The sequence below is a fragment of the Streptomyces sp. NPDC101234 genome, assembly GCF_044767525.1.
GTDB classification, from domain to species: domain Bacteria; phylum Actinomycetota; class Actinomycetes; order Streptomycetales; family Streptomycetaceae; genus Streptomyces; species Streptomyces sasae.
In genome coordinates, this window is the sequence record NZ_JBIWOA010000024.1 from 113,714 (window position 1) to 171,156 (window position 57,443).

The window sequence follows — 57,443 nt, forward strand, 5'->3', positions numbered from 1 at the left end:
CGATCCGGCACGTCTCCACCAGGGCCCGCGCCCACAGCAGCCGCGCCGGCGGCTCGTAGGTCCGGCTCTGGTCTCCGTCGGCCGCGCTGCGCGGCAGCTTCACCGGCGGCAGCCCCAGGTACGAGGTGCCCTTCTTGGCCTTCTTCGGCGTCGCCGACAGCACACCCACCAGACCGCCGTCCGGCACACTGCGGCCCGGCGCGGTCATCCCGGAGTTCCCGAGGAACGCCCGCCGCCCGATCTCCGCGCGCCCGATCCGCACATAGCCGCCGCCGAGCTCGTACGGCGCGGTCAGCGTGTCGTCGGCGAGGAACGCGCCCTCGCCGACCGTCGTCAGGCTCGGCAGCGCGAGCACGGTCGACACCTCGGCACCCCGCCCGATCCGCATCCCGAGCAGCCGCAGCCACACCGGCGTGACCAGTCCGGCGTACAGCGGGAACAGGGTCTCGCGGGAGCGGTCCATCAGCTGGGACACGGTCCACGCCTGCCAGCCGATCCGGCTGTGCGTGGGATGCGTGCCGACCCGCAGGCGCAGGCTGAGCAGTCGTACGAAGACGAGGATGAGCAGGGCGTACGCGAGGCCGAAGGCCAGCGTCGCCGGGACCAGGGCCAGCGACGCACCCCGCAGGGCCTCGGCCAGGCCGTCCCCCGGGGCCACGAAACGACCGGCGACCAGCAGCGCGACGGCACCGGCGAGCACCGGCAGCGCACTGAGACCGAGGCCCGTCAGGCCGTACATCACCCGCCAGTACGTGCCGCGCTGCGGCCGCTGCTTGGGCCAGTTCCGCTTGGCCTTGCCCAGCTTGACGGCCGGGGCGCCGGCCCAGCGCTGACCGGTCGGGATCTGCCGGGTGACCGCCGAACCGGGGGCCACCTCGGCCCGCTTGCCGACGCGGGCGCCAGGGAAGAGCATGCTGCGCGTGCCGACGACCGCGTGGGCGCCGATCCGGACCGCGCCGATCTCCAGGCGGTCGCCGTCCAGCCAGTAGCCGGACAGGTCCACCTCGGACTCCACGGCCGCGCCGCGTCCCACCCTGAGCAGGCCGGTGACCGGCGGCAGCGAGTGCAGGTCCACGTCGGGACCGATCTTGGCGCCGAGCGCCCGCGCGTACCGCTCCAGCCAGGACCCGGTCAGCGTGGTCGCCCCGCTGAACTCGGCCAGCCGCTCCGCCGCCCACAGCCGCAGATGGACGGAGCCGCCGCGCTCGTACCTGCCGGGCTTCACACCGCGCAGCAGCAGCCGCGCGCCACCGGCCGCGATCGCGATCCGGCCGGGCGGGGTGAACAGGGCCACCGCGCCGAGGCCGACCAGCCACCAGGGCGCGGTGGGCAGCCAGCCGTAGCCGCTCAGCACATTGCCGAGCGCGGCGAGGACGACCGTCCAGCGCAGCCCGAGAAGGGTGAACAGCGGGAGCAGCAGCAGGAGCTGCACGAACTGGGCGGAGCGGGGCACCGGGGCGATGGTGCGCTGCGCGGAGTCGTCGTGCGCGGACTCCTCCAGGCGGCGGGCCAGCTTGCGCAGCACCGGCTGCTGGTAGATGTCGAGGACGGCCGCGCTCGGGTAGCGGGTGCGCAGCCGGGTGGTGAGCTGGGCGGCGGACAGGCTGCCGCCGCCGATCGCGAAGAAGTCGTCGGCGGCGCTGCCCACCGGGATGCCGAGGACCTCGGTCCACTGCTCGGCGAGCCAGGCCTCGGTGCCGTACAGCTGCTGGGCCGGGCCGCCGGTCTCCAGGCCCTCCAGGGGCCACGGGAGGGCGTTGCGGTCGACCTTGCCGGAGGTACGGGTGGGCAGCTCGGCGACGGGCGCGAGCAGCGGGACGAGGGCCGCGGGCAGCTCGGCGCGCAGCTTCTCGACTGCGGCCGCGTGGTCCCAGCCGTCCTGGGTGACGACATAGCCGACCAGGAGCTGGTTGCCGCTGCGCGCGGTCCGTACGGCCGCCGCGGCGCCCGCGACACCGGGGAGCGCCTGCAGGGCCGCGTCCACCTCGCCGAGCTCGATACGACGGCCGCCGAGCTTGATCTGCTCGTCGGCGCGCCCGAGGAAGACCAGCCCCTCGCGGTCGGCCCGCACCAGGTCACCGCTGCGGTACGCCCGCTTCCAGCCCAGCGACTCCAGGGGCGCGTACTTCTCCGCGTCCTTCTCGGCGTCGAGGTACCGGGCCAGGCCTACCCCGCCGATCACCAGCTGGCCGCTCTCGCCCAGGGCCACGGGCTCGCCCGCGTCGTCCACGACGGCGAGCTCCCAGCCGTTCAGGGGCAACCCGATGCGGATCGGCTCCTCGCCGGTCATCAGGGCGGCACAGGCGACCACGGTGGCCTCGGTGGGCCCGTAGGTGTTCCAGACCTCGCGGCCCTCGGTCACCAGGCGCTGCGCCAGCTCGGGCGGGCAGGCCTCGCCGCCGAAGATGAGGAGGCGGACGTCGTTGAGGGTCTCGGGCTCCCAGAGCGCGGCCAGGGTCGGCACGGTCGAGACGACGGTGATCTCCTGCTCGACCAGCCAGGGGCCGAGATCGGCGCCGCTGCGGACCTGGGAGCGGGGCACGGGCACCAGACAGGCGCCGTAGCGCCACGCCAGCCACATCTCCTCGCAGGAGGCGTCGAAGGCCACCGAGAGGCCCGCCATGACCCGGTCGCCGGGTCCGATCGGCTCCTCGGTCAGGAACAGCGCGGCCTCGGCGTCCACGAAGGCGGCGGCGCTGCGGTGGGTGACGGCGACGCCCTTGGGCTTGCCGGTGGAACCGGAGGTGAAGATGATCCAGGCGTCGTGCTCGGTGCCGGGGCGTCCGGCGGTACGGCCGTCCGTGCGCCGGACGTCGATGTGCAGCCCCTCGCCGAGGACGGCCGCGACCTCCGCTTCCCCGAACACCAGTGCGGCCCGTTCGTCGGGGTCCTCGGCGTCGACGGGCACGTAGGCGGCACCGGCCGCGAGGGTGCCGAGCACGGCGATGTACAGATCGTTGGTACCGGACGGCACCCGCACGCCCACCCGGTCGCCGAGCCCGATCCCCGCCGCGGCGAGCCGCCGCCGCAGCCGCTCCACCTCCACCGCGAGCGCGCGGTAGGTGAGCTGGGTGGTGCCGTCGTCCAGTGCGGGCTCATCGGGGTGAGTCCGTACACTTGCTTCGAAAACGTCCACGAGCGTGCGCGGCGACGCTGCCGCCCCGGCCGAAAATCGGGCCGTGTCCCCGAACTCCTCGCGGATCTCTTCGTCGAGCAGGCCGAGAGCACTGCTCTCGTCTATGGCTGCCATCCGGTCCTCGCGTCTCGTTCCCGGAACCCTCCGGGGCGCCGGCGGGTTCCCAGGTGTGCCTGGGGGTGTCCGGGTCCGGCTGGGTAACAAACCGGAAATGTTAGTACGACGCTAGGCTTCCGTTCATCTGACAGCCACTCGAAAGCCGCCGTTCGGGCTAGTCGTTTAAACCTTAACAAACCTCTGACCAGGCATGATCCGCCCGTGACGAGAGATGGACCACACAGCGTGAGACGGGCCAACTCCGCGTGTCCGAAGGTGTGTACGGCGACGGCCGGTGCCGTGGCGGGGAGGGGAGTGGGTCGCCACGGAACCGGCCGTCGCGGTGGTGGGGTCAGGCGGCGCTGACCTCGGCCCAGATGGACTTGCCCCAGGGCAGATTGCCCACGCCCCAGCGGCCCGAGCACAGCGCGTCCAGGATGAGCAGCCCCCGCCCCCGGTCCCGTTCGACGGAGATGGGGCGCAGCCGGGGGTGGCGGCTCAGCGGGTCGTGCACCTCGACCCGGGTCCGGGAGCCGTCGGAGTCGATGAGGAGCCGGACCGGGTCGTCCGGGTCGGTCTCGTAGCGCAGGGAGTTGGTGACCAGCTCGCAGGTGACCAGGGCGACCGCGGCGATGTGGTCACGGGAGGCGCCCGGGGCGTGGTGTGTGATGAAGTCGCTCACGAACAGCCGTGCCGCCCTGGCCGACTGAGGCTCGCTCGCCAGTAACAGGACGGGCGGCGGGGCGACTTGCAGTGCACGGATTTCGGTCGTGGTGCTCCGCTGGCGTTCGATCATGTGGATCCCCTCACGGGCATGTCCCAACGCAGGCACGGTGCTTCGCCATGCGAGTGCGGTCACTTTCGTATTTCCCGGATTCATGGTGCCTTCACGGCACAGTCGATCGCAATACGTCCCGCATGATGTGAAAAATTGCGCATCTCCTTGGGAGACTTGCGGCACATGTCGTCAGCCGGTGGCGAGGGTCGGGGCGGCCACGGCAGACTGTCGGGCAGTTCACCGGACAGAAGGGGGATCCGTGAGCACGCCCACGGTGCGCCGGCGACGGCTCGGTGCGAAGTTGCGCGAACTGCGCGGCGAACTGACCCTCGACGAGGTCGCGGAGCACTCCGAAGGAGCCTTCGTCTCCTCGAAACTGTCCCGGATGGAGACCGGCAAGACGGCCCCCAAGGCAGCGGACATCCAGGCGCTGCTCACCCTGTACGCCGAACTCGGCCGTGACGTCAGCGACGAACTGCGCGCGGCCCTGATCACGCTCACCAAGGAGGGCGGCCGGCGCGGCTGGTGGCACTCGTACCGGGGTGTCCTCACCCCGGTGTACGAGGACCTGATCAGCCTGGAGGCGGAGGCCGAGACGGTCTCCACCTGGCAGCTGGGCATGGTCCCCGGACTGCTCCAGACCGCCGAGTACGCCCGGGAGATCATCCGGGCGACCGCCATGTCCGAGGCGGTCGAGGCACGGGTCGACGCGCTCGTCGAGGTACGGCTCGCACGCCAGGCCGTCCTCACCCGCGACAGCGACCCGCTGGCGCTCTGGGCGATCGTCTCCGAGCAGGCACTGCGCTCCACCACCGAGGATCCCGCCCTGATGTACGAGCAGTTGGGGCGCCTGCTTACGATGGGGCGGCGGCCGAACATCAACATCCAGGTGTTGAGATCGGACGCTCCCCTCCACGCCGGGCTGACCGGCACCTTCAGCATCCTGGGCTTCGGTCCGCACACGGACCTGGACGTCGTCCACCAGGAAGGGCTGACTTCCGCCCTGTACATCGAGGAACGTGATCGGGTCTCCACGCACCGGGCCGCGTGGCAACGCCTCACGTCTGCCGCCGAGTCCGTCGAGGCGTCGGTGGAACTGATCACCCAGATAAGGAAGAACGAATAGCGAATGAAGCACGTTGACGACGCGTCGACTCTGCCGGTGACCTGGTGGAAGTCCTCGGCGTCCGCATCACAGTCCGACTGCGTGGAATGCGGGATCGTCGACGGGGCGACGGTCGCCGTCCGCGACAGCAAGCGGCCCGACGGGCCCGCCCTGCTGGTCGGCCGGGCGGCACTCTCCGCGTTCACCTCCGCCGCGGCCCTCGGGTACGGCCGAATAGGCCGCGCCGGCTGACCGGGCCGCAGCGACCGGGTCGCCCGTACCCCTTCCCCGGAAAACCGGAAACCCCTGCCCGGCAGGGGTTTCTTTCCCGCCCGCTACGCCAGCACCGCGCGGAAGGCGCGCTCGCCGATATCGTGCATCAGCGGGTTGTCCGCCGAGTGCGACAGGAAGACCAGGGACAGGGCGAGCGCCCACCCCCGGGCCCGCTCCCATGTCGCGTCGTCCGCGCGGCCGTACGCCCGCCGAAGAACGGCACGCTGCTGCGCGGTGAACAGCATCCAGGCCACGGACAGGTCGGTGGCAGGATCACAGGGACCGAAACCTCGGCGGCAGGCATACGGCGAACTGTCACAGCGAGAACTCCACGGCGGTGACCCGGCGTGCTCGGCGGTCGCAGGGGAAAGCAAAAGACCCCTGATCGACAGGGGTCTCAGCTGGTGTCCGAGGGGGGACTTGAACCCCCACGCCCGATAAAGGGCACTAGCACCTCAAGCTAGCGCGTCTGCCATTCCGCCACCCGGACAAGGTGTCTGTCGTGCGGGGTTTCCCCCGCGGCGACGAAGGAAACACTACCAGGCTTTCAGGGGCGGCCGATCACACCCCGTACCGGGGCCGCCGGGCGTGAACGGCGTGTGACGGGCCGGGACCGGTCTTGGGGTCGGAGCGGGAAGGGAGAGAGGATGGCGGGGACCGGCCGGCAGTGACAGCAGGAGGAATCGACGTGAGCGAGACGGACACGGCCAAGGGCGTCACCGGTGAGGACGAGGTCGTCGACCTCTGCCGCGAGCTGATCCGGTTCGACACCAGCAACTACGGCGACCACTCCGGGCCCGGCGAGCGCAAGGCCGCCGAGTGGGTCGCGGAGAAGCTCGCCGAGGTCGGCCTCGACCCGGAGATCTTCGAGTCCCACCCGGGCCGCGCCTCCACGGTGGCCCGCATCGAGGGCACGGACCCGTCCAGGCCCGCCCTGCTGATCCACGGCCACCTCGACGTCGTTCCGGCCAACGCCGACGACTGGACCCACCACCCCTTCTCCGGCGAGGTCACGGACGGGTGCGTGTGGGGCCGGGGCGCCGTCGACATGAAGGACATGGACGCCATGACCCTCGCGGTCGTGCGTGACCGGCTGCGCAGCGGGCGGCGGCCGCCCCGGGACATCGTGCTCGCCTTCCTCGCCGACGAGGAGGCCGGCGGCACCTACGGCGCCCGGTACCTGGTCGACAGCCACCCCGGCCTCTTCGAGGGCGTCACCGAGGCGATCAGCGAGGTGGGCGGCTTCTCCTTCACCGTGAACGAGCAGCGGCGGCTCTATCTGATCCAGACGGCCGAGAAGGGCATGCACTGGATGAAGCTGAAGGTGGCCGGCACCGCCGGGCACGGCTCGATGATCCACCGCGACAACGCGATCACCGAACTCTCCGAGGCCGTGGCCCGGCTCGGCCGGCACACCTTCCCGGTGCGGGTCACCAAGACCACCCGGGCCTTCCTCGACGAGCTGGGCGACGCGCTCGGCACCGAACTGGACCCCGAGGACATGCAGTCCACGCTGGCCCGGCTCGGCGGCATCGCCAAGCTCATCGGCGCGACGCTCAGCAACACCGCGAACCCGACCCAGCTGAACGCCGGTTACAAGGTCAACGTGATCCCCGGCGAGGCCACCGCGCACGTCGACGGCCGCTTCCTGCCCGGCCACGAGGAGGAGTTCCTCGCCGACCTCGACCGGATCCTCGGCCCGAACGTGGTCCGCGAGGACGTGCACTCCGACAAGGCCCTGGAGACCAGCTTCGACGGGACGCTGGTGGAGGCCATGCAGTCCTCGCTGCTCGCCGAGGACCCGACGGCCAAGGCCATCCCCTACATGCTCTCCGGCGGCACCGACGCCAAGTCCTTCGACGACCTCGGCATCCGCGGCTTCGGCTTCGCGCCGCTCAAGCTGCCGCCGGAGCTGGACTTCGCGGGCATGTTCCACGGGGTGGACGAGCGGGTGCCGGTGGACGGTCTGCAGTTCGGTGTGCGGGTGCTCGACCGGTTCATCGACGCGTCGTGAAGCCATGGCTTCGGCTAATCGGGCGGCTGTGCGAGGTGGACTGAAAAGAGTGAATGCGACGATAAGCTCGTAGCTCCATTACTCCCTCCTCGTTACAGGTAATGCGATCCGCTACTTGGGACCGCATTGCCAACAAGGAGGAATAATGCTCAAGAAGGTCGTCGCTGCTGCGGCTGCCACTGGTGGTCTGGTTCTCGCGGGTGCGGGCCTGGCCGTCGCCGACGCGGGTGCTCAGGGTGCCGCCGTGGGTTCCCCGGGTGTCGTCTCCGGCAACGTGATCCAGGTTCCCGTGCACGTCCCGGTGAACGTCTGCGGCAACACGATCTCGGTGATCGGGCTGCTGAACCCCGCCTTCGGCAACACCTGCATCAACAAGTGACGCCGACTCCCTGAGGGGCGTCTTTCCGTCGGCCCCGGAGCGCGCGCCACGCGCTCCGGGGCCGACCGGTTTTTCCGCGGGTATTCCGCACGGAATGTCCGCGGAATGCAAAGGTCAGGATCCAAGGCAGGGGGGAATTCAGAAATGCGACAAGGGACCCGTAAGGGGCTCATGACCATGGTCGCGGCGACCGGTGTGATCGCCGCGGCGAGCGGCTACGCCCACGCCGACTCGGGGGCCGTCGGCTCGGCCGCCGACTCACCCGGCGTGCTGTCCGGCAACACGGTGCAGGCGCCGGTGCACGCGCCGGTGAACATCTGCGGCAACACCGTGAACGTGATCGGCGCCCTCAACCCGTCGGTGGGCAACAAGTGCGCCAACCACGGTGGCGGAGGCGACACGACGGGCGGTTACGGCGGCTACGGCGGCGGCCACGAGGCGCACGGCGGCTCACACGCCGGCGGGCACACCGGGGGCTCGCCCGGTGTCGGGTCGGGCAACACGGTGCAGGCGCCGATCGACGCACCGGTGAACGTGTGCGGCAACAGCGTCAACGTGATCGGCATCGGCAACACCGCCGTGGGCAACGACTGCGCCAACGGCGGGGGCCACGGAGACCACGACGGCCCCGGCGGCGACCACCCCACGCCTCCGCCGGGTCATGGCGGACACGGTGGTCATGGCGGGCATGGCGGGCATGGCGGGCACGGTGGTCATGGCGGGCACGGACATGGGACGCCGCCCGGTCATGGCGGGCACGGAAGCGTCCCGCCCGGTACTCCGGGCCAGCCGGGTACTCCGGGCCAGCCGGGTACTCCGGGCCAGCCGGGTACTCCGGGCCACCCGGGTACTCCGGGCCACCCGGGAACGCCAGGTCACCCCGGAACCCCGGGGCAGCCGGGTGGGCCGGGGCAGCACCTGGGGGCGCCGGGTCACTCCGGGAGTGGGGCCGGCCCGACCGGCGGCCGGGTCTCCTCCTCCGTCGGCCCCCTCGGCAGCACCTCGGTGACCCAGCCCGGCCCGGCCGTCGCGCAGCTCGCGCACACCGGCAGTGACCTGCCGCTGGGCCTCGCCCTCCCGGCGGGCGCGGGCGCGGTGCTCGCGGGCGCGGTGCTGTACCGCAGGGCGCGCGCCGCGGCGTAAGCACACGGAAGGTGACGCTCCCGCGGCGCTGCGTGGAACGGAACGGGCCCCGTCACTGCGGGGCCCCTTCCGTCATTCGGCCAGTCTCACCATGTGGCACGCACCTGGCGGATGATCCGCCGGCGCAACCGCACCCTGCGGCTGCCGTCACGCATGAGGCTCAGTCGGTCCAACTCCCAGTGTCCGTACTCGGCATGGTCCGTCAGCAGACGTGTGGCGTCCTTGCGGGAAACCCCGCGAGGTACGTACACGTCGACAAATTCGTATTCCGGCATCGCATCTATTGTGCGGGCTGGTGCCCGGTACGGATAGCGTCTGCACTATGTCTGATGCTGCGCAGCCCACCGCTGCCGAGGTACGCGCCGCCGCCGAGGCGGTCAAGACCGCGCTCGACCGCCATCTGGCCGCGGTCGAACGCAGGTCGGGGGAGGACGACCCCGCTGTCTACGAGGCGTTCAACCAGCTGGCCGCGGCCGCCGAGGTCTACGACGAGCTGCTCTACGACCGCTACGACGAGGTCACACCCTTCGAGATCCCCGGTGCGGAGGACTCGCTGCCCCCGTATGCGGGCCCCGAGGAACCGAACGCGATCAGTGTGCTGATCCGCCGCGACTACGCCGTGGCGGAACCGCAGCGGCTGCTGGCACAGGCCCAGCGGGTCGAGGCGGCGGAGTACGACGACGGTCCCGGCGCGGACCAGGACGCCGCCGGCACGATCCACGGGGCGCTGGGGATCCTGTTCGGAGAGTTCGAACCGGACGAGATCGCCTCCCGGCACAAGGAGTTCGGCCTGGAGGAGGGCGACTCCACGCTGTGGGTGACCGCGGCGGACGAGCCGGCCGAGCCGGGGGAGTGGCTGGAGGCACCGTTCGAGGCGGTCGATCCGCAGCGGGTGGTGTGCAGGTTCGACGTGAGCGCGGTCTTCGACGACGAGGACGACGAGGACATCGAAGGCGCCGGAGACGCCGAAGACGTCGAGGACACCGACGAACTGGACGAACTCGACCTCGAGGAGGACGGGGAGCTGGAGCCCTTGGACGCCGAGCGCTGACCGCTGGTTGAACGGCCGGCCGGTGGTGCCTTCCGGGGGTGAGGCCGGATGGGCGCCGCCGGCCGGCGGCACGCCGGGGCAGGCTCCCCGGCGTGCCGTTCAGTTCGCGGCCGGGACCTGTGTCTTGAGCAGGAGCGGGAGGCGGGTCGTCCGGGGCTTCGGCAGGGCTTCGGACACCGCTCTCGGCAGGGCCTGCTCCACGCCGTGGACCACCGACAGATGGCGCTCAGCCCTGCTGAACGCCGTGTACACCCAGGGGCGGCTGAGGGACTGGGCCGCGTCACCGGGGAGGACCACGACCGCCGCCGGCCACCGGCTGCCCACCGCCTGGTGCGCGGTCAGGGCCCAGCCGTGGCGGACGGACTGCTCCACCCGCTCCTTCGGTACGACGACGGTCACCCCCGCGCACGACAGGTGCAGTCCGTCGGCGTCGGCCGTCACCACCTGGCCCGGGACCGTACGGCCCGGGGCGGGGGAGTAGGCGATCCGGTCACCGGGGTCGAAGCCGCCGAAGCGGCCGGGGCCCGGATTGAGCCGTTCCTTGAGGACGGTGTTGAGGGCGCGGGTGCCGGCCGCGCCGCCATGGCCCGGGGTGATCACCACGGTCTGTTCGGCGGGGACGCCGATCGCACGCGGCACGGAGTCGGCGACCAGCTGCACCGTCCGGTGCACCGCCTCGCCCGCGTCCCGCACCGGCACGATCACGATCTCCTTGCCGGGCGCCTCGACCTGAAGGAGCTCGCCGACGCCGATCCCGGAGACCAGCTCGCCGAGCGGACCGGGGTCGGGCGTGCGGGAGGCGATCTGCGGGCAGACCCGGGCCGCCAGCAGGTCGGCGAAGACCCGCCCGGCACCCGCCGACCACAGCACCGCCGGATCGCCGCTCAGCACCAGCCGGGCCCCGTCGGGCAGCGCCTCCACGAGGATCGCCGCGTCCTCCACGTCCAGTTGGGGCGCGTCCAGCACGATCAGCAGGTCGAGGGCGAGCGCACCGTCCGTGTCCCGGCCGGGGCCCTCCGCACCGGAGAGGAGACCGGCGACGGTGCCGACGGCTTCCCCGCCGTCCGCCGACAACGCGGTGGGACGGCGGCGTCCGTCGGGGGCGTGCGTGGCGGCGAAGGCGCGCAGCCCAGCGGCGCGGGCGGCGGTCAGCAGGGCCGCCGGTTCGGCGCGGGCCGCCTCGCCGCCCGTGTGCAGGACGAGGCCGTGCCCGGCGACCGCCCTGGCCAGCTCGGCCGCGCCGCCGGAGGCCGCCGCGGCGGCCGCCTCCCAGGGCTCCGAGGCGTCCTTGGACAGGGAGTTGACCAGCCGGGCCAGTCCGTCGGCGAGGCTCTCCTCGGCCAGCGCGTACCGCTCGAGACCGACCAGGACCCGGACCGGCCGCTCCTCCTCGTCGTCCTCGGGCTCGGGGGCGCCCGGATCCAGCGCGTCCTGGAAGACCAGCGCCTCGCCCTCGGCGATCGCGTCCTGCACGGCCGCCTCCGGGTCGTGCACCGCCCGCTGGGCCAGCGCGGCGGTGAGCGCGGGCATCTCCAGCGCGGTGTGCCCGGCCACGGCGGCCTGCTCGAGGAGCCAGCCGGTCACCGCCCGGCCGCGTCGCTCGTCGTCCGGACCGCACTCCGCGCCGAGCAGCGCCCGCGCGAACCCGTCGGCCTGGTCCGGGCGTACCCCGGAGACCCGGAGCAGGTGCCAGGGGTCCTCCCGCAGCAGCGCGTCGGCTCCCTCGCCGAGGGCGGCGGTGACCTGGGGCGCGAGCGACTCGGGCGCACCGCCGTCGGCGAGGACACGGCGTACCGCGGCGACCGCCTCCGCGGCGGGCGCGACGGCGGCAGGGGCGGCGGGCTGTGGCCGGCGGACCGGCTCCGGGGCGGGGGCAGCCCGGCGCGGAGCCGGCTCCGGGTCGCCGAACGCGGTGGCCGCCGGCTTCTCGCCGCCCTCCACCGCCCGGATCGCCGCGAGCAGATCGGCCGCCTTGCCGCTCAGCTTGGCCCCGCTCTCGATGGGCCCCGTCCGCTCGGCCTTCCGCCGCTCGATCCGCTCCCGCTCGACCTGCTGAGCGGCCAACTCGGCCTCGGCCTCGGACCGCTGGGACCCACCTGCCGACCCGCCGTCCCCCGAACCGTCTCCGCCGTCCGCCACGGAGCCGACGGAGGCCTCGCCGCCCCGAGCCTCGCTCACTCCACCGACGCCACCCGGGTCCGCCGCGTCGCCTCCGTCGCTCTCAGGAGCCGCGGCGGCCGCATCGCCGCCCTCGACCGCGTCGTCCTCGATCGCGGCGCCGTCGTCCCCGTTACTCCCCGGGGCCGCGGCCGTGCCCGCGGCGGCCGCATCGCCGCCTCCGATCACGCCGTCCTCCATCGCGTCACCGTCGGCTCCGCCGCCCTCGGCCCCGTCAGCCCCGTCGTCGCCCCGGCCGCCCGTGTCGGCCGCGCGGGCATCGGCGTCCGGCGACTCGCTCGCCCCGGTCGTGCCGGCGGTGAGGTCCGCGGCCTCCGTCGTCCCCTCGGCCGTCGTTGCCCCGTCGGCCTCGGGCTTGGCGCCCAGCCCCGGCTCCGTGCTCACAGCGTGCTCCAGTCGTGATCGGGATAGCGGTGCACGGGCGCCGACACATCGTCCAGCGCCCGGCAGATCTCGTCAGGAAGACTAAGGGCCTCCACTGACAATGCCGCCGTGAGCTGCTGCGCGTTGCGCGCGCCGACGATCGGCGCGGTCACGCCCGGCCGGTCCCGCACCCAGGCGAGGGCGATCTGCAGCGGTGTCACCGCGAGCCCGTCCGCCGCCGTCTGCACCGCGTCCACGATCCGGCTCGCGGTGTCGTCGAGGTACGGCGCGACGAACGGTGCGAGGTGTTCGGAGGCGCCGCGTGAGTCCGGGGGAGTGGAGTTGCGGTACTTCGCGGTGAGCACGCCGCGGCCCAGCGGGGAGGACGGCAGCAGGCCGATGCCCAGGTCCAGCGCGGCCGGCAGCACCTCGCGTTCGACGCCCCGCTGGAGCAGCGAGTACTCCAGCTGGGTGCTGGACAGCCGGGTGCGGGTGCCGGGCGCCGCGAGCTGCCAGGTCGCCGCCTTCGCGAGCTGCCAGCCGCAGAAGTTGGAGACCCCGGCGTAGCGGGCGCGGCCGCTGCTGACGGCCAGGTCGATGGCCTGGAGGGTCTCCTCCAGCGGGGTGTCCGGGTCGTAGGCGTGCACGTGCCAGACGTCCACGTAGTCCGTGCCCAGGCGGGCGAGCGAGGCGTCGAGCGCGGCGAGCAGATGGCCGCGGGAGCCGTCGAAGCGGCGGTCGGGGTCGGGGACGCTGCCCGCCTTCGTCGAGATGACCAGGTCCCGGCGTGGCACCAGGCCTTCCATGAGCTGTCCGAGCAGATACTCGGCCTCTCCGTCGCCGTACACGTCCGCGGTGTCGACGAGGGTTCCGCCGGCCTCCCAGAACGCCTTCAGCATGTCCGCGGCGTCGTGCTCGTCGACGTCCCGGCCCCAGGTGAGGGTGCCGAGTCCGATTCTGGACACGCGCAGGCCGGTCCGGCCGAGATGCCTCTGCTCCATGCCCGCGAGATTACTGGCCAGAGTTGCTGCGTTGGGTTGCCTGTGGATAACCGATTTTCCCCACCACGTGCAGCTCTGTCGCGCCCGCTACGCCCGCACCGGAATTCTCCGCGCTAAGGTCTCTCGCAACAGCGACGTTACTGATCGGTAAGGGGAACGGCCATGCAGCTCGGGATCAACCTCGGCTACTGGGGCGCCGGGATGGACGGGGACAATCTGGCCGTGGCGCAGGAGGCCGAGCGGCTCGGTTACGCCGTGTGCTGGGCCGCCGAGGCCTATGGCTCCGACGCCGCCACCGTGCTCAGCTGGGTCGCCGCGAAGACCGAGCGCATCGACGTCGGTTCGGCCATCTTCCAGATCCCGGCCCGGCAGCCGGCCATGACCGCGATGACCGCCGCCACCCTCGACTCCCTCTCCGGCGGCCGCTTCCGGCTCGGCCTCGGCGTCTCCGGACCCCAGGTCTCCGAGGGCTGGTACGGCGTCAAGTTCGACAAGCCGCTGTCCCGCACCCGCGAGTACGTGGAGATCGTGCGCAGGGCGATGTCCCGGGAACGGCTGACGTTCGAGGGCGAGCACTGGACGCTGCCGCTGCCGGGCGGCCCGGGCAAGCCGATCAGGCTGACCGTGCACCCGGAGCGCGAGCACATCCCGGTCTACATCGCCGCCATCGGGCCGAAGAACCTGGAGCAGACCGGTGAGATCGCCGACGGCGCCCTGCTGATCTTCCCGTCCGCCGAGCATCTGGAGGAGACGGCCGTCAAGTACCTGCGTGCGGGGCGGGAGAAGGCCGGGAAGACCCTCGACGGGTTCGACGTCTGCCCGACGCTGCCGCTCGCCGTCGGCGACGACAAGGACGTGGCCGAGCTCGCCGACACCTTCCGCCCGTACACCGCCCTCTACGTCGGCGGTATGGGCAGCGCCAAGCAGAACTTCTACAACCAGCTCGCCCGGCGCATGGGCTACGAGCGGGAGGCCGCCGAGATCCAGGACAAGTACCTGTCCGGCGACAAGAACGGGGCCGCTGCCGCGGTTCCGCAGGAGCTGATCGACCAGACCACGCTGCTCGGCTCCGTGGACCGGATCGCCGACCGCATGAAGGCCTACGCGGCCGCCGGGGTCACCACGCTGTCCCTCGCCCCCGCCGGCTTCACCCTGGACGAGCGGCTCGCCTCGCTGCGGGCCGGCGCCGAGGCGGTGGAGCGCGCCGGGCTCGCGTAGCCACCGGGCCCGCAGCGGGGGAGAGGTCCACGGCCGTGGTGGGGGCTCGGGGGGTCTTCCCCGCCACGGCCGTCACGGAGAACAACGCGCCCGTGCCCGCGCGGTTACGCCCCCGGTGCGACCCTGGTGCTCCTCCGTTCGGCCGAGTCCGCCCGCACAACTGTTGCCATGGCCTCGATGCGGCATTTGACTCGTTTTTTGCGGGTTCGGTGAGTCCTCCAGAGAGGTGCCCACGATGCTGTCGGCCAGGAGTCTGTTCCAGGAGATCCTCGACAACGACGAGTCGTTCCGGCTCTTCTGCTCCATCGCGGCCAGCGGGGAGTCCCAGGGCGGCTGGGAGAACGCGCGGATCGCCGCGCTGGTACCGCGGAGCGAACGCGACCTGGCCCCCAAGATCACCCGCCATGGAGCCGACGAGGACAAGCACGGCCGCATCTTCGACGCCCTGCTCAAGAAGCGCGGGCTGACACGCGTTCCGGTACCGCCGGACACCGATTACACGATGCTCCTGGAACGGCACGGGATCGGGCTCGCCCACCACCGGCTCCGGTCCGACCGGCCGCTCACCGTACCGGAGATCGTCACCTACCTCGCCCACAGCCGGGTCACCGAACAGCGCGCCGCCGAGCAGATGGAACTGCTGCACCGGCACTTCGCCGACCACCCGGACCTGGGGCGCGCGGTGAAGATGATCTCCCACGACGAGGACAACCACCTCGCCTACTGCCACGAGGAACTGCTGCGCTTCGCGTACGCCGGACACGGCCACGCCATCCAGCGCACGCTGCGTGAGTGCGCCCTCGCCGAGATCCGGATCCACCGGGACGTCAGCCTCGCCGTCATGGCCCGCATGGGCCGCATCCTCGGCTGGCCGAAGGCCAGGACCGCGCTCCTCGCGGCCGGCATCCACGCCGACTACGCCTACGAGCGCGCCGCCGGCTGGCGCCGCATGGTCACGCTGCGGATGCCCGAGCGCAGGAACGCCCTGGGCGGCCCCGCCGCCCCCGCCCCGGAGTCCGCCTGACCGAGGGCCGCCTGACCGGCGGCCGGCGGCTCACATCCAGCCGCGGTGCTTGAACAGCCGGTACAGCACCCACTCCAGCACGGCCATGACCATGATCACCGTCGGGTACGACCAGTACCAGTGCAGCTCGGGCATGTGGTCGAAGTTCATGCCGTAGATCCCCGCGATCATCGTGGGGACCGCGGCCATGGCCGCCCATGCGGAGATCTTCCGCATGTCGTCGTTCTGCCGCACGCTCATCTGCGCGAGATGGGCGCTGAGGATGTCCGACACCAGCCGGTCCAGGGACTCCACCCCCTCGTTCACCCGCAGCAGATGGTCGTTGACGTCCCGGAAGAACGGCCGCGACTGGTCCTGCACGAAGGGCACCGTCATCGCCCCGCCGTACTGGCCCGCCCCCGCCAGCTTTGTCATGGGCAGGGCCAGCGGCACGGTGGCCCTGCGGAACTCCAGGATCTGCCGCTTGAAGGTGTAGATCCGCGACGCGGTGTACCGGGAGCCGCCGCTGCCCGGCGAGAACACCTCGGCCTCCAGCTCCTCCAGGTCGCTCTGCAACTCGGCCGAGACCTCCAGATAGTGGTCGACGATCGCGTCGGAGATCGAGTACAGCACCCCCGTGGGCCCGTGCCTCAGCAACTCGTGCTGCTCCTCCAGATGCCGCCGGATGTCCCCGAGCGGCGACGGCGTCCCGTGGCGCACGGTGACCACGAAGGAGTCCCCGATGAAGACCATCAGCTCGCCGGAGGTCACCGTGTCGCTCTTCGGCTCGTAGTTCACCGGTTTCAGGACGACGAACATCGAGTCGTCGTACACCTCCAGCTTGGGCCGCTGGTGGGCGGTCAGGGCGTCCTCGACGGCCAGCGGATGCAGCCCGAACTCGTCGGTGACCAGGTCGAACTCGCGCTCGGTCGGTTCGTACAGGCCGATCCACAGAAAACTGTCGCCACGCGTGCGTGCCTCCGCCAGCGCGTCGGAGAAGTCCTGCGGGGTCTCCGTCCGCTCCCCGTCCTGGTAGATGGCGCAGTCGACGATCACGGAGCGTATTCTCCCGTCGGCCGCCCGACCGCGCACTTCGGCGTGCGCCTACCCTGGGCCGCATGCCCACGCTGATCCTCGTAAGGCACGGACGGTCCACCGCCAACACCTCGGGCGTGCTCGCCGGCTGGACGCCGGGTGTCGCCCTCGACGAGCGCGGCGCCGCCCAGGCCGCCGCGCTGCCCGGCCGGCTCGCCGGGCTGCCGATCTCCGAGGTCGTCACCAGTCCGCTGCAGCGCTGCCAGGAGACGATCCGCCCCCTCCTGGAGGCCAGGCCCCACCTCACCGCCCACACCGACGAGCGGATCGGCGAGGCCCACTACGGCGACTGGTCCGGCCGCAAGCTCGCCGAGCTCAAGGACGAGCCGCTGATGGAGGTCGTCCAGGCCCACCCGTCGGCCGCCGCCTTCCCGGGCGGCGAGTCCATGCGGGCCATGCAGACCCGCGCCGCCGAGGCCGTCCGCGAGTGGAACGCGCGCGTGGAGCGCGACCACGGCGCCGACGCCGTCTACCTCATGTGCTCGCACGGTGACATCATCAAGTCCCTCGTCGCGGACGCGCTCGGTCTGCATCTCGATCTCTTCCAGCGGATCTCCGTCGAACCGTGTTCCGTCACCGCGATCCGCTACACCCGCCTCAGGCCGTTTCTCGTTCGTCTCGGCGACACCGGGGATTTCGCCTCCCTTGCCCCCCGCGAGGAACCTCCGGGGGAAGACGCCCCGGTCGGTGGCGGCGCCGGCGCGCCGTGATCGTCAGCCGCAGTAGGGTGAAGCGATCCACGTAAACGCCCCCGGTAGCCGCCGCTCGCCCGAGCCCACGCACCCTCGATTCCCATGGAGACAGGACGTGTCCCGTCAGGTGTTCCTCTACGATCCGCCGGACCGCTTCGTGGCGGGCACGGTCGGACTGCCCGGACGCCGTACGTTCTTCCTCCAGGCCACGGCCGGCCCCCGGACGACCAGCGTGGCCCTGGAGAAGACCCAGGTGGCCGCTCTCGCCGAACGCATGGACGAACTCCTCGACGAGGTCGTACGGCGCAGCGGCGGCAACGCGGCCGTGCCCGCCGTCGCCCCCAACGAGATCGCCGACAGCGCCCCGCTGGACACCCCCGTCGAGGAGGAGTTCCGCGTCGGCACCATGGCGCTCGCCTGGGACGGCGAGGACGAGCGCATGATCGTCGAGGCCCAGGCCCTCGTCGAGCTGGACGCCGAGTCCGAGGAGGACCTCGCCGAGGCCGAGGAGCGCCTCCTCCAGGACGAGGAGAACGGACCCCCGATGCTGCGGGTCCGGCTGACCGGCGCGCAGGCCAGGGCCTTCGCCAAGCGCGCCCTGGACGTCGTCAACGCCGGGCGGCCGCCGTGCCCGCTGTGCAGCCTCCCGCTCGACCCGGAAGGACACGTATGTCCGCGCCAGAACGGATACCGCCGCGGAGCGTGACCGCCGCCGACCTGCTCGCCCACGGTGAGCTGAAGGTGCGCGGCCGTATCCGCGACGCCTCCAACGCGGCGCTGTTCTGCACGGTCGCGTACGACGGCGAGGAGGCGTCCTGCGTCTACAAGCCGGTCGCAGGCGAGCGCCCGCTGTGGGACTTCCCCGACGGCACCCTCGCCCAGCGCGAGGTCGCCGCCTACGAGGTCGCCGCGGCCACCGGCTGGGACCTGGTCCCGCCCACCGTGCTGCGCGACGGCCCGTACGGCGAGGGCATGGTCCAGCTCTGGATCGACGTGGCCCCCGACGGCGCCGACGTGCTCGCCCTGGTGGACGCGGAGGAGCCCGGGCCCGGCTGGAAGGCCGTCGGGTTCGCCGAGGTCGGCGACGGGAAGACCGCGCTGCTGGTGCACGCCGACGACGAACGGCTGCGCCGGCTCGCCGTCCTCGACGCCGTCATCAACAACGCCGACCGCAAGGGCGGCCATCTGCTGCCCACCGCCGACGGCCGGCTGTACGGCATCGACCACGGAGTCACCTTCAACGTCGACAACAAGCTGCGCACCCTGCTGTGGGGCTGGGCGGGCGAGTCGCTCACCGCCGACGCCGTGGAGGTCCTCCAGGGCCTGCACGGGGCCCTCGGCGGGGCTCTCGGGACCCGGCTCGCCGAACTGATCACCGCCGCCGAACTCGACGCCACACGCGCGCGTGTGGACGCGCTGCTCGCCGCCGGGAAGCACCCGGAACCGAGCGGCGAGTGGCCGGCCATCCCCTGGCCGCCCGTGTAGAGCCCCTTCAGCGCCCCTCCAGCACCGCGCGGCACATCCGCGACGCAAGATCAAGAGTGCCTTTCCGGCCGTCCGGCGTGATCCGGTTCGTATACCGAACTCTGGTCCGGTTACGCTCATGTACATGCATGCCTGGCCCGCTTCCGAGGTCCCCGCCCTGCCTGGTCAGGGCCGCGACCTGAGGATCCACGACACCGCGACCGGTGGTCCGGTCACCCTTGACCCCGGTCCCGTCGCCCGTATCTACGTCTGCGGCATCACGCCGTACGACGCGACCCACATGGGTCACGCGGCGACCTACAACGCGTTCGACCTGGTTCAGCGCGTGTGGCTCGACACCAAGCGGCAGGTGCACTATGTCCAGAACGTGACGGACGTCGACGACCCGCTGCTCGAACGCGCGGAGCGCGACGGCGTCGACTGGGTCGCCCTGGCCGAGCAGGAGACCACCCTCTTCCGCGAGGACATGACCGCCCTCAGGATGCTGCCGCCGCAGCACTACATAGGCGCGGTCGAGGCGATACCCGGCATCGTGCCGCTGGTGGAGCGGCTGCGCGACCTAGGCGCCGCCTACGAGCTCGAGGGCGACACCTACTTCTCCGTCGAGGCCGACCCCCACTTCGGCAAGGTCTCGGGCCTCGACGCGGCCGCCATGCGGCTGCTCTCCGCCGAGCGCGGCGGCGACCCCGACCGCCCGGGCAAGAAGAACCCGCTGGACCCGATGCTCTGGATGGCCGCCCGCGAGGGCGAGCCCAGCTGGGACGGCGGCTCCCTCGGCCGCGGCCGGCCGGGCTGGCACATCGAGTGCGTGGCCATCGCCCTCGACCATCTCGGCATGACCTTCGACGTCCAGGGCGGCGGCTCCGACCTGGCCTTCCCGCACCACGAGATGGGCGCCTCGCACGCCCAGGTGCTCACCGGCGAGTTCCCGATGGCCAAGGCGTACGTGCACGCCGGCATGGTCGGCCTCGACGGCGAGAAGATGTCCAAGTCCAGGGGCAACCTGGTCTTCGTCTCGCAGCTGCGCCGCGACGGTGTGGACCCGGCCGCGATCCGCCTGGCCCTCCTCTCCCACCACTACCGCTCCGACTGGGAGTGGACCGACCAGGTGCTGCGGGACGCCGAGGAGCGCCTCGCCCGCTGGCGCGCGGCGGTCTCCCGCCCCGACGGCCCCCCTGCGGAGGCCCTGGTGGAGGAGATCCGCGAGGCCCTCAGCAACGACCTGGACGCGCCCGCCGCGTTGGCGGCCGTCGACCGCTGGGCGGCGCTGCAGCAGGACCAGGGCGGCACGGACACGGGCGCACCCGGGGTCGTGTCACGAGCGGTGGACGCCCTGCTGGGCGTGGCCCTCTAGGCGAACGCAGGCATCCGCGCCCCGTCTTCGAGGCTTTCAGGGGCGCTGGGGGTACCCCCAGCCGAAGGCTGGGGGAGGAACTGCGCGCTCAGCCCCCACCGGCGCGAGGCCGGCGATCGACGGTCGGCCCCCGACGGACAGGGGCGGTACGCACTGCGCGTACCGCCCCTGTCTCAGTCCTCGGAGGTGTCCTCGCCGTCCGAATCCGGATCCTCGGTGTCCCCGACGTCCCCGGCATTCCCCGCGCTCCCGGGCGCGTCCGGCTTCGGCGGCCGCGGCGGCCGTGCCTTGCCGCCCGGGTTCCCCGGGCTGTCCCGCAGATACGACGCGCTGTCGCTGCCGTCCGCCGTGGCGTGCCCGCCCGGCGGGCTGACGTCCCGGCGCCGCAGATACCGCTCGAACTCACGGGCGATCGCCTCGCCGGACGCCTCGGGCAGCTCGGCGGTGTCCCGGGCCTCCTCCAGCGTCTGCACGTACTCGGCGACCTCGCTGTCCTCCGCGGCCAGCTGGTCCACCCCGACCTGCCAGGCACGCGCGTCCTCGGGCAGCTCGCCCAGCGGGATCCGCAGGTCGAGCAGGTCCTCCAGGCGGTTGAGCAGGGCCAGTGTGGCCTTCGGGTTGGGCGGCTGGGAGACGTAGTGCGGCACCGCCGCCCACAGCGAGACCGCCGGGACGCCCGCGTGCGTGCACGCCTCCTGGAGGACACCGACGATCCCGGTCGGACCCTCGTACTTGGTCTCCTCCAGGTCCATCCGCTGGGCCAGGTCGGAGTCGGACGTGACCCCGCTGACCGGTACCGGACGTGTGTGCGGGGTGTCACCGAGCAGCGCGCCCAGGACCACCACCAGCTCGACGCCCAGCTCGTGGGCGAAGCCGAGCAGCTCGTTGCAGAACGAGCGCCAGCGCATGGACGGCTCGATGCCTCTGACCAGTACCAGGTCGCGCGGCTTGTCGCCGCCGACCCGGACCACCGACAGCCGTGTGGTCGGCCAGGTGATCTTGCGCACGCCGGCGTCCATCCACACCGTGGGGCGGTTCACCTGGAAGTCGTAGTAGTCCTCGGCGTCGAGCGCCGCGAACACCTCGCCCTTCCACTCCCGCTCCAGATGTGCGACCGCGGTGGAGGCGGCGTCGCCGGCATCGTTCCAGCCTTCGAACGCGGCCACCATGACTGGGTCGATCAGCTCGGGAACCCCCTCCAGCTCGATCACCCAGTGCCTCCTTCCGACGTGCCCTCGCGTACGCCCCAACCTTACGGCGTCCAACGGGGGCGCCCGCAGCCCCCTTGCACGGGGGAGTGAACGGATCACTGCCCCGTTCGCCACCCTCGAACACCCCGCTTCGCGGAGGAACCGCACCCGGCAGCAAGCGCTTCACAGGCTGCTGCGCAGCCACTGCTCCACGCTCGCGATGTGCACGGTCGCCCAGGAGCGGGCCGCCTCCGCGTCCCGGTCGCGCAGCGCGGCCAGGATCGCCCGGTGCTCGCGCAGGGTGCGGGCGACCGCGTCCTCCTGGGTCAGTCCGCGCCAGATCCGGGCCCGGGTGGTCGGCCCGGACAGCCCGTCAAGGAGCGAACAGAGCACCGAGTTCCCCGAGCTCTGCACGATCCCCCGATGGAACTCCAGGTCGCAGGCGACCAGTTCCTCCACCGAGGGCTCCGCGCCCAGTGCGTCCAACTGGGCCGCGAGCGCGTCCAGTTGCTGCTCGCCGATCCGGGACGCGGCCATCGCGGTCGCGGCCGGCTCCAGGATCCGGCGTACCGCCAGGAACTCCAGGACCGTGTCGTCGCGGTGGAAGTCGACGACGAAGCTCATCGCCTCCAGGAGCAACTGTGGGTCCAGACTGGTGACATACGTGCCGTCGCCCTGCCGGACGTCCAGGATCCGGATCAGCGACAGGGCCCGCACCGCCTCCCTGAGCGAGTTGCGGGACAGGCCCAGTTCGGCGGCGAGTTCGCTCTCCTTGGGCAACCGGTCGCCGGGGCGCAGCGCACCGGAGACGATCATGTCCTTGATCTTCTCGATCGCCTCATCGGTGACTGCCATACTGGCCTCCCTGTCGCTCAGACATCCGATGTCTCAGCCACATTATGCGACCCGATCAGGACATGGAGAGGTCTTCGACGGCGGCGAGCACGGCCCGCTCGTCCAGCGTGAGCAGTTCCCGCCCGCGCATCAGCACCCGCCCGTCGACCACGGCGTCCCGCACATCCGCCGAGTGCGCCGCGTACGCGAGCGTCGACCAGGGATCGTGCGGCGGCCGCAGATGCGGCGCGTCCAGATCGACCACGATCAGGTCCGCCCGCTTGCCGACCTCCAGCGACCCCAGCCGGTCACCGAGCCCGAGCGCCCGCGCACCCCCGATCGTCGCCATCCGTACGGCCTGCTCCGCGCCGACCGCCGTGGGGTCGCCGCCCGCCTTGTGCACCAGCGCCGCCTGCCGAACCGCCCCCAGCACATCGAGCGAGTTGGAGCTGACCGCCCCGTCCGTGCCCAGTCCCACGGTCACGCCCGCGCCGAGCAGCCGGGGCACCGGCGCGATCCCGCAGCCCAGCTTGAGGTTCGACACCGGACAGTGGGCGACCGCCGTACCCGAGCGGGCGATGGCCGCGATCTCCGGGCCGGTCAGATCGACGGCGTGCGCGAGCAGCACATCCGGGCCCAGCAGCCCGAGCGAGTCCAGCAACTCCACCGGCCGTTTGCCGTGCTTGACCTCGACGGTGGCCACCTCGGTGGCGTTCTCGGCCGCGTGGATGTGCACCAGCGCACCGAACTCCCGGGCCAGCGCGAACACTTCGGTCAGCTGGGCGGGGGAGAGGGTGTAGGCGGAGTGCGCGAAGACCACCGGCCGCCGGCCGGGACCCGCGTCCCCGCGCGCCTCCAGGTCCCGCCGGGCCCAGCCGAGCCGCTCCTCGTACCCGAGCCCGTCCGGTGGCTGCGGCACGTCCATGAAGGTCGGCCCGGTGTGCAGTCGCCAGCCCGCCTCCCGGGCCGCCGCCTCGGCCGCCTCGTGGAACCAGTACATGTCCAGCGCCGAGGTGACCCCGGCCCGTACGCTCTCCGCGACCGCCAGCCGCACCCCCGCCGCGACGTTCCCCGGCGCCAGCAGCTCGGCCTCCCACGCCAGCACCTTCTCCAGGAAACCCTGGAGGGTCACGTCGTCGGCACGGCCGCGCAGCAGGGTCATGGCGAGATGGGTGTGCGCGTTGACGAACCCGGGAAGGACCAGACAGCCCTCGGCGTCGATCGTCTCGCGGGCGGTGTACCGCCCGGCGAGGTCCGCGGCCGCCCCCACCGCCACGATCTCACCCTCGTGGACGGCGACGGCCCCGTCCCGTACGACGGTCGAGGCGTCGTCGACGGTGAGGACGTCCCCGCCCCGCACCAACAGGTCGATGCTCACGCCTCGTTCCCCTCCGCCAGCAGCCGCAGCGCCTCCAGCGACACCACCGCACCGCGTTCGACACCGGCCACGACGACGTCCCGGTGCGGGTCGTACCCACCGGTCGCCTCCTCGTCCACCAGCTCGTCGGCGTTGGCACCGTCCACGACCAGCACCCCGCCCGCGACCAGGCCGCGCAGCGACGCCGTCACCAGCAGCGCGGACAACTCCATCTCGATCGCGGCCAGTCCGGCCCCCTGGTACGAGAACAGCGGCAGCAGCCCCGGCTGGAAGGCCGCCCGTGTCCACACCACCCCCCGGTGATGCGGGGCGCCCGACTCGCGCGCGGCCCGCTGCAGCGCGAACACCGCCTCCGGCGCGGAGTACGCCGGGTACTCCGGCGGCAGCAACTGCTGGGTCACCCCGTCGTCCCGCACCGCCGCCTCCGCGATGACCAGATCGCCGTCCGCGATCCCCGGCTTCATCGCTCCCGCGGTACCGAACCGCACAAACGTGCGCACCCCGGCATCGGCCAGCTCCTGGAACAGCAGAACCGCCCCCGGCGCCCCCACCCCGTGCGAGGCCACCGTCACCGGCAGTCCCTTCCAACTCCCGCTGAACACCCGGTACTCACGGTGGTACGACACCTCCTCCGCGCCGTCGAGCAGCCCGGCCACCGCCGCCGCCCGCGCCGGGTCCCCGACCACGAGCGCGTGCGCCGGCAGCCCCGTGCGCGGTATTCGGGTGATGGGCAGCAGATCCTGCGTCATGCGGCGACTCCGGGAGAAGGGGTACGGCGACGGCGGCGGGCCGTCGAGAGGAAGAGGGCGCCGAGCGTCACCACGTACGGCGCGGCATCCGTCGCCTGCTGCGGCAGACCGAGGCCCTGAAGACGGAAACCGGCCGCCTCGGCGAGCCCGAACAACAGCGCGGCGAGCAGCACACCGAGCGGCGCGGCGCGGCCGAGCAGCACGGCCACGACGGCGATCCAACCGCGCCCCGCCGTCATGTTCTCGGAGAACAACGTGACGTTCCCGAGGGCGAGTTGGGCCCCGGCGAGCCCGCAGAGCACACCCGAGACCAGCACGGCGCCGTACTTGTACTTCACCGGGCTCACACCGAGCGAGGCCGCCGCGTCCGGGGCCTCGCCGACCCCGCGCAGCCTGAGCCCCCACACATGCCGGGACAGCAGCAGCGCGGCCACGGCGACCAGCGCGAACGCCAGGTAGGCGAGCGGCGTGAAACCGCCGACGAGCGGCAGCCCGGCCAGGGTCGGATCATCGAAGGTGCCCTGCACACCGAAGACCGTACGCAACAGAAAACTCGTCAGACCCACCGCCAGCAGGTTCATCGCGATGCCCAGCACCACCGCGTCCCCCTTCAGCGTCACCGCACCCACCGCCAGGATCAGCGAGTAGGCGGCCGCGGCCAGCGCGGCGGCCAGCACCCCCAGCCACGCGCTGCCGGTGAACCAGCTCGTCGCCACCGAGGTGAAGCAGCCGAGCAGCATCATGCCTTCGAGGCCGATGTTGAACACCCCCGCCCGCTCGCACAGGGCACCGCCCAGCGCGGCCAGCAGGATCGGGGTCAGCGCGCGCAGCGCCGACAGCACAAGATCGGAGTCGAGGACCATCACACGGCCTCCCGCCTGCGGAACAGACGGCGCGGGAAACGCAGTCGGGCCGCCAGGAACACGATCACGATCGCCTGCAGCACCTGCGTCAGCTCGCGCGGCACCTCGGTGGTCCGCTCCATCGCCAGCCCGCCGACCTGGAGGACGGCGAAGAACAAGGAGGCGATCACCGTGCCCAGCGGGGCCGCGGCGGCGAGCAGCGCGGCCGTGAGCCCGGTCCAGGTGTAGCCGGGCGCGGTCAGCGAGCCGTCCACGAAGCGGTACGGGAAGCTCAACACCCCGACAGCGCCCACGAGTCCGGCCAGCGCACCGGACACCGACATCAACCTCAGCGTCAGACCCCGGCGTTCGATGCCCGCGTACGCGGCGAAGCGGGCGTTGAGACCGGTCATCCGGATCTCGTAGCCGAAGGCCGTGCGCCGGTCGGTGAACCAGTAAGCGGCGGCCGCCGCCAGCACCAGCAGCAGCCCCACCGTGACCGTCGAGTCGCCGAACGCGGGCAGTGCGACACCGTTTTTCAGCGCGCGGGTCTGGGGCAGGCTGGAGCCGGGCTCCTTGAGCGGGTAGCGGGCCAGATAGGAGGCCAGCGACACCGCCGGGTAGCTCAGCAGCAGACTGCTGACCAGCAGCGGAACACCGAGCCGGTTCTCGCACAGCGCGGCGAGGGCCGCATACCCGGCGCCCGCCGCCATGCCCGCGAGCAGCGCCAGTGCGACGGTGAGCGGGGCCGGCAGCGGGACGTACAGGCCGGTGACGGCGGCCGTGATGCCGCCGAGCACCAGCTGCCCGTCGCCGCCCAGGTTGATCAGCCCGGCCCGCAGCGGGATGGCCAGCGCCAGCGCCATGCCGAGCACGCTGGTGCCCGTGGACAGCGTCGACCCGATGCCGTCGGCGCCGAGCGCGCCGGTGAGCACGGCACCGTACGCGGTGATCGGGTCGGCGCCGGTGCCGAGCAGGAAGAGGGCGCCGATGAGCACACCGGCGGCCACGGAGAACGTGACGGGGGAGCGCACGGCTCCCGATATCCGTTCGTATATACGGGGGTTCAGTCGGGGGTTCATGTCAGTCCAGGGTCTCCGCGGTCTCCGCGGTCTCCACCGGTTCCCGGGCACCCGCCATCGCGAGCCCGAGCGACCGTTCGTCGGCCTCGTGTTTCGGGTACGACGCCGTGATCCGGCCCTCGTACATGACCAGCACCCGGTCCGCGAGCCCCCGGATCTCGCTCAGCTCGGCCGAGACGAGCAGGACCGCGTGACCGGCGTCGCGATACGCGACCAGCTGGTCGTGGATGTTCTGGACGGCGCCGATGTCGACCCCGCGCGTCGGCTGCTCGACGAGCAGCAGCGGCGCCTCGTGCGCGAGTTCGCGGCCGATCAGCAGCTTCTGCAGATTGCCGCCGGACAACGCGGACGCCGGCACCTCCGGACTCGCCGCCTTCACGCCGAACCGCTCGACCAGCGTGCGGGCATGGCCGCGCACCGCGGACGGCGACAGCAGACCCCGGGAGGACAGGGCCGTACGGTGATGGCCCATCGCCAGGTTGTCGGCGACCGAGGCGGCCGGGGCCGTACCGACCGCGTGCCGGTCCTCGGGGACGTAGGCGAGTCCCCGCGCCCGGCGTGCGGTGGCCGAGGCGTGCGTGATGTCCTCGCCCTGGAGCAGGACCGTGCCGCCGGTGACCGGCCGCAGTCCGGCCAGCGCCTCGACCAGTTCGCTCTGCCCGTTGCCCGCCACCCCAGCGATGCCGACGATCTCCCCGGCGCGGACGGCGAGCCGGACGTCCCGCACCCCGTCGGTGCTGAGGCCCGTGACATCGATGACGACGTCCCCGGGGGTGCCCGGCGCGTGCACGCGGTCCAGTTCCACCGCCCGGCCGGTCATCGCGGCGGCGATCTCGTCGGCGGAGGTCTCGGCCGTGACCAGCCGGGCCACCACCCGGCCGTCCCGCAGCACGGTCACCCGGTCGCTGACCTCCAGCACCTCACGCAGCTTGTGCGTGACAAGGATCACCGAACGGCCCTCGGCGGCCAGCGACTTCAGCACGGCGAAGAGCGCGTCCGCCTCGGCGGGCGTGAGCACGGCCGTCGGTTCGTCGAGGATCAGCGTCCGCGCACCCCGGTGCAGCAGCTTGAGGATCTCCACGCGCTGCCGCAGCCCGACCGGAAGGTCACCGACCCGGGCGTCCGGATCGACGGCGAGCCCGTGCTCGTCCGCGAGTTCACGCACCCGGCGGCGGGCCGCGGCCCGGTCCACCAGCCCGAAGCGGCGCGGCTCGGCCGCGTAGACGACGTTCTCGGCGACCGTCAGTGAGTCGAACAGCTTGAAACTCTGGTGGACCATGCCGAGCCCGGCGGCCATCGCGTCGGACGGGCTCGCGAAGTTCAGCTCTCGCCCATCGGCATGGACCGTCCCGGCATCCGGCCGCTCCATGCCGTAGAGGACGGACATCAGGGTGGACTTGCCCGCGCCGTTCTCGCCCATCAGCGCGTGGATCTCGCCGTGCCGGACGGTCAGGTCGACGCGGTCGTTGGCGAGTGTGCCGGGGAACCGCTTGGTGATTCCCCGGAGTTCGACGGCGACCGAAGGGTCAGCCTGCGGCGGGGTCATCGACCGTCAGCTTCCCGGCGACGATCTCGTCGCGCAGCGCCTTCACCTTGGCGAGGACGTCCTTGTGCTGGGCGATCACGCACTTGGAGGAGTCGACGCCGGCCTCGAGTCCGGTGAGGCTGATGCCGCCCTCCTTCAGGCCGTACGACACGGTGGTGCCCGCCTTGCCGTCCAGCACCGACTCGATGCCCTTCTCGACGGCGACATCCGTGCGCTTGATCACGTTGTCGACGACCGTGCCGGGCGCGGCGGGGCACTGGTTGACGTCGACGCCGTAGGCGAACGCTCCCTTGGCCTTGGCCGCCTCGAACACGCCGTAGTTGCCGGCCGCGGCCGCCGCCATGATCTGGTCGGTGCCCTTGGCGAGCAGGGAGTTCGCCTGCTCCTTGGCACGGGCCGAGTCGTCGAACGGCGACTGGCCGCCGACGAAACGGGTGCTCGTGGACGTCTTCGCGGCGACCTGCTTGGCGCCGGCCGCGAATGGGTCGCTGTAGCGGCGGAACTGGGGCGTGTCGAGGACGTCCACGGCGCCGACCTGGCCGGACTTGCTGAGCAGGCCCGCTTCGGCGCCCGCGAGGTAGACACCCTCGTGCTCGCGGAAGACCGCGCAACTCACGTTCTTGTACGTCTTCGTGGTGCAGGCGTCGATCATCAGGAAGCGCTGCTTCGGGTGCGCCTTGGCCTGCTGGGCGACCAGGTCGGCGAACTCGAAGCCGACGAGGACGATGACGTCCGGTGCCGCGTCCACGGCGGCCTGCACGTTCTGCTGCTGGGAGGCGGTGTCGGTGGACTCGTAGACCTTCTGCGACCCGTTGTGCGCCTTGGCCGCGGACTTGATGCCGGTGACCGCGAGCTTGAGGAACTCGTTCTGGCCGACGGCGTCCGGGGTGACCAGGGTGAACGTCTTCCCTGACGGGCCGGCCGCGTCCGACGTGTCGCTCTTCGCGGCGGCGTTGCAGGCGGTGGCGGCGGTGGCCAGGAGCGCGGTGGCGGCGGCGAGTTGCAGGGTGCGGCGGTGTCTGCGGCGCATGGGGACCTTCCGGGGGCGGCGAGGCGGAGGGGCGCGCTCCGTCGTTGGAGCGCGTGAAGTGAGGTGTGGTGAAGCGAGGTGATGCGATGTGAGGCGAGCTGAAGTGAGGAAAGGGACGCTGAGGGGGAGCGGTCAGCGTCGACAGCCGTCGCCGGCACAGCGACCGAAGTCGAGGAAGCGGCGTTTGGTGAGCTGCACGGCTTCCTCCTTCGTCGTCTCGGCCTGTGGGATGCGGCTGTCGGCCTGCGAAACCGGCGGATCGGCCCGTGGGACAGGTGGATCGGCCTGTGGGATGCAGGTGGTGCTGGACTGTAACACCCGTTTCCGGCCGCCCGACACACCGTCTCGAACTGTGGTTCTTCGAGGTCATGTACGGTGTCGGACACCTTCGGACCATCAGGAGTGTCCCGTATGTCCCAGGAACTGAGCGCCGTCGAGTGGACGGGATCCAGCCTCGCGCTCATTGACCAGACCCTGCTGCCGCAGCGTACCGAGACGCTCGACGTCCACGATGTGGACACTCTGGTCGAAGCGATCCAGCGGCTCGTGGTGCGCGGCGCACCCGCGATCGGCGCGGCCGGCGGATACGGCGTCGCACTCGCACTGCTCCAGGGCGAGCGGGAGGGCTGGACCGAGGCCAAGACCCGGGCGGCCGTCGCCCGGGTCCGCGAGGCGCGCCCCACCGCCGTCAACCTGATGGTGTGTGTGGACCGGGTCATGACCCGCTTCGAGGAGGGTCTCGACGCGGTCCTCGCGGAGGCCGCGGCGGTGCAGCGGGAGGACGTCGAGGCGAACCGCGCGATGGGCGCGCACGGCGCGGACTGGCTCCTGAAGAAGGCCGGGGTGGACCGCCCGCTGCGCATTCTCACGCACTGCAACACCGGCGCGCTGGCCACGGCCGGCTGGGGCACGGCCCTCGGCGTCATCCGCGAACTGCACGCCAGGGGCCGCGTGGAGGTCGTGTACGCCGACGAGACGCGCCCGCTGCTCCAGGGATCCCGGCTCACCGCCTGGGAGTTGGTGCAGGAGGGCATACCGCACTACGTCCAGGCCGACGGGGCGGCGGCCGGCACGATCCTGCGCGGCGAGGTAGACGCGGCGATCGTCGGCGCGGACCGGATAGCGGCGAACGGCGACACCGCCAACAAGGTCGGCACCGTGGGCATCGCCCTCGCCTGCGCGGACGCCGGCATACCGTTCCTGGTGGCGGCCCCGACCACCACGGTCGACCTGTCGACGCCCACGGGAGCCGGCATCCACATCGAACTCCGCGCGGAGACCGAGGTGCTGGAGTGGGCCGGCGTCCGCACGGCTCCGCCGCAGTCACGCGGCCACAACCCGGCGTTCGACGTCACCCCGGGCCGCCTGATCACGGGCCTGGTGACGGAACGAGGCGTGCTGGAGGTCTCGGCGGGCGAACTGCCGGGGGAGCGGCTGAAGTAGCTCAGGCAGACGGCTGAGGGGCGGCGCGATGCCGCCGGACCCTCGCCGTCGTGGCGGAACGTCGTCGTGGCGGAACGCCGTCGCGGTTGAACGCCGTTGCGGCGGAATGAACTCCGACGACGTTCCGCGCCCAGGCATGACGACGAGGGCCCGGTGCAGTCCCACCGAACCCTCGACGCCGCACCGGTCGGCTATCTTCCCGACAGCTCCAACTCCAGCAGCCACTCCACCACTTCGGTGTGATGGCGGGCCTGCCGCGGTGTCGCGCCCCACACGTACAGCCCGTGTCCGGCCACCACCACCGCCGGTATCTGCGGGTTGTACGCGGCCTCCAGCCGGTCGCCGAGCTCCGTCATGTCCTGGCTGTTGGCGATGACCGGCAGGGTCACCTCGACGTCGTGGGCGGGCTGGCCGATGCCCTTGAGCATCTCCAGGTCCCTGAAGACGATGCCGTCGGGGCTGCGGTGCCCCATCGCCACGGACGCGACCGTATGGACGTGCACCACCGCCCCGGCCCCCGTCAGCGCGGCCACGCGCGCGTGCAGCGCGGCCTCCGCGGACGGCCTGCCGCCCAGCACCGCGGCCCCCCGGCCGTCGATCAGCACCACGTCCGCGGGCGTCAGTTCACCCTTGTCGTGTCCGCTGGCGGTGACCGCGAGCCGCAGCGGGTCGCGGGACATCACCACCGACAGGTTGCCGGAGGTGCCTCGCATCCACCCGAAGGCGGCGAAGCGGGCGGACTCGGCGGCGAGCGCCGCCCCCGCCCCCTCCAGGGCGAGTTCGATGGTGTCGGCGGTCATACGGGCCTCCTCGAAACGGTGATCTGGTCGAACGTCCCCGCCTCCGCGTGGTCGCCCACGCCCTGCTCGTAGTACGGCTCCCCGGCCCGCCGGATCCCCACGGCGTGCCACCCGGCCGCCCGGGCCGCGTCCAGCTCACCGGGCCGGTCGGAGAGGAACAGGAGCCGGTCCGGGTCGAGCCCGGACGACCCGGCGATACGGCGGTACGACTCCGCCTCCTGCTTCGGCCCGGCGTTCTCCGTGTCGTACAGCCCCGAGACGAGCGGCAGCAGATCGCCCTCCGGGGTCGAGGAGAACCAGGCGCGCTGGGCCGCCACCGAGCCGGACGAGTACACGTACAGGCGCAGTCCGGCCGTGTGCCAGGCGCGCAGGGCCGGGACGACGTCGTCGTAGAAGTGCGAGACGAGGTCGCCCCGGGCGAAACCCTCGGCCCAGATGATGCCCTGAAGGGTCTTCAGGGGCGTGGCCTTGCGGTCCGCGTCCAGCCAGGCATTGAGGGTTTTCTCGACGGCCGTCGCGTCGGCCTCCGGATCGCCCGTCAGCTCCCGCACCGCGGCCACCGCCCGCGCCACCTCCGGATCATCGCTCCGCTCCGAGAGCAGCGCTCCGAACCGTGAACGCGAGTACGGATACAGCACATCCACCACGAACCCCGTGGCGCTCGTGGTGCCCTCGATGTCGAGCACCACGGCGTCCACGGAGAACCGGAGGTCCCGCAGGCTCACGGAGTGGCCCGGTCGGCCGCGTAGCCGGCGGCGATCGTGTCGTAGTCCGGGAAGCGGGCGGAGATGGGGGAGCCGGTGAAGTTGCCGATCCAGCCGTCCTCCTCGTGGAAGAAGCGGATCGCGGTGAAGGACGGCGCGGTGCCCATGTCGAACCAGTGCGTGGTGCCGCGCGGCACGCCCAGCAGGTCGCCCTTCTCGCAGTAGACGGCGTGGACCTCACCGTTCACGTGCAGATAGAAGATGCCGGAGCCGGAGACGAAGAAGCGGACCTCGTCATCGTCGTCGTGCGTGTGCTCCTGCAGGAACTTCTCGCGCGCGGCCTTCGCCTTCACCGGGTACTCGGGGTCGTCGCCAGGGTGCAGGCCGAGGACGTCGACCGTGGTGAAGCCCTCCTCGGCGTTGAGCTTGTCGATCTCGGCGCCGTAGGCGGCGAACACCGTGTCGCTGTCGGCGTCGGACGGGACGTCCTCCCGGACCGGCCACTGCTCGTACCGCACACCCAGCGGCGCGAGCGCCTCGGCGATCTCGGCGGGGTCCGAGGTACGGCGCACGACGGTCTCGGGTCCGGACTCGGGCCAGGTCGTCAGCAGCGTCATGGAACAACTCCAGGGGAGTGGAAGGGATGTCCGGATACCGAGACGGCAGCGGACAGAGAAAAAGGGAGGGAGGAAGGAGCGAGAAGCGGGAGGCCGTGCGGCGAAACGGTCGTCGGTCAGCCGCGACAGGAACGACAGCCGCGACACAACGCGCCCGGACAGCAGCGCATGCGGGGCATGCTCGGCGCAGTCGCGCGTGCTGTCGTCATCAGGGCCTCACTGTGTGCCGGGTCGGGTGCCGGTCCCGTGATGGTAACCGCAGGCGGGCCCGCAACCAGGTGTGACGTAGTCGTTGTCCCACATGTCGAGAAAACGCTTCCAGAACATTTGACGGGTGGCTGAAACCGTTCTCATGATCTGCGTATGAAGACGCTGCTGCTCGTGCGGCGGCTGTACGTGGACCTGTTCCGGTCGACCACGGCCAGCTGTCGCTGACCCCTCCCGGAGCACCCGCACGCCCGAGCCCGACCGGGCTCCCCCACACCCACCCGCCGTACGCCGCCCTTGCCGCCGTACCGGGTGGGACGGCGCAACTCCCCCTGCCTGCTCCGGGTTTCCGCCCTGCCTCCGGCTTCTCCTTCTTCTCCCGTACGCCTTCCTTCCGTACGCCCTCCTTCCGCGCGACCGCGCGGCGGCGTACTTCCGCGCACCCTGGAGCACCCTCATGTCCCGCAGCATCCGCCTGCCCCTCGCCGCGCTGTCGCTGGCCTCCGTCTCCGCCCTGCTCCTCGCCGGCTGCTCGCAGTCCACGGACGCCTCGAAGAACACCGGCGACACCGCCGCCTCGGCCTCCGCCGCCACCGGCAAGAAGCCGGCCCCCTTCGACAAGGGCACGGTGAAGGTCGCCCTGGTCCGGCAGAGCGGCGCCGGCGACTACTTCGAGCAGTGGGGCAACGGCGCCAAGGCCCAGGCCAAGGCCATCGGTATCGACCTCACCGTGTACGACGCCCAGGCCGACAACGCCAAGCAGGCCACCGACCTGTCCTCCGCCATCAACTCCGGTGCGCAGGCGATCATCATCGACCACGGCTTTCCGGCCACCATCCAGCCGGAGATCGACCAGGCCGTGAAGAAGGGCATCAAGGTCGTCGTCTACGACGTCGACCAGACCAACAAGGCGGTCGTCAGCACCGAGCAGGACGACGCCGGCATGGCCCAGGCCGTACTCGACGTGATGGCCAAGACCGTCGGCAGGAACGCCAAGGTCGGCTACGTCAACGTGGCCGGTTACGCCGCCCTCGACAAGCGCGACTCCGTCTGGAAGAAGGCGCTCACCGCCGTCGGCTGGACCCAGGAGTTCAAGGTGGGCAAGGTCACCGACTCCACCGCCACCGACAACGTTCCCCTGGTCTCCGCCGCGCTCACCCAGCACTCCGACGTGACCGGGGTCTTCGCCCCCTACGACGAACTCGCCAAGGGCACCGTCCTCGCCGTCCAGAACAAGAAGCTCCAGGGCAAGGTGAAGATCTTCGGCGCGGACGTCTCCAACGCCGACATCCAGAACATGACCGCCACCGACAGCCCATGGGTCGCCACCGCCGGCACCGACCCGTCGGCCGTCGGCGCCGCCGTGGTCCGCACGACCGCGCTGGAGCTGGCCGGTCAACTGAACGCGTCCTCCGTCGAGTTCCCGGCCGTCGCCATCACCCGCGACTTCCTGCTCAAGAACAAGGTCGAGAACATGGACCAGCTGCGCACCGCCCTGCCCGCGCTGAACCTCTCCAAGGTCAGCACCGCGGACTGGATCACCGATGTCGCCCACTGAGAACACTCCTGACGAGGTGCCCGCGGTCTCGCTGACCGACGTCAGCATGGCCTTCGGCGGCCGGACGGTCCTCGCGTCCGTCTCCCTCGACATCGCCCCGGGCAGCGTGGTCGCGCTGCTCGGCGCGAACGGCGCCGGAAAGTCCACCCTCATCAAGATCCTGTCCGGCGTGCACGCGGGCCACGGCGGCGCGATACGCGTCGCGGGGGAGCCCGCGTCCCTCCAGTCCCCGCTCGCCGCACGCCAGTTGGGCATCCAGACGGTGCACCAGCGGATCGGCGAGGGCATCGTCCCCGGCCTCACGGTCGCCGAGAACCTGGTCTTCGAGGAACTGGCCCAGCAGCGCGGCAACCCGTTCCTGAGCGGCGCCCGCACCCTGGCCCGCGCCCGGGAGATCCAGGCCGGTCTCGGCCTGCACTGGAGCGATGCGGTCCTCCGCCGGGACGTCACCGAACTCGGTATCTCCGACCGGCAGTTGCTTATCCTGGCCCGCGCCCTGGCCACCCGCCCGCGGCTCCTGGTCCTCGACGAACCGACCTCGGCCCTGTCGGCCGCCGAGGCCGAACGCCTCTTCGCCCTCGTCGAGAAGATGCGCGACGACGGCATCGCCGTGCTCTATGTCTCCCACCGCCTCGGCGAGATCGACGCCCTCGCCGACCGGCTGGTCGTCCTGCGGGACGGCCGTCTCACCGAGGACCAGGCCAGGCCCTTCGACTGGGACGCCGCCCTGCGCGCCATGCTCGCCCAGGCCCACGAGGCCCGCACGGCCCGCCCGGCCAGGGAAGGGGAGCACGGCGACGTCGTCCTCTCCCTGCACGGCGTCCGGCTCTTCGAGGGCCGCGCCCCGCTCGACCTCGACCTGCGGGCCGGCGAGGTCACCGGTGTCGTGGGCCTGCTGGGCGCGGGCAAGACCGAACTGGCCCGCGGCCTGTTCGGCGCCGAACCCTTCCGCACCGGCACCGTCGAACTGGACGGCAGGGCCTATGCGCCCCGCCGCCCCGCCGACGCCATCCGGGCCGGCGTCCATCTGGTCCCCGAGGACCGGCACGCCGACGCCCTCGTCCCCGGCTGGTCCCTGGCCCAGAACATCTCCCTGCCGTTCCTCAGGTCCCTCTCCCGGGCCGGCCTGGTGAGCCGCTCCCGCGAGGACGCCCTCGGCCGGGACGCCGTCGACGCCCTCGGGATCGTGACCCGCGACGAACACAGCACCGTGGAGGAACTCTCCGGCGGCAACCAGCAGAAGGTCGTCGTCGGCCGCTGGCTCGCCGAGACCCCGCGCGTCCTCATCCTGGACGAACCGTTCCGGGGCGTGGACATCGGCGCCCGCCGGGACATCGGCCGCCGCGCCCGCGCCCTGGCCGCCGAGGGCGCAGCCGTGCTCGTCCTGTCCGCCGACGTCGACGAGGTACTGGAGGTCGCCGACCGGGTCGTCGTCCTCGCCGCCGGCGAGATCCACCTCGACGCGTACGGCGAGGACGCGGAGCGCGACCGCGTGATCGAGACCATCGCCGTGTCCGTCTAGCCGTGTCCGTCCCACCGCGTCCGTCCCACCGCGTCGGTCCCACCGCGTCGGTCCCACCGCGTCCGTCCGGTCCCCGCGGCCGGTCGGCCCTCCGACACCGGCCGCCGAAGGAAGCAGCAGCCATGACCACCACCCAGAGCACCGAGGCACCGGTCACCGCACCGGCCCCGCCCGTCACCGCCGTACGTGTGCAGAACGCCGTCATCAAGTACGGGTTCATCTTCGTCACGGTCGCGCTGTTCGCGTACTTCGCCCTCACCGAGGGCTCGTTCCGCGAGTCGGCGACCCTCCTGGACACCCTCCGCTATGTCTCCGTCGCCGCCATCCTCGGCCTCGGTGTCACCCTCGCGATGGCCGTCGGCGGGATGGACATGTCGGTCGGCGCGGTCGCCGGACTCGGCGTCTCCGTCGCCGCCCAGACGATGGTGATCCACAACCAGGTCGGCACCGTCGCGATCCTCGCCGTCCTCGCCGCGGGCGCCCTCGCCGGCCTGCTCAACGCGCTGCTCATCGTCGTACTGAAGATCCCCGACATGCTGGCCACCCTGGGCACCATGTTCGTCGTCCAGGGCGGCAAACTCATCCTGGTCGACGGCCAGTCCGTCACCCCCGGCATGACCGAGGCCGACGGCACCACCGCCCCCGGCAGGTTCACCGCGGGCTTCCTGCGCATCGACCGCGGCACCGTCCTCGGCATCCCGATCTCCGTGCTGATCTTCGCCGCGCTCACCGTCGCCGCCTGGGTGTTCCTGGCCCGCACCCGCTGGGGCCGGGTCCTCCAGGCCATCGGCGCCAACCCCGAGGCGGCCCGCCTCGCCGGCATCCGCGTCGGCGCCTACCGCGCCCTCGCCTACGTCCTGTCCGGCGTCCTCGCCTCGGTCGGCGGACTGATCCTCGCCTCCCGGATCGGCCAGGGCGACGTCTCGGCCGGCACCTCCCAGCTGCTGGAGGCGGTGGCGGTCGCCCTCGTCGGCACCTCGGTCCTCGGCAAGGGCCGCCCGAACGTGTGGGGCACCGCCCTCGGCGCGGTCCTGATCGGCATCATCACCACGGGCCTGACCATCAAGGGCCTGCCGTACTACACCCAGGACGTGGTCGAGGGCGCCGTCCTCATCCTCGCCCTGGTCTTCAGTTTCACCCTGTCCAAGCGCCGCACCGCATAAGGAAGTTCGAGACCATGGGCTACCGCATCCTGGAGACCGCCGACGTCCCGGCCTACCTGCGCGAGCGCGGCCACTGGGACGACCTCGACGACATCGACGTCCGCGAGGTCTCCGACGGCAACGTCAACCGCGTCTTCCTCGCCTCGAACGGCGCCGGCACCCGCAGCCTCGCCCTCAAGCAGGCGCTGCCCTGGGTGCGGGTGGCCGGCCCGTCCTGGCCGCTCAGCCCGGACCGCTCGGACGTCGAGGCCCGCGCCTACCAGCAGCTCGCCAGGGTCGCCCCCGACACCGTCCCCGCGATCCACGGCTACGACCCCGAGAACCACGCCCTGGTCATGGAGGACCTCTCCGACCTGGCGGTCCTGCGCACCGCCCTCAACGAGGGCACCCCCTACGGCCCGCACACCTCCCGCCGCATCGGCGAACTCGTCGCCCAGCTCTCCTTCGCCACCAGCGACTTCGGCATGGACTCGGCCGACCGCAAGGCCCTGATCGCCGCCTCCGTCAACCCGGAGCTCTGCCGGATCACCGAGGACGTCGTCCTCTCCGAGCCCTACATCGAGCACGAGCACAACCACTGGCTCCCCGAACTCGGTGATCTCGCCGCCGAGTTCCGCGCCGACACCCGGCTGCGCACCGAGGTCGCCGACCTCCGGCACACCTTCATGACCGGCGCCCAGGCCCTGCTCCATGGTGATCTGCACACCGGCAGCATCATGGTCGGCGAGCGCGAAAACACCCCCGTCGTCCGGGTCTTCGACCCCGAGTTCTCCTTCGTCGGGCCCATCGGCTTCGACCTCGGCCTGTACTGGGCCAACGCCCTGGTGTCGCAGGAGCGGGCCCGGGCCCTGGGCGCCGTCACCGACCATCCCCTCCAACTCGCCCTCTCCTGGGAGGCGTTCGAGCGGGAGTTCCGCCGCCTGTGGCCGACCCGCGTGGACACCTTCTTCGACGACGCCTACCTGGACCGCTTCCTGCGACGGGTCTGGACGCAGTCGCTGGGCTTCGCCGGCACGGAGATCGTCCGCCGGATCATCGGCTTCGCCCACCTCACGGACCTCACCACCCTGCCCGACCCGGTCCCGGCGTCCCGGCGGGCCCTGCTGCTCGGGCGCGAACTGATCGTGCGCCGCGCCGAGTTGACCATGCCCGGCGCGGTACGGGACCTGGCCGGCTAGCGGCACCGGCCGTCCCGTACGGACAGGCGGTACCGGCCGTCCCGTACGGACAGGCGAAGAGGCGGCTGCCCAGGGGATGGGAGCCGCCTCTTCCGTGCCCGCCCCCGGTACGGCGGGGCCGGGTCTTCAGCGGTTGCCGGGCCGGTCAGGGAGGACCCGGCAACCGCCTGCTTGTTCTGCCTATCGGTTACTTCTTGTCGAGCAGGTCCTGGACCTTGGCCCTGACGTCGTCCGTGGCCAGGCCGCGGATGGTCAGGGTGGTGCGGCGGCGCAGCACGTCGTCCGCGGTCTCGGCCCACTCGTGGTCGCGGGCCCAGACGACCTGCGCCCAGATCTCCGGGGCGTCCGGGTGGACGCGCTCGGCCAGCTCCGGCTGCTCGTTGGCGATCCGGGCGATGTCGAAGGCCAGCGAACCGTAGTGGGTGGCCAGGTGCCTGGCGGTGTCGGCGGCCATCCGCGGGCCGGGTGCCGGGTTGTCCACCAGCAGGCGGTGGGCGACCGCACGGGGGTTGGCGACACCGGGCAGCGGGAGCTTCTTCGGCAGCGAGGCGATCGGCTCGAAGTCGTCGCCGAGCGGGTGGCCCGGCAGCGCCTCCAGCTTCTGCATCACGGTACGGCCGATGTGCCGGAAGGTGGTCCACTTCCCGCCCGCGACGGACAGCATGCCGCCCCGGCCCTCGGTGACCACGGTCTCCCGCTTGGCCTTGGCGGTGCTGCCGGGGCCGCCCGGCAGCACGCGCAGGCCGGCGAAGGCGTAGGTGATCAGGTCGCGCTGGAGCTGCTGGTCCCGGACGGAGAACGCGGCCTCGTCCAGGATCTGGGCTATGTCCTTCTCGGTGACGGCGACATCCGCCGGGTCGCCCTCGTACTCCTCGTCGGTGGTGCCGAGCAGCAGCATGTCCTCCCACGGGAGGGCGAAGGTGATCCGGTACTTGTCGATGGGGGTGGCGAGCGCGGCCTTCCACGGCGCGGTCCGCTTCAGCACCAGGTGCGCGCCCTTGGAGAGACGGATGGAGGGGGCCGCGTTCGGGTCCTCCATCTTGCGCAGGTGGTCGACCCAGGGGCCGGTGGCGTTGAGCACCAGGCGGGCGTTGACGCCGAACTCCTCGCCGGAGACGGCGTCCTTGAGGTCGGCGCCGGTGACCCGGCCCTTGGTGAAGCGCAGACCGGTGACCTGGGCGTGGTTGAGGACGACCGCGCCCGCCTCGACGGCCGCGCGGACCGTCATCAGCGCCATGCGGGCGTCGTTCATCTGGTCGTCGCCGTACACCGCGACGGCCTTGAGGTTCTCGGTGCGCAGCTCGGGCACGTCCTGCGCGGCCTTCGCCGGGCTCAGCAGGTGCCCCACTCCGTCACCGAACGCGGAGAGCGCGGAGTAGGCGAACACGCCGGCCCCGAGCTTCGCGGCGCCGTGCGGACCGCCCTTGTACACGGGGAGGTAGAACGTGAGCGGGTTCGCCAGGTGGGGGGCCACCTGGCGGGAGACCGCACGGCGCTCGAAGTGGTTCTCCGCGACCAGCTTCACCGCGCCGGTCTGCAGGTAGCGCAGACCGCCGTGGAGGAGCTTGGAGGAGGCGGAGGAGGTGGCGCCGGCGAAGTCGCCGGCGTCGACCAGTGCCACCCTGAGCCCGGACTGCGCGGCGTGCCAGGCGGTGGAGATGCCCAGGATGCCGCCGCCGATCACGAGAAGGTCGTACGACGCCTTGGAGAGCTGCTCCCTGGTCTCGGCCCGGCTCGGGTTGGAGCCGGAGGCCGGGTGCGTCCCCAGGGCAGGCACAGACTGCAGGGTGGACTGACTGGTCATGTCGGGTTCTTACTCCTCGTCAGAGCTGGTGAGCTCTCTTCGGCTCAGCTCTCGTCGTCGTCGATCCAGCCCATGGTCCGGTCGACGGCCTTGAGCCAGTTCTTGTACTCACGGTCGCGGACGTCCGCGTCCATGCGGGGGGTCCACTCCGCGGCCCGGCGCCAGTTGGCGCGCAGTTCGTCGGTGCTGGACCAGAAGCCGACGGCGAGGCCGGCGGCGTAGGCGGCGCCGAGGCAGGTGGTCTCGGCGACCATCGGGCGCACCACGGGTGCGTCGAGGACGTCGGCGAGGGTCTGCATCAGCAGGTTGTTGGCGGTCATGCCACCGTCGACCTTGAGGGCCACCAGCTCGTCGCCGGAGTCCTTCACCATGGCGTCCGCGATCTCACGGGTCTGCCAGGCGGTGGCCTCCAGGACGGCGCGGGCCAGGTGCGCCTTGGTGACGTACCGGGTCAGGCCGGCGATCACACCGCGGGCGTCGGAGCGCCAGTGCGGGGCGAACAGGCCGGAGAAGGCCGGCACGAAGTAGGCGCCGCCGTTGTCCTCGACCGAGAGCGCGAGCGTCTCGATCTCGGCCGCGGTGGAGATCAGGCCCATCTGGTCGCGCATCCACTGCACCAGCGAGCCGGTGACGGCGATCGAGCCCTCCAGCGCGAACACGGTCGGCTGGTCGCCGATCTTGTAGCCGACCGTGGTCAGCAGGCCCGCGTAGGAGTTGATGATCTTGTCACCGGTGTTCATCACCATGAAGGTGCCGGTGCCGTAGGTGGACTTGACCTCGCCCTCGGAGAAGCAGGTCTGGCCGAACAGGGCCGCCTGCTGGTCGCCGAGCGCGGAGGCGACCGGGATGCCGCCGAGCAGGTCGCCCAGCTTGCCGCCGGTGACCTCGCCGTAGACCTCGGCGGAGGAGCGGATCTCGGGCAGGATCTGCAGCGGCACGCCGATGGATTCGGCGATCTTCTCGTCCCACTGCGTGGTGTGCAGGTTCATGAGAAGGGTGCGGGAGGCGTTGGTCACGTCGGTGACGTGCTTGCCGCCGTTGACACCGCCGGTCAGGTTCCAGATGACCCAGGTGTCCATGGTGCCGAAGAGGATGTCGCCCGCCTCGGCGCGCTCCTTGAGGCCGTCGACGTTGTCGAGCAGCCAGCGGGCCTTGGGGCCGGCGAAGTAGGAGGCGAGGGGGAGACCGGTCTCGCGGCGGAAGCGGTCCTGGCCGACGTTGCGCCCGAGCTCCTTGCAGAGGGCGTCGGTGCGGGTGTCCTGCCAGACGATCGCGTTGTGGACGGGCTCGCCGGTGTTCTTGTCCCACAGCACGGTGGTCTCGCGCTGGTTGGTGATACCGATGGCCTTGATGTCGTCACGGGTGATGCCGGCCTTCTGGATGGCTCCGGCGACGACTTCCTGGACGTTGGTCCAGATCTCGTTGGCGTTGTGCTCGACCCAGCCCGGCTTGGGGAAGATCTGCTCGTGCTCCTTCTGGTCGACCGAGACGATCCGGCCGTCCTTGTCGAAGACGATGCAGCGGCTGGAGGTGGTGCCCTGGTCGATCGCGGCGATGAAGGGACCTGCGGTGTGGGCGTCGGTCACTGTGTGCTCCTCGAAGTTCCGTGGTGTTGGGGCTGAACGTACGGCGCGAGTCGGCTTTTTCAGCGGAGGTTGCTGTCTAGGCGAAAGCGACGTTGTAGATGCCTGCGGCGATCGCGGCGCCGACCAGCGGGCCGACCACCGGGATCCAGGCGTAGCTCCAGTCGGAACCGCCCTTGTTGGGCAGGGGGAGGAGCGCGTGCACGATGCGCGGACCGAGGTCACGGGCCGGGTTGATCGCGTAGCCCGTCGGGCCGCCGAGCGACAGACCGATCGAGACGACCACCAGCGAGGTGATCAGCGCGCCGATGGTGCCCAGGCCGTTGCCCTTGTCGTTCAGGCCCTGGGTGAGGACGGCGAGCACCAGCACGACGGTGCCGATGATCTCCGTGGCGAGGTTCTGCACCACGTTCCGGATCTCCGGACCGGTGGAGAAGATGCCCAGGACCGGCCCGGCGCCCTTCTCCTCGGCCTCGACGGCCTTGGCCGCCGTGGCCTGCGCACCCGGACCGCCGACGATCTCCTTGTCGGTGAGGTGCGCGTGGAACTGGCCGTAGTAGGCCACCCAGACCAGGGTGGCGCCGATCATGGCGCCGAGCAGCTGACCGCCCCAGTACTCGGGGAGCGTGCTGTAGTCGTGGTTCTTGATCGCGAGTGCGAGGGAGACGGCCGGGTTCAGGTGGGCGCCCGAGAGGGGCGCCGAGGTGTAGACGGCCGTCAGAACGGCGAAACCCCACCCGAAGGTGATGGCGAGCCAACCGGCGTTACGGGCCTTGGAGGCCTTGAGCGTAACGGCGGCGCAGACGCCACCGCCGAGCAGGATGAGTATGGCGGTACCGATGGTCTCGCCGATGAAGATGTCGGAGCTGGACACCCGCGACTCCTTTGTCCTTCGTCCAGGGGACCGAACCCCGGGTCCCTCCGGGAGTTCGAGCTGCCCTCGGGGGTGAGAGCGATGCCGGCCCTTGGCGTTGTCACACTCTAGCGCGTATTGCCGGTAGGTGTTCGACAATGCCGACCGATGGACGGGAGTCTTGCTCCGGCGTTACGCGTGCGTCAAGGGTTCTGTTATCGAAAGTGCGATCGTTATTGATTGCTGTGGGATATCGATCTTTGTCCGGGTCGCACCCGGCCGGGCCGGGGCTCGGGGGCCGCTCTCGCTCCTGGGGTCCTGAACTGCGAGTTTGTCCCGCTTTGTCCATCTCAGGGTACGACTGAGGCCGGTTCGCCGACATGCGAACCGGCCTCGGTCGTCGATCAGTGGCGAGGGGTCAGAACCGTCCCGCGCCCAGGTCCCGCGACACCGCGCGGGCGCAGTCCCGCACCGCGGCGATCAGCTCGGGCCGCAGTTCCCCGTCCCGGCACAGCCGCTCCACCGCACCCGTGATGCCCACCGCGCCCACCGGCATGCGGCGCCGGTCGTGGATGGGCGCCGCGACGGAGGCCACGCCCTCCCAGGTCTCCTCCACGTCGGCCGCGTACCCGCGCGCGCGTGTGATGTCGAGGATGTGCTCGAAGGCGTCCTGGTCGCAGGTCGTGCGGTCGGTGAAGGGCTTGCGGTCGGCCTCCAGGGCCTCGCTGTGCGCCACCGGGTCGTAGGCCGACAGCACCTTGCCCAGGGCCGTGGAGTGCAGGGGTTGCATCGCCCCGATCTCCAGCACCTGCCGGCTGTCGTCGGGCCGGAAGACGTGGTGCACGATCAGTACGCCCTGTTGATGGAGAACGCCCAGGTAGACACTCTCCCCGCTGGAGCGGGCCAGGTCGTCCGTCCACACCAGCGCCCGCGCCCGCAGCTCGTGGACGTCCAGATAGGTGGTGCCGAGCCGGAGCAGCTCGGCGCCCAGCTGGTACCGCCCGGAGGCGTCGTCCTGTTCGACGAAGCCCTCCTGCTGGAGGGTGCGCAATATGCCGTGGGCGGTGCCCTTGGCGAGACCCAGTGACGAGGCGATGTCGGACAGGCCGAGCCGTCGCTCGCCGCCCGCGAGCAGCCGCAGCATCGCGGCCGCCCGTTCGAGCGACTGGATGTTCCGTGCCATCGCCGTTCTGCCTCCGTCCCTACGACCCTCACCGTCACGGCCGCCGTATCCACCGTTCGGCAATGTCGAACACTACCGGTCCATGTCGACTCTCCGCTAATGGTCGGTCGACACCTGTTACATCACGCGTGGCCCAGCCTTGGTCACCCGGCCACACTCGTCCGCCCCGCACCATGGCCGGTGAGCGGCCAGGAAGCCAGAGCCGGCGACATACTCCCCCACCAGCCGACTCGCTCGCCCCCGCCGGCCGCTCACCCGCCCGCCACCAGCCGACTCACTCGTCCGCCACATGGACGCCCTGCCCATCCAAGCCCACACCCGGTTAGGCTGACGCAGTGCGTCCCGGTCCGGGCCCGCCCGGGGGGACCGCATAGCCGACAGCCGTCGCATCCAAGGGAGCCCTTCATGGCCTCGTCGCCGCCGTCCCCTTCCACCGACAGCCGGACCCGGGTGTCCGCGCTCCGAGAGGCACTCGCCACCCGTGTGGTGGTCGCCGACGGAGCCATGGGCACCATGCTGCAGGCGCAGGACCCCACCCTGGAGGACTTCGAGAACCTCGAGGGCTGCAACGAGATCCTCAACATCACCCGCCCCGACATCGTCCGCTCCGTCCACGAGGCGTACTTCGCCGTGGGCGTCGACTGTGTCGAGACCAACACCTTCGGGGCCAACACCGCGGCCATGGCGGAGTACGACATCGCCGACCGCGTCCACGAACTGTCCGAGGCCGGCGCCCGCATCGCCCGCGAGGTCGCCGACGAGCACACCGCCGCCGACGGCCGGCAGCGCTGGGTGCTCGGCTCCATCGGCCCCGGCACCAAGCTGCCCACCCTCGGCCATGTGCCGTACGTCACCATCCGTGACGGCTTCCAGCAGAACGCCGAGGGTCTGCTCACCGGCGGCGCCGACGCACTGATCGTCGAGACCACCCAGGACCTCCTGCAGACCAAGGCCTCCGTCCTCGGCGCCCGCCGCGCCATGGAAGCCCTCGGTGTCGATGTCCCCCTTCTGGTCTCCATGGCCTTCGAGACCACCGGCACCATGCTGCTCGGCTCCGAGATCGGCGCCGCGCTCACCGCGCTGGAGCCGCTCGGTATCGACATGATCGGCCTGAACTGCTCGACCGGCCCCGCCGAGATGAGCGAGCACCTGCGCTACCTCACCCGGCACTCCCGCATCCCGCTGCTGTGCATGCCGAACGCCGGTCTGCCGGTCCTCACCAAGGACGGCGCCCACTTCCCGCTCGGCCCCGAGGGCCTGGCCGACGCCCAGGACAACTTCGTCCGGGACTACGGCCTCTCCCTCATCGGCGGCTGCTGCGGCACCACCCCCGAGCACCTGCGCCAGGTCGTCGAGAAGGTCCGGGGCGTCACCCCGCCCGAGCGCAGCCCGCGCCCCGAGCCCGGCGCCGCCTCCCTCTACCAGACCGTGCCGTTCCGCCAGGACACCTCGTACCTGGCCATCGGCGAGCGCACCAACGCCAACGGTTCCAAGAAGTTCCGCGAGGCCATGCTGGCCGCCCGCTGGGACGACTGTGTGGAGATGGCCCGCGAGCAGATCCGCGAGGGCGCCCACATGCTCGACCTCTGTGTGGACTACGTCGGCCGGGACGGCGTCGCCGACATGGAGGAACTGGCCGGCCGCTTCGCCACCGCCTCCACCCTGCCGATCGTCCTCGACTCAACCGAGGTCGACGTCATCCAGGCCGGCCTGGAGAAGCTCGGCGGCCGCGCGGTCATCAACTCCGTCAACTACGAGGACGGCGACGGCCCCGAGTCCCGCTTCGCGAAGGTCACCAAGCTGGCGCGCGAGCACGGCGCCGCGCTGATCGCGCTGACCATCGACGAACAGGGCCAGGCCCGCACCCCCGAGCACAAGGTCGCCATCGCCGAACGGCTCATCGACGACCTGACCGGGAACTGGGGCATCCACGAGTCCGACATCCTCATCGACACCCTGACCTTCACCATCTGTACCGGCCAGGAGGAGTCCCGTAAGGACGGCATCGCCACCATCGAGGCGATCCGCGAACTCAAGCGCCGCCACCCGGACGTCCAGACCACCCTCGGCCTGTCCAACATCTCCTTCGGCCTCAACCCGGCCGCCCGCATCCTGCTGAACTCCGTCTTCCTCGACGAATGCGTCAAGGCCGGCCTGGACTCGGCGATCGTGCACGCCAGCAAGATCCTGCCGATCGCCCGCTTCAGCGAGGAAGAGGTGCAGACCGCCCTCGACCTCATCCACGACCGCCGCACCGAGGGCTACGACCCCCTCCAGAAGCTCATGCAGCTCTTCGAGGGCGCCACCGCGAAGTCCCTCAAGGCCGGAAGGGCCGAGGAACTGGCCGCCCTCCCGCTGGAGGAGCGCCTCAAGCGCCGCATCATCGACGGCGAGAAGAACGGCCTGGAGGCCGACCTCGACGAGGCGCTGACCACCCGCGCCGCCCTGGACATCGTCAACGAGACCCTCCTGGACGGCATGAAGGTCGTCGGTGAACTGTTCGGCTCCGGCCAGATGCAGCTGCCGTTCGTCCTGCAGTCCGCCGAGGTCATGAAGACGGCCGTCGCCCACCTCGAACCGCACATGGAGAAGTCCGACGCCGAGGGCAAGGGCACCATCGTCCTCGCCACCGTCCGCGGCGACGTCCACGACATCGGCAAGAACCTCGTCGACATCATCCTGTCCAACAACGGCTACAACGTCGTCAACCTGGGCATCAAGCAGCCCGTCTCCGCGATCCTGGAGGCCGCCGACGAGCACCGGGCCGACGTCATCGGCATGTCCGGCCTGCTGGTCAAGTCCACGGTGATCATGAAGGAGAACCTGGAGGAGCTCAACCAGCGCGGCCTCGCGGCCTCCTACCCGGTCATCCTCGGCGGCGCCGCCCTCACCCGCGCCTATGTCGAGCAGGACCTGCACGAGCTCTACGAGGGCGAGGTCCGCTACGCCCGCGACGCCTTCGAGGGCCTGCGCCTGATGGACGCCCTCATCGGCGTCAAGCGGGGGCTGCCCGGCGCCGTCCTGCCGGAGCTGAAGCAGCGCCGGGTGCGGCCGACCGCCACCACCCAGGTCGAGGAACGGCCCGAGGAGGGCCATGTCCGCTCCGACGTAGCCGTCGACAACCCGGTGCCCACCCCGCCGTTCTGGGACAGCCGCGTCATCAAGGGCATCCAGCTCAAGGAGTACGCCGGCTGGCTCGACGAGGGCGCCCTCTTCAAGGGCCAGTGGGGCCTCAAGCAGGCCCGCACCGGCGAGGGACCGTCGTACGAGGAACTCGTCGAGACCGACGGCCGCCCCCGGCTCCGCGGCCTGCTCGACCAGCTCCAGACCGAGAACCTGCTGGAAGCGGCCGTGGTCTACGGCTACTTCCCGTGCGTCTCCAAGGACGACGACCTGATCATCCTGGACGAACAGGGCAACGAACGCACCCGGTTCACCTTCCCCCGCCAGCGCCGCGGCCGCCGCCTGTGCCTCGCCGACTTCTTCCGCCCCGAGGAGTCGGGGGAGACGGACGTGGTCGGCCTCCAGGTCGTCACCGTGGGCTCGCGCATCGGCGAGCAGACCGCCAAGCTCTTCGAGGCCAACGCCTACCGCGACTACCTCGAACTGCACGGCCTGTCCGTCCAGCTCGCCGAGGCCCTCGCCGAGTACTGGCACGCGCGCGTGCGCTCCGAGCTGGGCTTCGCCGGCGAGGACCCGGCCGACGTCGAGGACATGTTCGCCCTGAAGTACCGGGGCGCCCGCTTCTCCCTCGGCTACGGCGCCTGCCCCGACCTGGAGGACCGCGCCAAGATCGCCGACCTGCTCCGGCCCGAGCGGATCGGCGTCCACCTCTCCGAGGAGTTCCAGCTCCACCCCGAGCAGTCCACCGACGCGATCGTGATCCACCACCCGGAGGCGAAGTACTTCAACGCACGCTGAGCCCCGCCACGACCCGAGACGTGTCCCACACGGCACACTGATCGGATAAGTCGTACACTGGTCGGTCCACAGCAGGCCGGTTCCCCGCATGGGAACCGGCCTGATCGTCCCTCAAGGAGGTACGTGGATGACCAGCACGGTCCCCGCGCTCGGAACCCGGACGGCCGAAGGGTCGGCGCTCCAGGCGGTGCTCCTCGACATGGACGGCACCCTGGTGGACACCGAGGGCTTCTGGTGGGACGTCGAGGTGGAGATCTTCGCCCGCCTCGGCCACACCCTCGACGAGTCCTGGCGCCATGTCGTGGTCGGCGGCCCGATGACCCGCAGCGCCGGGTTCCTCATCGAGGCCACCGGCGCGGCCATCACGCTCGACGAGGTCAGCGTCCTGCTCAACGACGGCTTCGAGGCCCGCATCGGCAGCGGCCTGCCGCTGATGCCGGGCGCGCAGCGGCTGCTCGCCGAGCTCTACGAGCAGCAGATCCCCACCGCCCTGGTATCCGCCTCGCACCGGCGCATCATCGACCGTGTCCTGACCCGGCTGGGCTCCCACCACTTCGGCCTGTCCGTCGCCGGCGACGAGGTCTCGCGCACCAAGCCCCACCCGGACCCGTATCTGCTCGCCGCCGCCGGCCTCGGCGTGGACCCGGCCAGATGCGCGGTCGTCGAGGACACCGCGACCGGCGTCGCCGCCGCCGAGGCCGCCGGCTGCCAGGTGGTCGCCGTACCGTCCGTCGCGCCCATCGCCCCCGCCGAGCGGCGCACCGTCGTCACCTCGCTGGAAGAGGTCGACCTGGCATTCCTGCGCGGACTGATGACGGAAATGCGCTAGCCGTTCACCCAGCGTGCAAAGATCATTGGGTGAAATCGCGGCGGAGATCGGGCAACGGAATTCGCAACTGTTCAACCGGCTGAATTGCGGGGGTGGCCCCGCCCCTCACGTGTGTGACGTTCCCCACGTGTAGGAGAGTCGACAACGTTGCCGAGGTGTGCCATCCACCCCCGATCGGGGGGATTCGGGGTGACCTTGTGTCCCGATTGGGGAGAGGCTGCACTAATCCTGCCGCTGTCGGGTTTTCGGACTGTCCACGCCCGGTTCCACTGCGTGATGGGATCTCAACTCACGCTCCTGTGAACCCTCCTGCAGGCGCCGACTAATCTCGTCGCGAGAACATCGCCGTAACCCCCGTGATCCGCTTCGACACCCCATGTATGCGGGATACACGGACACGAACAGCTCTGGAGAACTTCGAGCATGAACCGCAAGACTTTGGTGCTGCCGGCCGTGGTCGGCCTGCTCACTCCGGTGCTCGCCGCGTGCGGTGGATCCGGCAGTGGGAGCAGCAGCAGCGGCGCGATCGTCGTAGGCACCACTGACCAGTTCACCGCCACGAAGGACGCTCCGGCGCCGGTCGACCCCGCCTACTCGTACGACGTCGGCGGCTGGAACATCCTGCGTCAGACCGTGCAGACCCTCATGTCCCAGCCCAAGGGCGAGGGCGACCCGGTCCCGGACGCCGCCGAGAGCTGCTCCTTCACCGACAGCCTCAGCGAGCGCTACGCCTGCAAGCTGCGCGACGGCCTCAAGTTCTCCAACGGTGACGCCGTCACCGCCCAGGACGTCAAGTACTCCATCGAGCGCGCCCTGCGCATCAAGTCGGACAGCGGCGTCTTCGCCCTCCTCTCGAACATCGACACCATCGAGACCCAGGGCGACCGCGAGGTCATCTTCCACCTCAAGAGCGCCGACGCCACCTTCCCGTACAAGCTGTCCACCCCGGTCGCGGGCATCGTGAACCCGAGCGACTACGAGAAGGACAAGCTCCGCGACGGCTTCGACATCGACGGCTCCGGCCCCTACACCTTCAAGGCCGACGTCAAGGACGACTCGATCGTCTCCGCCACCTTCACCAAGAACCCCGACTACAAGGGTGCCGTGAAGGTCAACAACGAGCAGGTCGTCCTGCGTTCCTACGCCGACGCCGACGCCATGGGCAAGGCGATCGACAAGGGCGACATCGACGTCATGACCCGCACCATGTCGCCCGCGCAGATCAACAAGCTCGACACCGGCGCCGACTCCAACGTCGACCTCGTCGAGATGGCCGGTCTCGAGATCCGCTACCTCGGCTTCAACACCAACGCGCCCACGGTCAAGTCCAAGGCCGTCCGCGAGGCCATGGCTCAGATCATCGACCGCGCCTCCCTCGTCTCCAAGGTCTACGGCTCCCAGGCCGAACCGCTGTACTCGCTGGTCCCGGCCTCCATCACCGGCCACTCCAACTCCTTCTTCAACAAGTACGGCGACCCCAGCGTCCCCAAGGCCAGGACCCTGCTGACCGCGGCCGGCATCACCACCCCGGTGAAGCTGACCATGCACTACACGACCGACCACTACGGCTCCGCCACCAAGCAGGAGTTCGAGGTCCTCCAGAAGCAGCTCAACGACAGCGGCCTGTTCGACGTCAGCATCCAGGGCACCGCCTGGTCGACGTACCAGACCGCCGAGCGCAAGGGCGCGTACGACGTCTACGGCATGGGCTGGTTCCCCGACTTCCCCGACGCCGACAACTTCCTCGCGCCGTTCCTCGACAAGGACAACTTCCTCAAGTCGCCCTACGTCAACAACAAGATCATCAAGACGCTGATCCCCGAGTCCCGCCGCGAGGCCGACCGGGCCAGCGCCACCAGCAGCCTGACCACCATCCAGGACACCGTCGCCGAGGACGTCCCGGTGCTGCCGCTGTGGCAGGGCAAGGAGTACGTCGCCGCCCGCAACGACGTCACGGGCGTCGCCTACGCCCTCAACTCCTCCGCCAGCCTCCAGCTGTGGGAGCTCGGCCGCGGCTCCAGCAGCTGACACCCCGCCGCACGGCACGCACACGACGCGAAGGGCGCCCCTCTCCGATCGGAGAGGGGCGCCCTTCGCATCTCGCGTCGTAGCGTCTCCCGCTGCGTCAGTGTCGTCCCCTACTGCGCGCCGGGGCGCACCAGGCCGCTCTCGTACGCGTACACCGCCGCCTGCACCCGGTCCCGCAACCCCAGCTTCGTCAGCACATGCCCCACATGCGTCTTCACGGTGGTCTCACTGACGAACAGGTCCGCGGCGATCTCCGCGTTCGACAACCCCCGCGCCACCAGCTTCAACACCTCCACCTCGCGGTCGGTGAGCGTGTGCAGCGTGTCGGGCACCGGCTCCTCGCCCGACGGCAGATGCGTGGCGTACTTGTCCAGCAGCCGGCGCGTGATGCTCGGCGCCAGCATCGCCTCGCCGTTCGCCACCACCCGGATCGCCTGCACCAGCTCGTTCGCCGGGGCGTCCTTCAGCAGGAAGCCACTGGCCCCCGCGCGCAGCGCCTCCACCACGTACTCGTCCAGATCGAACGTGGTCAGCACCAGCACCTTCGCCGGACCGTCCCGGCCCGGCCCGGTGATCTGCCGGGTCGCCTCCACACCGTCCATCCGCGGCATCCGGATGTCCATCAGCACGACATCGGGCTGCAGCGCACGCACCTGGTCGAGGGCCTGCAGACCGTCTCCGGCCTCGCCCACGACCGCGATGTCCTGCTCGGCCTCCAGAATCATCCGGAACCCGGTTCGCAGCAGCGGCTGGTCGTCGACCAGTAGGACGCGGATGGCCACGGTAAGTCTCCTTCGCTAGTCCGCGCCCATTCTGCCCTGCGTCAGGTCCTCGGACCCGGCCGACCTCACCGGCAGCGGATACGGCGGGGGAGTACCACCGAACTCCGGGCAGTGCGCCTGATGGTCGCACCAGCCGCACAGCTTCGTCGGACGCGGCCGCCACTCACCCGACTCCGTCGCCTCCCGGATCGCCTCCCACAACGCCAGCAACTTGCGCTCGACCCGCTGGAGATCGGCCACGACCGGGTCGTACGTCAGCACATCACCACTGCCCAGATACACCAGCTGCAACCGCCGCGGCACCACGTTCTTCAGCCGCCACACCACCAACGCGTAGAACTTCATCTGGAACAACGCACCCTCGGCGTACTCCGGCCTCGGCGCCTTGCCCGTCTTGTAGTCGACGATCCGCACCTCACCGGTCGCCGCCACATCCACCCGGTCGATGATCCCGCGCAGCCGCAGCCCCGACTCCAGCTCGGTCTCCACGAACAGCTCCCGCTCCACCGGCTCCAGCCGGGACGGATCCTCCAGCGTGAACCAGCGCTCCACCAGCTGCTCCGCCTCACCCAGCCAGCGCGCCAGCCGCTCGCCCTCGGGATCGTCCGCGAACAGTTCACCGACCTCCGGCCTGCTCTCCCGCAGCCGGTCCCACTGCCCAGGAACCAGCGACCTGGCCCACGGCACCGTCCGCTCCGCCGCGGGCGCGTCGAACAACCGCTCAAGCACCGCGTGCACCAACGTCCCTCTGGTCGCCGCCTCGCTCGGCTTCTCCGGCAGCCGGTCGATCACCCGGAACCGGTACAGCAACGGACACTGCATGAAGTCACTGGCCCGCGAGGGCGACAACGAGGCGGGCGGCACCGCCGCGGACGCCTGCGCCGCCCCCACCGGCGACTGTGCCTGCGCGACGATGTCCGCGCCCCGAGCCCGCGAGGCGTCCTCGATGCTGCTGTCCATGCCACAGACCATACGGCCCGCCACTGACAGTCACCCAACCCGCACGACAGCCGCACCAACACAAGGGGTGCCGGGGAGAAACGCGTCACGACGGCCGCATACCATCGACCAGAGACGACGCTTCTAACGAGGGGACACCGTGGACGTGAGCGGCGGCAGCGGGCAGCCCCGGTCGGACAACGCCGAACCGACCGAGCACCCCGCAGGTCCTACGGCCCCCACCAACGACGCAGGCCCGGCCCCCACCGACGCCCGCGCCAAAGACCCGGACCGGCAGTCACCCGCCGACGCCCCGGCACCCGAACCGGCCACCGACACGCCCCCGGCGCCCCACGAGGCCTCCCAGGAGCCGACGACCGCCGCCCCCGCTCCAGAGCCCGGCCCCGAGCCGCCCACGGCCACTCCCGCGCCCCAGGAACCGACCACCGATCACGTGCCGGTCCCTGGGCCGGACCAGGAGTCGACCGCCGATACACGTTCGGCCGACGTAGCCCACCGGGAAGCGGCCACTGAGGCCCCGGAGTCCCGCCCGGAGCCGACCGCCGGTCCCCGTCCGGACGGCGAAGCGCACCGGGAGCCGGCCACCGGCCCCGTCCCGGAGCAGGAGCCGCGGCGGCAGCCGGGCGCCGGTGTCACCCCGGCCCCCGGCATCCATGCCGAAGCCGCGTCCGGACCGCGTCCCGCCTCGGTACCCGAGGCGCGCAAGGACTCACCCGCCGAGAGCCCCCGGGAAGGCGACGGACGGGCCCACGCACAGTCCGGGACGGCCAAGGGACGGCCGCCGCAGCGGCCCAAGGAGCCCGGCGGCGGACTGCTCATGGGACGGCCCTTCGGCGTACCCGTGTACGTCGCCCCCAGCTGGTTCCTCGTCGCCGCGCTCATCACCTGGGTCTTCGGCGGCCAGCTCGACCGCGTACTGCCCGAACTCGGCGCCGCCCGCTACCTCGTCTCCCTCTTCTTCGCCGTCGCCTTCTACGCCTCCGTCCTGGTCCACGAACTCGCCCACACCGTCGCCGCGATCCGCTTCAACCTCCCCGTCCGCCGCATCCAGCTCCAGTTCTTCGGCGGTGTCTCCGAGATCGAGAAGGAAGCCGAGACCCCCGGACGGGAGTTCGTCCTTGCCTTCGTCGGCCCCCTGCTCTCCCTGATCCTCTCCGGCGTCTTCTATCTCGCCATGCAACCCGTCCGGCCCGGCACCGTACCCGGCGTCCTGCTGGCCGGCCTCATGGTCTCCAACCTCATCGTCGCCGCCTTCAACCTCCTGCCCGGCCTCCCCCTCGACGGCGGCCGCATGCTCCGCGCCGTCGTCTGGAAGATCACCGGCAGACCCATGAGCGGCACCGTCGCCGCCGCCTGGGTCGGCCGCGCCCTCGCCATCTCCGTCCTCGTCGGCCTCCCACTGCTCAACCAGTCGGGCGCCTTCGGGGGCGGCGGCGAGGACATCAACGGCATGGACACCGTCACCGACGCCCTGCTCGCCGCCATCCTCGCCGCCATCATCTGGACCGGCGCCGGCAACAGCCTGCGCATGGCCCGCCTGCGCGAACACCTCCCGGAACTCCGCGCCCGTACCCTCACCCGCCGCGCCGTCCCCGTCGAGACCGACACCCCCCTCTCCGAAGCCCTGCGCCGCGCCAACGCCGCCGGCGCCCGCGCCCTCGTCGTCGTCGACGCCGACGGCACCCCCCTCTCCCTCGTCCGTGAGGCCGCCATCGTCGGCGTACCCGAACACCGCCGCCCCTGGGTCGCCGTCAGCGGCCTCGCCCAGGACCTCACCGACGGCATGCGCGTCTCCGCGGAACTGGCCGGAGAGGCCCTCCTGGACGTCCTGCGCGCCACCCCGGCCACCGAATACCTGGTGGTGGAGGAGACCGGCGAGATCTACGGCGTGCTGTCCGCGGCGGACGTCGAACGGGCCTTCGTCAGGGCCATGGCCCGCCCCAGCTGAACCCCGCCCACCCCGACCGGCGCCCCTTCCCGATGGTCGGAGGCCTCCACAAACCCCGGTAGGCTGGTCACATGTCCGAACCGACCGGTGCCGCCCGCAGGCGCGGGCCCTTCAAGGTCGGGGACCAGGTACAGCTGACCGACCCCAAGGGCCGCCACTACACGTTCACGCTCGAAGCCGGGAAGAACTTCCACACCCACAAGGGCTCCTTCCCGCACGACGAACTGATCGGCGCTCCCGAGGGCAGCGTTGTCCGCACCACCGGCAACGTCGCCTACCTCGCGCTGCGCCCCCTGCTCCCCGACTACGTCCTGTCCATGCCCCGCGGGGCAGCCGTCGTCTACCCCAAGGACGCGGGGCAGATCCTCTCCTTCGCCGACATCTTCCCCGGCGCCCGCGTCGTCGAAGCCGGCGTCGGCTCCGGATCGCTCAGCAGCTTCCTGCTGCGCGCCATCGGCGACCAGGGCATGCTGCACAGCTACGAACGCCGCGCGGACTTCGCCGAGATCGCCCAGCAGAACGTGGAACGCTACTTCGGCGGCCCCCACCCGGCCTGGCAGCTCACCGTCGGTGACCTGCAGGACAACCTCTCGGACACCGACGTCGACCGTGTCATCCTCGACATGCTCGCCCCCTGGGAATGCCTGGAGGCCGTCTCCAAGGCACTCGTCCCCGGCGGCATCCTGTGCTGCTACGTCGCCACCACCACCCAGCTCGCCCGGACCGTCGAGTCCATCCGCGAGATCGGCTGCTTCAACGAGCCGACCTCCTGGGAGACGATGATCCGCAACTGGCACGTCGAAGGCCTCGCCGTCCGCCCCGACCACCGGATGATCGGCCACACCGGCTTCCTGCTCACCGCCCGCCGCCTCGCCGACGGCGTCGAACCGCCCATGCGCCGCCGCCGCCCCGCCAAGGGCGCCTACGGCGAGGACTACGACGGCCCCAACGCCGACGGCGGCGCCGGCCGCTGAGCCTGCCCCCTCGGCCCCGCCCGAGGGGCGGCACCCGCACCGCCGACCGACCAACGTACGAGCGCCGCAGCCCAGTTCCCCGGACCCCGCCGGAACTCGGCCGCGGCGCTCACGCGTTGACCCGACAGGCTCACCCGCCGACCGGACAGCGGGCCCGCGGAACCCCACCCCAGCGGAAGCCCACCCCGCCGTTCCCTCCCACTGTGACGTGTGGCACGATGCAGGCCATCCCCCCTGGCACAGGCCTCACAGGAGACACTCCTAGTGCAGCAATCCGTGGTCCCGGAGCTCGCTCACACCGACACCCGCCCCATGCACTGGCTCGCCACCGCCACCGCGGTGGCCGGCGTCGTGGCCCTCTCGTCCTTCCTCCAGCCGGGCTCGGCCAAGGCCGCCCAGCCCACCGCGGGAACGGAGACGAAGCCCGCCGCCGCGGCCGCCGCGCCGCCCAGCATCACCGGCGTGGACTTCCCCCTCGACTGCGGGCCGGTGAAGGAGAAGGTCGTCAAGAAAGCCACCGGCGACCTCGACGGCGACGGCAGACCGGAAACGGTCGCCGTGGTCCACTGCGACGCCGCCATGGGCACCCCGCCCGACGGCGTCTACGTCCTCACCCAGGCCGCCGGAGCCACCCGGCCCCGCGTCGTCGCCACCCTCGTCGAGCCCAAGGACCGGCTCACGGTCACCGACTTCGCCGTCGCCGACAGAACGGTCACCGCCACCATGCTCGGCTATTCATCGGACAATGTGCCCAGTTGCTGTCCGGACGTGAAGACCAAAGCCAGCTGGCAGTGGAACGGCCACGCGTTCGTACGCTCCACCCCCGTGGCCGCCCACAGCGTCTGACGGCCACCCCCACACCACACAGGCCACGCGGGGTGGCCGGAAAGTCACTCCGCGTCCGGCCCGTACACCTCGACCCGGTCCGCGACCCGGCGCACATGAATGCACTCGCCCGGACACTCCCGCGCCGAGTCCACCACATCCGTCAGCAGCGGCAACGGCACCGGCACCGTCGCCCCCTTCGTGAGCAGCAGCTCGTCGTCCGCGCCCTTCACATAGGCCAGACCATCGATGTCCAGCTCGAACACCTCAGGGGCGTACTGGGCACAGATTCCGTCCCCCGTACACAGATCCTGGTCGATCCAGACCTCAAGCGCCTCACCACCGGCCAGGGCCTCCTGCTGCACGGTCATCTCTCCTGCTCTCGAAAGCGCCGGACCGCAGGACCCGGGGGTCACCCGGTCCCACCCCGGCGGGTGTTGAACGCCCTCGACCCTACCTCCGTCCGGAGCGCACCCACCCGACCCCTCCGCCCACGCCCAGCCCCCGGCCGCCCGCGCACCACCGCGCGTCCGCCCGCGCGGGACAACGGCGCCCGGCCACCGGACCGATCGACTTCGGCCATCCCGAAACCGACGGGATCGATCACGGACACAACCCGGCCGGTCGCTCTGTGTAAGGAACGCGCCACCGGGGCACAACCCCAGAACCGGTATCGGATCGGACAACTCCGGTCAGGTGCGACGGGTTTTGACCATGCCAGGCTCGGAACACGCCGCTTCTGAATCGCGTTGAGTGGGTATCCACCCCGCACGAGTAAGAACGCAACGGGTGACCGACGACACACCTTGACAGTCTTTGTGATCTAGGGGTTTCAATCGACACCCACCCAGGTAGGGTCTGGAAGCGTCCAGCTCCCCTTGGAGGAGGTGAGGACCGTGGCAGCCCACGACGACGACATGAACCGCGGCATCCGCCCGGGACGAGGGTCCGACGACCCGGCCGGGCAGATCGCCTACCTTGAGCAGGAGATCGCCGTCCTGCGACGTAAGCTCGCCGACTCTCCGCGACACACGAGGATTCTCGAAGAGCGGATCGTCGAGCTGCAGACGAACCTGGCCGGCGTGTCCGCCCAGAACGAACGACTCGCGAACACCCTCCGCGAGGCCCGCGACCAGATCGTGGCCCTCAAGGAGGAAGTCGACCGACTCGCACAGCCGCCCGCCGGCTTCGGAGTCTTCCTCACAGCGAACGAGGACGGCACCGCGGACATCTTCACCGGCGGCCGCAAACTGCGGGTGAACGTCAGCCCAAGTGTTGACCTGGACGACCTCAGGCGCGGCCAGGAAGTCATGCTCAACGAAGCGCTCAACGTGGTCGAGGCCATGGAATACGAGCGCGTCGGCGACATCGTCACCCTCAAGGAGATCCTCGAGGACGGCGAGCGCGCCCTCGTACTGGGGCACACCGACGAAGAACGGGTGGTACGGCTCGCCGAACCACTCCTCGACGTCACCATCCGCCCCGGCGACGCCCTGCTCCTCGAACCCCGCTCCGGCTACGTCTACGAGATCGTGCCCAAGAGCGA

49 protein-coding genes and 1 tRNA gene (2 of these 50 running past the window's edge) are annotated in these 57,443 nt (G+C 71.2%); 24 read left to right on the forward strand and 26 right to left on the reverse strand.

Translation table 11 applies throughout. The features are described from left to right. Both ACIRR9_RS36090 and ACIRR9_RS36095 read right to left on the reverse strand, forming a co-directional pair. On the reverse strand, positions 1-3,250 hold the 5' portion of the coding sequence (locus tag ACIRR9_RS36090) for a Pls/PosA family non-ribosomal peptide synthetase (protein ID WP_403760834.1). The gene continues 617 nt to the left of window position 1, outside the view; only the first 3,250 of its 3,867 coding nucleotides appear in the window; it begins with the start codon at positions 3,248-3,250; its stop codon lies off the left edge, out of view. Positions 3,251-3,584: 334 nt separating this feature from the next. Further along, the gene (locus ACIRR9_RS36095; protein WP_365346483.1) at positions 3,585-4,028 is read right to left on the reverse strand and encodes an ATP-binding protein; all 444 of its coding nucleotides are present in this window, start codon (positions 4,026-4,028) and stop codon (positions 3,585-3,587) included. A 241-nt stretch (positions 4,029-4,269) separates the two neighbouring features. Between ACIRR9_RS36095 and ACIRR9_RS36100 the strand changes: the two genes are divergently transcribed. After that, positions 4,270-5,136 (forward strand): helix-turn-helix transcriptional regulator, encoded by an 867-nt coding sequence (locus ACIRR9_RS36100; protein ID WP_123978331.1) that lies wholly within the window; start codon positions 4,270-4,272, stop codon positions 5,134-5,136. Between the two features lie 3 nt (positions 5,137-5,139). Beyond that, on the forward strand, positions 5,140-5,367 hold the full coding sequence (locus tag ACIRR9_RS36105; protein ID WP_365346481.1) for a DUF397 domain-containing protein: 228 nt from the start codon (positions 5,140-5,142) through the stop codon (positions 5,365-5,367). Between the two features lie 83 nt (positions 5,368-5,450). Here ACIRR9_RS36105 and ACIRR9_RS36110 read toward each other — a convergent pair whose 3' ends face one another. Continuing rightward, entirely contained in the window at positions 5,451-5,642 is a 192-nt protein-coding gene (locus ACIRR9_RS36110) for a hypothetical protein (RefSeq protein ID WP_403760838.1), read from the reverse strand. A gap of 148 nt (positions 5,643-5,790) precedes the next feature. Next, positions 5,791-5,878: transfer RNA gene (locus tag ACIRR9_RS36115), tRNA-Leu, on the reverse strand. Positions 5,879-6,076: 198 nt separating this feature from the next. Here ACIRR9_RS36115 and ACIRR9_RS36120 point away from each other — a divergent pair. The 3 genes from ACIRR9_RS36120 to ACIRR9_RS36130 all read left to right on the forward strand — a co-directional run bounded on the left by ACIRR9_RS36120 (position 6,077) and on the right by ACIRR9_RS36130 (position 8,924). Then, positions 6,077-7,402 carry a M20/M25/M40 family metallo-hydrolase gene (locus ACIRR9_RS36120; protein ID WP_403760841.1) on the forward strand — a complete coding sequence of 442 codons (1,326 nt, stop codon included), beginning with the start codon at positions 6,077-6,079 and terminating at the stop codon, positions 7,400-7,402. Positions 7,403-7,547: 145 nt separating this feature from the next. After that, entirely contained in the window at positions 7,548-7,781 is a 234-nt protein-coding gene (gene chpH / locus ACIRR9_RS36125) for a chaplin ChpH (protein WP_365346477.1), read from the forward strand. A gap of 144 nt (positions 7,782-7,925) precedes the next feature. Then, complete coding sequence (locus tag ACIRR9_RS36130; protein ID WP_403760844.1) at positions 7,926-8,924, forward strand: chaplin; 999 nt, start codon at positions 7,926-7,928, stop codon at positions 8,922-8,924. 86 nt (positions 8,925-9,010) lie between these two features. On the opposite strand, the gene ACIRR9_RS36135 is transcribed toward ACIRR9_RS36130, so the two are convergent. Continuing rightward, on the reverse strand, positions 9,011-9,199 hold the full coding sequence (locus ACIRR9_RS36135) for a DUF5703 family protein (protein WP_007380901.1): 189 nt from the start codon (positions 9,197-9,199) through the stop codon (positions 9,011-9,013). Positions 9,200-9,246: 47 nt separating this feature from the next. On the opposite strand from ACIRR9_RS36135, the gene ACIRR9_RS36140 reads away from it, so the two are divergent. Next, entirely contained in the window at positions 9,247-9,975 is a 729-nt protein-coding gene (locus ACIRR9_RS36140; RefSeq protein ID WP_403760847.1) for a hypothetical protein, read from the forward strand. Positions 9,976-10,074: 99 nt separating this feature from the next. Here the strand turns inward: ACIRR9_RS36140 and ACIRR9_RS36145 are convergent, their stop codons facing one another. Both ACIRR9_RS36145 and ACIRR9_RS36150 read right to left on the reverse strand, forming a co-directional pair. Next, positions 10,075-12,333 carry a helix-hairpin-helix domain-containing protein gene (locus ACIRR9_RS36145; protein WP_403760963.1) on the reverse strand — a complete coding sequence of 753 codons (2,259 nt, stop codon included), beginning with the start codon at positions 12,331-12,333 and terminating at the stop codon, positions 10,075-10,077. 200 nt (positions 12,334-12,533) lie between these two features. After that, positions 12,534-13,517 (reverse strand): aldo/keto reductase, encoded by a 984-nt coding sequence (locus ACIRR9_RS36150; RefSeq protein WP_403760849.1) that lies wholly within the window; start codon positions 13,515-13,517, stop codon positions 12,534-12,536. A gap of 162 nt (positions 13,518-13,679) precedes the next feature. Here ACIRR9_RS36150 and ACIRR9_RS36155 point away from each other — a divergent pair, with 162 nt between their 5' ends. Both ACIRR9_RS36155 and ACIRR9_RS36160 read left to right on the forward strand, forming a co-directional pair. Then, positions 13,680-14,735, forward strand: coding sequence for an LLM class F420-dependent oxidoreductase (locus tag ACIRR9_RS36155; protein WP_403760852.1), 1,056 nt, complete (start codon positions 13,680-13,682; stop codon positions 14,733-14,735). Between the two features lie 235 nt (positions 14,736-14,970). Next, on the forward strand, positions 14,971-15,759 hold the full coding sequence (locus ACIRR9_RS36160; RefSeq protein ID WP_403760855.1) for a ferritin-like domain-containing protein: 789 nt from the start codon (positions 14,971-14,973) through the stop codon (positions 15,757-15,759). Positions 15,760-15,789: 30 nt separating this feature from the next. On the opposite strand, the gene corA is transcribed toward ACIRR9_RS36160, so the two are convergent. Further along, positions 15,790-16,794 carry a magnesium/cobalt transporter CorA gene (corA, locus tag ACIRR9_RS36165; RefSeq protein WP_403259550.1) on the reverse strand — a complete coding sequence of 335 codons (1,005 nt, stop codon included), beginning with the start codon at positions 16,792-16,794 and terminating at the stop codon, positions 15,790-15,792. A gap of 62 nt (positions 16,795-16,856) precedes the next feature. Between corA and ACIRR9_RS36170 the strand changes: the two genes are divergently transcribed. From ACIRR9_RS36170 to mshC, 4 genes are all read left to right on the forward strand, one after another. After that, the gene (locus ACIRR9_RS36170; protein ID WP_384576598.1) at positions 16,857-17,543 is read left to right on the forward strand and encodes a histidine phosphatase family protein; all 687 of its coding nucleotides are present in this window, start codon (positions 16,857-16,859) and stop codon (positions 17,541-17,543) included. A 97-nt stretch (positions 17,544-17,640) separates the two neighbouring features. Then, entirely contained in the window at positions 17,641-18,231 is a 591-nt protein-coding gene (locus ACIRR9_RS36175; protein ID WP_123978341.1) for a DUF3090 domain-containing protein, read from the forward strand. Continuing rightward, positions 18,195-19,010 (forward strand): SCO1664 family protein, encoded by an 816-nt coding sequence (locus ACIRR9_RS36180; RefSeq protein ID WP_403760860.1) that lies wholly within the window; start codon positions 18,195-18,197, stop codon positions 19,008-19,010. Before ACIRR9_RS36175 ends, ACIRR9_RS36180 begins: the two co-directional genes overlap by 37 nt. A gap of 124 nt (positions 19,011-19,134) precedes the next feature. Beyond that, positions 19,135-20,364, forward strand: a complete 1,230-nt coding sequence (mshC, locus tag ACIRR9_RS36185) for a cysteine--1-D-myo-inosityl 2-amino-2-deoxy-alpha-D-glucopyranoside ligase (RefSeq protein ID WP_365346458.1) — start codon at positions 19,135-19,137, stop codon at positions 20,362-20,364. Positions 20,365-20,537: 173 nt separating this feature from the next. Here the strand turns inward: mshC and ACIRR9_RS36190 are convergent, their stop codons facing one another. The 8 genes from ACIRR9_RS36190 to ACIRR9_RS36225 form a co-directional block, all read right to left on the reverse strand. Further along, a complete protein-coding gene (locus ACIRR9_RS36190; RefSeq protein WP_403760863.1) occupies positions 20,538-21,575 on the reverse strand; it encodes a PAC2 family protein in 1,038 nt (345 codons plus the stop codon). A gap of 162 nt (positions 21,576-21,737) precedes the next feature. After that, the gene (locus ACIRR9_RS36195) at positions 21,738-22,409 is read right to left on the reverse strand and encodes a FadR/GntR family transcriptional regulator (protein WP_403760866.1); all 672 of its coding nucleotides are present in this window, start codon (positions 22,407-22,409) and stop codon (positions 21,738-21,740) included. 55 nt (positions 22,410-22,464) lie between these two features. Then, entirely contained in the window at positions 22,465-23,766 is a 1,302-nt protein-coding gene (locus ACIRR9_RS36200) for an amidohydrolase (protein WP_403760869.1), read from the reverse strand. Further along, complete coding sequence (locus ACIRR9_RS36205) at positions 23,763-24,515, reverse strand: nucleoside phosphorylase (protein ID WP_403760871.1); 753 nt, start codon at positions 24,513-24,515, stop codon at positions 23,763-23,765. Before ACIRR9_RS36205 ends, ACIRR9_RS36200 begins: the two co-directional genes overlap by 4 nt. Continuing rightward, on the reverse strand, positions 24,512-25,378 hold the full coding sequence (locus tag ACIRR9_RS36210; RefSeq protein WP_403760874.1) for an ABC transporter permease: 867 nt from the start codon (positions 25,376-25,378) through the stop codon (positions 24,512-24,514). The genes ACIRR9_RS36205 and ACIRR9_RS36210 overlap by 4 nt, the downstream gene beginning before the upstream one ends. Then, positions 25,378-26,439, reverse strand: a complete 1,062-nt coding sequence (locus ACIRR9_RS36215) for an ABC transporter permease (protein WP_403760876.1) — start codon at positions 26,437-26,439, stop codon at positions 25,378-25,380. The genes ACIRR9_RS36210 and ACIRR9_RS36215 overlap by 1 nt, the downstream gene beginning before the upstream one ends. Position 26,440: 1 nt before the next feature. Beyond that, positions 26,441-27,985: an ABC transporter ATP-binding protein gene (locus ACIRR9_RS36220; RefSeq protein ID WP_403760879.1), complete on the reverse strand. Its 1,545-nt coding sequence runs from the start codon at positions 27,983-27,985 to the stop codon at positions 26,441-26,443. After that, positions 27,966-29,015, reverse strand: a complete 1,050-nt coding sequence (locus tag ACIRR9_RS36225) for a BMP family ABC transporter substrate-binding protein (protein ID WP_403760882.1) — start codon at positions 29,013-29,015, stop codon at positions 27,966-27,968. The genes ACIRR9_RS36220 and ACIRR9_RS36225 overlap by 20 nt, the downstream gene beginning before the upstream one ends. 411 nt (positions 29,016-29,426) lie before the next feature. Between ACIRR9_RS36225 and mtnA the strand changes: the two genes are divergently transcribed. Further along, positions 29,427-30,458 (forward strand): S-methyl-5-thioribose-1-phosphate isomerase, encoded by a 1,032-nt coding sequence (gene mtnA / locus ACIRR9_RS36230; RefSeq protein ID WP_403760885.1) that lies wholly within the window; start codon positions 29,427-29,429, stop codon positions 30,456-30,458. 191 nt (positions 30,459-30,649) lie between these two features. Here the strand turns inward: mtnA and mtnB are convergent, their stop codons facing one another. The 3 genes from mtnB to ACIRR9_RS36245 are packed head-to-tail and all read right to left on the reverse strand — an operon-like array spanning position 30,650 to position 32,579. After that, entirely contained in the window at positions 30,650-31,258 is a 609-nt protein-coding gene (mtnB, locus tag ACIRR9_RS36235) for a methylthioribulose 1-phosphate dehydratase (RefSeq protein WP_403760887.1), read from the reverse strand. Next, entirely contained in the window at positions 31,255-31,983 is a 729-nt protein-coding gene (gene mtnC, locus ACIRR9_RS36240; RefSeq protein WP_403760890.1) for an acireductone synthase, read from the reverse strand. Before mtnC ends, mtnB begins: the two co-directional genes overlap by 4 nt. Further along, on the reverse strand, positions 31,980-32,579 hold the full coding sequence (locus ACIRR9_RS36245; protein ID WP_403760893.1) for a 1,2-dihydroxy-3-keto-5-methylthiopentene dioxygenase: 600 nt from the start codon (positions 32,577-32,579) through the stop codon (positions 31,980-31,982). The genes mtnC and ACIRR9_RS36245 overlap by 4 nt, the downstream gene beginning before the upstream one ends. 664 nt (positions 32,580-33,243) lie before the next feature. Here ACIRR9_RS36245 and ACIRR9_RS36250 point away from each other — a divergent pair. From ACIRR9_RS36250 to mtnK, 4 genes are all read left to right on the forward strand, one after another. Beyond that, positions 33,244-34,344: a substrate-binding domain-containing protein gene (locus ACIRR9_RS36250; RefSeq protein ID WP_403760896.1), complete on the forward strand. Its 1,101-nt coding sequence runs from the start codon at positions 33,244-33,246 to the stop codon at positions 34,342-34,344. Beyond that, a complete protein-coding gene (locus tag ACIRR9_RS36255) occupies positions 34,331-35,866 on the forward strand; it encodes a sugar ABC transporter ATP-binding protein (protein WP_403760898.1) in 1,536 nt (511 codons plus the stop codon). Before ACIRR9_RS36250 ends, ACIRR9_RS36255 begins: the two co-directional genes overlap by 14 nt. 122 nt (positions 35,867-35,988) lie before the next feature. Further along, positions 35,989-37,029, forward strand: a complete 1,041-nt coding sequence (locus ACIRR9_RS36260) for an ABC transporter permease (RefSeq protein ID WP_403760901.1) — start codon at positions 35,989-35,991, stop codon at positions 37,027-37,029. Positions 37,030-37,043: 14 nt separating this feature from the next. Further along, positions 37,044-38,207, forward strand: a complete 1,164-nt coding sequence (gene mtnK, locus ACIRR9_RS36265) for an S-methyl-5-thioribose kinase (protein ID WP_403760903.1) — start codon at positions 37,044-37,046, stop codon at positions 38,205-38,207. A gap of 187 nt (positions 38,208-38,394) precedes the next feature. Here the strand turns inward: mtnK and ACIRR9_RS36270 are convergent, their stop codons facing one another. From ACIRR9_RS36270 to ACIRR9_RS36285, 4 genes are all read right to left on the reverse strand, one after another. Next, the gene (locus tag ACIRR9_RS36270; RefSeq protein WP_123978348.1) at positions 38,395-40,011 is read right to left on the reverse strand and encodes a glycerol-3-phosphate dehydrogenase/oxidase; all 1,617 of its coding nucleotides are present in this window, start codon (positions 40,009-40,011) and stop codon (positions 38,395-38,397) included. Positions 40,012-40,055: 44 nt separating this feature from the next. Continuing rightward, a complete protein-coding gene (gene glpK / locus ACIRR9_RS36275) occupies positions 40,056-41,597 on the reverse strand; it encodes a glycerol kinase GlpK (protein ID WP_123978349.1) in 1,542 nt (513 codons plus the stop codon). 76 nt (positions 41,598-41,673) lie between these two features. Further along, positions 41,674-42,468, reverse strand: coding sequence for an MIP/aquaporin family protein (locus ACIRR9_RS36280; RefSeq protein WP_403760907.1), 795 nt, complete (start codon positions 42,466-42,468; stop codon positions 41,674-41,676). 397 nt (positions 42,469-42,865) lie between these two features. Further along, positions 42,866-43,630 (reverse strand): IclR family transcriptional regulator, encoded by a 765-nt coding sequence (locus tag ACIRR9_RS36285; protein ID WP_365346421.1) that lies wholly within the window; start codon positions 43,628-43,630, stop codon positions 42,866-42,868. Positions 43,631-44,035: 405 nt separating this feature from the next. Here ACIRR9_RS36285 and metH point away from each other — a divergent pair, with 405 nt between their 5' ends. From metH to ACIRR9_RS36300, 3 genes are all read left to right on the forward strand, one after another. Beyond that, positions 44,036-47,551 (forward strand): methionine synthase, encoded by a 3,516-nt coding sequence (gene metH / locus ACIRR9_RS36290; RefSeq protein ID WP_403760910.1) that lies wholly within the window; start codon positions 44,036-44,038, stop codon positions 47,549-47,551. A gap of 127 nt (positions 47,552-47,678) precedes the next feature. Further along, the gene (locus tag ACIRR9_RS36295) at positions 47,679-48,380 is read left to right on the forward strand and encodes an HAD family hydrolase (protein WP_403760913.1); all 702 of its coding nucleotides are present in this window, start codon (positions 47,679-47,681) and stop codon (positions 48,378-48,380) included. A 423-nt stretch (positions 48,381-48,803) separates the two neighbouring features. Then, positions 48,804-50,408, forward strand: a complete 1,605-nt coding sequence (locus ACIRR9_RS36300; protein ID WP_403760916.1) for an ABC transporter substrate-binding protein — start codon at positions 48,804-48,806, stop codon at positions 50,406-50,408. Between the two features lie 110 nt (positions 50,409-50,518). On the opposite strand, the gene ACIRR9_RS36305 is transcribed toward ACIRR9_RS36300, so the two are convergent. After that, on the reverse strand, positions 50,519-51,190 hold the full coding sequence (locus ACIRR9_RS36305; RefSeq protein WP_030608351.1) for a response regulator transcription factor: 672 nt from the start codon (positions 51,188-51,190) through the stop codon (positions 50,519-50,521). A 15-nt stretch (positions 51,191-51,205) separates the two neighbouring features. Beyond that, complete coding sequence (locus tag ACIRR9_RS36310) at positions 51,206-52,150, reverse strand: RecB family exonuclease (protein ID WP_403760920.1); 945 nt, start codon at positions 52,148-52,150, stop codon at positions 51,206-51,208. 139 nt (positions 52,151-52,289) lie between these two features. Between ACIRR9_RS36310 and ACIRR9_RS36315 the strand changes: the two genes are divergently transcribed. The 3 genes from ACIRR9_RS36315 (at position 52,290) to ACIRR9_RS36325 (ending at position 55,918) form a co-directional block, all read left to right on the forward strand. After that, entirely contained in the window at positions 52,290-54,098 is a 1,809-nt protein-coding gene (locus tag ACIRR9_RS36315) for a site-2 protease family protein (RefSeq protein ID WP_403760923.1), read from the forward strand. 71 nt (positions 54,099-54,169) lie between these two features. Then, positions 54,170-55,072: a tRNA (adenine-N1)-methyltransferase gene (locus ACIRR9_RS36320; RefSeq protein WP_089103073.1), complete on the forward strand. Its 903-nt coding sequence runs from the start codon at positions 54,170-54,172 to the stop codon at positions 55,070-55,072. Between the two features lie 264 nt (positions 55,073-55,336). After that, on the forward strand, positions 55,337-55,918 hold the full coding sequence (locus tag ACIRR9_RS36325; protein ID WP_365346409.1) for a hypothetical protein: 582 nt from the start codon (positions 55,337-55,339) through the stop codon (positions 55,916-55,918). Between the two features lie 44 nt (positions 55,919-55,962). Here ACIRR9_RS36325 and ACIRR9_RS36330 read toward each other — a convergent pair whose 3' ends face one another. Beyond that, positions 55,963-56,268 (reverse strand): ferredoxin, encoded by a 306-nt coding sequence (locus ACIRR9_RS36330; protein ID WP_403760926.1) that lies wholly within the window; start codon positions 56,266-56,268, stop codon positions 55,963-55,965. Positions 56,269-56,793: 525 nt separating this feature from the next. Here ACIRR9_RS36330 and arc point away from each other — a divergent pair. Further along, on the forward strand, positions 56,794-57,443 hold the beginning of the coding sequence (gene arc / locus ACIRR9_RS36335) for a proteasome ATPase (RefSeq protein WP_365346405.1). The gene runs 1,117 nt beyond the window's last position; the window shows 650 of its 1,767 coding nt (coding positions 1-650); the start codon lies at positions 56,794-56,796; its stop codon lies beyond the right edge, outside the window.

Bases quoted from the DNA above. Each gene is read 5' to 3' on its own strand.
- ACIRR9_RS36295 (WP_403760913.1), top strand. From the start codon at position 47,679: ATGACCAGCACGGTCCCCGCGCTCGGAACCCGGACGGCCGAAGGGTCG.
- ACIRR9_RS36140 (WP_403760847.1), top strand. From the start codon at position 9,247: ATGTCTGATGCTGCGCAGCCCACCGCTGCCGAGGTACGCGCCGCCGCC.
- mtnB (WP_403760887.1), bottom strand. From the start codon at position 31,258: ATGACCGCCGACACCATCGAACTCGCCCTGGAGGGGGCGGGGGCGGCG.
- ACIRR9_RS36160 (WP_403760855.1), top strand. From the start codon at position 14,971: ATGCTGTCGGCCAGGAGTCTGTTCCAGGAGATCCTCGACAACGACGAG.
- mtnK (WP_403760903.1), top strand. From the start codon at position 37,044: ATGGGCTACCGCATCCTGGAGACCGCCGACGTCCCGGCCTACCTGCGC.
- ACIRR9_RS36215 (WP_403760876.1), bottom strand. From the start codon at position 26,439: ATGAACCCCCGACTGAACCCCCGTATATACGAACGGATATCGGGAGCC.
- ACIRR9_RS36270 (WP_123978348.1), bottom strand. From the start codon at position 40,011: ATGACCAGTCAGTCCACCCTGCAGTCTGTGCCTGCCCTGGGGACGCAC.
- ACIRR9_RS36210 (WP_403760874.1), bottom strand. From the start codon at position 25,378: ATGGTCCTCGACTCCGATCTTGTGCTGTCGGCGCTGCGCGCGCTGACC.
- mtnA (WP_403760885.1), top strand. From the start codon at position 29,427: ATGTCCCAGGAACTGAGCGCCGTCGAGTGGACGGGATCCAGCCTCGCG.
- ACIRR9_RS36320 (WP_089103073.1), top strand. From the start codon at position 54,170: ATGTCCGAACCGACCGGTGCCGCCCGCAGGCGCGGGCCCTTCAAGGTC.
- mshC (WP_365346458.1), top strand. From the start codon at position 19,135: ATGCATGCCTGGCCCGCTTCCGAGGTCCCCGCCCTGCCTGGTCAGGGC.
- ACIRR9_RS36155 (WP_403760852.1), top strand. From the start codon at position 13,680: ATGCAGCTCGGGATCAACCTCGGCTACTGGGGCGCCGGGATGGACGGG.
- ACIRR9_RS36255 (WP_403760898.1), top strand. From the start codon at position 34,331: ATGTCGCCCACTGAGAACACTCCTGACGAGGTGCCCGCGGTCTCGCTG.
- metH (WP_403760910.1), top strand. From the start codon at position 44,036: ATGGCCTCGTCGCCGCCGTCCCCTTCCACCGACAGCCGGACCCGGGTG.
- ACIRR9_RS36330 (WP_403760926.1), bottom strand. From the start codon at position 56,268: ATGACCGTGCAGCAGGAGGCCCTGGCCGGTGGTGAGGCGCTTGAGGTC.
- ACIRR9_RS36205 (WP_403760871.1), bottom strand. From the start codon at position 24,515: ATGACGCAGGATCTGCTGCCCATCACCCGAATACCGCGCACGGGGCTG.
- ACIRR9_RS36135 (WP_007380901.1), bottom strand. From the start codon at position 9,199: ATGCCGGAATACGAATTTGTCGACGTGTACGTACCTCGCGGGGTTTCC.
- ACIRR9_RS36285 (WP_365346421.1), bottom strand. From the start codon at position 43,630: ATGGCACGGAACATCCAGTCGCTCGAACGGGCGGCCGCGATGCTGCGG.
- ACIRR9_RS36220 (WP_403760879.1), bottom strand. From the start codon at position 27,985: ATGACCCCGCCGCAGGCTGACCCTTCGGTCGCCGTCGAACTCCGGGGA.
- ACIRR9_RS36310 (WP_403760920.1), bottom strand. From the start codon at position 52,150: ATGGACAGCAGCATCGAGGACGCCTCGCGGGCTCGGGGCGCGGACATC.
- ACIRR9_RS36170 (WP_384576598.1), top strand. From the start codon at position 16,857: ATGCCCACGCTGATCCTCGTAAGGCACGGACGGTCCACCGCCAACACC.
- ACIRR9_RS36250 (WP_403760896.1), top strand. From the start codon at position 33,244: ATGTCCCGCAGCATCCGCCTGCCCCTCGCCGCGCTGTCGCTGGCCTCC.
- ACIRR9_RS36300 (WP_403760916.1), top strand. From the start codon at position 48,804: ATGAACCGCAAGACTTTGGTGCTGCCGGCCGTGGTCGGCCTGCTCACT.
- ACIRR9_RS36150 (WP_403760849.1), bottom strand. From the start codon at position 13,517: ATGGAGCAGAGGCATCTCGGCCGGACCGGCCTGCGCGTGTCCAGAATC.
- ACIRR9_RS36195 (WP_403760866.1), bottom strand. From the start codon at position 22,409: ATGGCAGTCACCGATGAGGCGATCGAGAAGATCAAGGACATGATCGTC.
- chpH (WP_365346477.1), top strand. From the start codon at position 7,548: ATGCTCAAGAAGGTCGTCGCTGCTGCGGCTGCCACTGGTGGTCTGGTT.
- ACIRR9_RS36095 (WP_365346483.1), bottom strand. From the start codon at position 4,028: ATGATCGAACGCCAGCGGAGCACCACGACCGAAATCCGTGCACTGCAA.
- ACIRR9_RS36145 (WP_403760963.1), bottom strand. From the start codon at position 12,333: ATGGAGGACGGCGTGATCGGAGGCGGCGATGCGGCCGCCGCGGGCACG.
- ACIRR9_RS36105 (WP_365346481.1), top strand. From the start codon at position 5,140: ATGAAGCACGTTGACGACGCGTCGACTCTGCCGGTGACCTGGTGGAAG.
- ACIRR9_RS36260 (WP_403760901.1), top strand. From the start codon at position 35,989: ATGACCACCACCCAGAGCACCGAGGCACCGGTCACCGCACCGGCCCCG.
- ACIRR9_RS36180 (WP_403760860.1), top strand. From the start codon at position 18,195: ATGTCCGCGCCAGAACGGATACCGCCGCGGAGCGTGACCGCCGCCGAC.
- ACIRR9_RS36130 (WP_403760844.1), top strand. From the start codon at position 7,926: ATGCGACAAGGGACCCGTAAGGGGCTCATGACCATGGTCGCGGCGACC.
- ACIRR9_RS36225 (WP_403760882.1), bottom strand. From the start codon at position 29,015: ATGCGCCGCAGACACCGCCGCACCCTGCAACTCGCCGCCGCCACCGCG.
- ACIRR9_RS36245 (WP_403760893.1), bottom strand. From the start codon at position 32,579: ATGACGCTGCTGACGACCTGGCCCGAGTCCGGACCCGAGACCGTCGTG.